Consider the following 57,671-nt stretch of genomic DNA (forward strand, 5'->3'; position numbering starts at 1 on the left):
GAACACTACACACCCCACCCACACACCACAAACCCCCAGCACACACCCACAAAACACACCCAACTACAACTTCAAACCTTTCCATAAATTTTCAACGGCATTTTCAGGTCCAACACCCGGAACTACAAATCATTGGGTTACTCGAACCTGGCTCCCGCGAACGACTTCTTTCCTCGTCGCAAAACAAGCCACTGCCCGTGAAGGAGATCATCTGCACGTGGAATCCAATCTGCGTCTGAAACGCGCTCATTATTCACATATGCGCCACCCTCTTTAACGGTGCGACGAGCAGCGCCCTTTGAAGGTGCAAGTCGCGACTCGACGAGCAGGTCAACAACCGTCGGTTCTGTCCCCTTGGGAAACTCCGCAATCTCCGTCTCCGACAGTGCCCCCTTCAACGTCAGGTTGTCCAAGTCACGGAGTTCTCCACGACCGAAAAGTGCCTGTGATGCAAGCTCCACAGACTTTGTCGCTTCCTCTCCGTGTACGAGTGTCGTCATTTCTTGAGCTAAGCGTTTCTGCGCTGCACGCTTGTGCGGACGCTCCCGCGTTTCGATTTCTAAGTCTTTGAGTTCTTCGCGGTCGAGGAAGGTAAACCACCGCAAGTAACGGATAACATCGGCGTCTGTCGAGTTAAGAAAGTATTGGTACCACGAATATGGGCTAGTCATTTCTGGATCGAGCCACAACTTCCCACCACCCGTAGACTTTCCGAATTTTTTACCTTCAGAATCGGTTACGAGTGGAACCGTTATTCCATGAACGACCTCATTATCGATACGCCGGTTGAGATCGACGCCTCCGACAATGTTTCCCCATTGATCTGATCCACCGATTTGAACCCGGCAATCGTAGCGTCGTCGTAGTTCAACGAAGTCATTTGCTTGTAAAAGCATGTAAGAGAACTCTGTGTAAGAGATGCCGTCGCCCTCTAGCCGACGTTTCACGGTATCTCTTGACAACATGGTGTTAAGCGAAAAGTTCTTACCTAAATCTCGCAGGTATTCGATGGCAGACATTTGTGATGTCCACGTGTAGTTATTTTCGAGGATCGCACCATTGTTCCCCGAGAAATCAGGGTCTCCTTCGAATGAGACGAAGCGCCGGAGCTGTGATGAAATATTTTTAGCCCACTCAGAGACCGTATCTGCGGCAAGCATGGCCCGTTCCCCTACTTCACGGGGATCACCAATCATCCCGGTCGCACCACCAGCTAAGACGATCGGGCGGTGCCCGGCCTGCTGGAACCGCTTGAGCATCAGCAACGGAACTAAATGACCGGCATGAAGCGACGGACCGGTGGGATCAAAGCCCGTATATAGCGTCAGCATCCCCTCACGAGCCGCTTGTTTAAGCAGATCAAGATCAGTCGATTGATTAATAAGACCTCGCCACTGTAGGTCGTCAATGACAGCTGCTCGAGCGTCAGATCCTTCTGACACGCCGCTATCCGCTCCGTTGTTCATTTAGTACATGCTCCTCTACTACACACTCGACTGAGAATCATTAATCAGTTTGGCGACGGATTTCCCGCTATAACGCTCAATTTTCTTTATTTGCCTTGGTAAGCGAGGGCCTCGTCCTCCAAAAGGACGGGAATCCCGTCGTCAATGGGATATGCAATATGCAAACGCGGATTAACCAAAAGCTGCTCGTCCTCGTGATACTCCAGTGGCCCCTTGTCTTGTGGGCACACCAGGAGTGACAGTAGCTCTTCATTTAGGCTCATAAACGCCTAGCCTACCTTGCTGCTCATACCCGACGCTCACAGCATCTTCTGTCATTGAGCGCTACCCCACGGCGCCACGATGTGCTGGGAATGATGCACCGGCAGTAAATAGCATCAGCATCCGGACGCCGGCGTAGCCACGTCGTTGTAAAGATGTCGATAAACCGCGTGGTCAACGCTGACGGGCCACCACGGAGATTAATCTCCACCGGGAATGGGCGAATGAGCCGCCCACTCGGAATCCTGAGACGCAACTTTCCTCAACCGCTCAAGTTGCTCCATCACGCGTGGTCTCGCGGTACCTCCCTTAGTGTCGCGGGATGCGACCGACCCTTCCACGGTGAGCACTTCCCTCACCTCTGGCGTTAACGACGGATGAGCCGAGCGCAATTCCTCGTCAGTCAAGTCTTTAAGGCTGATTTCGCGAGTCTCGGCCATACGGACACATGAGCCCGATGCTTCGTGAGCTTCCCTGAACGGAACACCACGACGCACAAGCCATTCCGCGAGATCTGTCGCCAGCGTAAATCCGCGAGGCGCCAATTCACGCATCCGATCGGTATGGAAGGTTAACGTCTTGACCAAACCGGTCATAGCGGGCAAGAGCAAAAGAAGTTGATTAACTGAGTCAACTATCGGCTCTTTATCTTCTTGTAAATCGCGGTCATATGCCAATGGGAGTGCCTTACACGTCGCCATAAGACCCGCAAGATTACCGATCAGGCGTCCTGTTTTACCGCGAGTCAATTCAGCGACATCAGGGTTTTTCTTTTGGGGCATGATCGACGATCCCGTCGACCACGCATCATCAAGGGTGACATAACCGTATTCCGGGGTGCACCAAGAAATAATCTCTTCAGCAAGACGCGACATATCGACACCAATTTGCGCCAGCACATAGGCAGTTTCTGTCGCAAAATCTCGGGAGCTCGTTCCATCAATCGAATTCTCCGAGGAGGAATCAAACCCTAGCTCTTCCGCAATAGCTTCTGGGTCCAAATGGAGAGTGGAACCAGCAAGTGCACCTGAACCATATGGGCTGACAGACAAACGCTTATCCAAATCCTTAAGCCGGTCGACATCTCTCACCAGCGGATGCGCATGAGCCAAAAGCTGATGAGCAACGAGGATGGGCTGAGCAGCCTGGGAGTGAGTTTTACCAGGCATAATGTCGTGGGAGTGCGCCTCGGCTTGGTCAGCGAGGGCAATAACTAATCCAATGACCTCGGCTGCGACATTTCGAACGGCGTCGCGCACCCACATACGGAAAAGTGCGGCGACTTGGTCATTGCGTGAGCGCCCTGCGCGGAGGCGCCCGCCGACCTCGGAACCCACGCGCTCGATAAGACCACGTTCCATGGCGCCATGGACATCTTCATCGGTGGGATCCGGCTTAAAGGCGCCCGACGCAACGTCTTCACCGAGTTGGGTCAAGCCGTTAATCATCGCTTCGAAGTCGTCGTCGCTAAGAAGGCCTCGACTGTGCAAAACCCTGGCGTGAGCTTTCGACGCTAAAACGTCGTACGGTGCCAGAACCCAATCGAAATGGGTGGATACAGACAGGGCAAACATTGCATCGCTCGGGCCGCCAGAGAACCGGCCTCCCCATAAAGAGCCCTGATTCGTTTTATGCGCCGAAATTCCCATTGTTTCTCCTTAGATGCCCACTACCTCAGACCCACTATCTCAGGCACAGTAAGCTTTGCTTCCCGAAAAGACACTATGCCAAATACGCGAAGAAAATATCGTGACTATTGTTCACGATCTCGTTTGCAAGCAATCTTCGAAGACAAACCATGCAGCTCCACGAAGCCACGCGACAGCGTCTGGTCAAAAGTATCCCCAGTGTCGTACGTCGCTAAATTGAAATCATATAGCGACTTAACCGACCGGCGGCCGTTCACCGTGATCCGGCCTTCGTGAAGAACAAGACGGATATCGCCCGTGACGTTTTCCTGTGTCGAGTCAATAAAGGCATCAAGCGAACGCTTTAACGGCGCGAACCACAGTCCGTCATAGACCTCTTCAGACCACCGGGCATCAATACCCCGCTTATACCGCGCGAGCTCCCTCTCAACCGTGATGTCTTCCAGCGCTTCATGAGCCCGAATGAGCACCATTGCACCCGGAGCCTCGTACACTTCACGGGACTTAATTCCGACGAGGCGGTCTTCGACCATGTCGAGCCGACCAACCCCCTGAGCGCCACCACGGCGATTCATCTCTTCGATCGCTTCAAGTACCGAAACAGGCCGACCGTCGATAGCGACGGGCTTACCGCCTTCGAAGGAAATAACGACCTCGTCGGGAGCATTTCCCAGTGACGGTTCTTCTGTGTATGCGTACAGATCCTTCGTCGGCGGGTTCCACAAATCCTCGAGGAATCCTGTTTCGACTGCCCGGCCCCACACGTTTTGGTCAATGGAGAAAGGCGAACTTGCCGATTGCTCGATGGGCAAATCAATCTCTTCAGCAAAGGCAATTGCCTTATCCCGGGTCCACGCATAATCACGTGCAGGCGCAATAATCTTCAGGTCAGGCGCGGTGTCGGCAAAACCTACTTCAAACCGGACCTGATCATTTCCTTTGCCCGTGCAACCGTGGGCAACGTGGGTGCCACCATGTTCCTTAGCGGCTTCCACCAAGTGCTTCACGATCAACGGCCGAGAAAGCGCAGATACCAGCGGGTATTGCTTCATATACAGACCGTTTGCCTTAATGGCCGGCAAACAATACTGCTCAGCAAATTCATCTTTTGCATCGACGACGATTGCCTCAACCGCACCGCAGGCGAGAGCACGCTGACGCACCGATTCCATGTCCTCGCCGCCTTGGCCCAGATCAATGGACACTGCGACAACCTCGCCATCCGTCATCTTCGACAAATACGGGATAGCTACCGATGTATCCAGGCCACCGGAATAGGCGAGAACAACACGATTAGTCACAAGATTCTCCTTGAAAATTGAGTAAACGAAAAGTAGATAACTCGAGGTCAGCGGCCGATAGCCACAAACATCTGTGAGTATTATTCAAATATGCGGATAAGTTTAGTCATCGAGACGAGTGTGACGAAACTCCGGCGAAATACCGAGCAAGTTGCTCACCGTTCATCGGTTCACGGGACAGCACGAAAATAGTGTCGTCACCAGCGACTGTGCCGACGACCTGCGTCAAAGGAGCGCGGTCAATAACGCTAGCGAGATATTGGGCGCCGCCCGGAGGAGTGCGAAGCACCGCGAAGTTTCCAGAGAAGTCCGTCGAGACCAAAAGCTCTGCCAAGGTTCGACGTAGCTTATCCATTCGTCCGTCCGAATCGGGCTCCGCGTCGGGGCCGTCGACGGTATAAAAACTTGCCCCGTCGGAGGAACGGACCTTCCGCGCCCCCATCTCATCGAGATCCCGTGACAACGTCGCCTGAGTGACTTCCACCCCGTCCCGTGCCAACAACTCGATGATCTGCGATTGATTCGAGACATGATGAGATTGCAGGATCTCCAAAACTCGAGCCTGGCGGGCAGTGCGCGTCGATGGCGCATGTTTCGACATTAATCAACCTCTCTCAAACCGACGAGAACCACGAAGTCTCCCACGACAATCACGAATAAGGATTATGCTCTACAACCCACGACAAGAGTGCTTTTTGCGCGTGAAGACGGTTTTCTGCTTCATCAAAAACGCGTGATTGAGGGCCATCGATGACTGACGACGTCACCTCGCTACCCCGGTAGGCCGGGAGGCAATGGAGGAAAATCGCCGTCTCTTTCGCCCGATCCATCACCTCGTCATTGACCTGGTAGGGCAAAAGCGGTGTTCGACGATCAAGGCCATCATTTTCAAAACCCATTGAAACCCACGTATCGGTAATGACAACATCTGCTCCGGCTACTGCGTCAACATCGTCAGTCACCACGACGGATGCCCCTGTGTCTGCGGCAAGACCTTGAGCTCGCTTCACGATAGCGGCGTGTGGTTGAAAACCATTAGGGGAACAAATCGTTATATTGATACCTGCCATGGCAAATCCAAGCAGATACGAATTTGCCATGTTGTTATTCCCATCCCCCAGATACACTGCCTTTAAACCACGTAATTCACTCACTTTCCTGTGAGGAGTGCAATGCTCAACAATGGTGAGAAGATCCGCTAAAATTTGGCACGGATGATAATCATCACAGAGCGCATTGACCACGGGGACAGTCGCTGTTGACGCTATGCGTTCGAGATTACTGTGTTCATATGTTCGCCATACGATCGCTGTAACGAAACGAGAGAACACTGCCCCCGTATCCTCAAACGTTTCCTTCTTACCGATTTGGGAACTACCAGAGTTAACCACAATGGCATTGCCACCCAACTGTGCGATTCCCGCATCAAAGGAAAACCTCGTGCGTGTCGAGGTCTTATCAAACAGGACTGCGACGGACTGTGGCCCTTCTAATGGACGAAATCCGAAGGGATCCTTTTTCATTTCAAGAGCGCGCGCTAAGACCTCAGCTTGCTCTGATGATGATAAATCATCATCTTTTAGAAAATGCCGAATCTTCTCCATTACTCACACCTCATAATTAAGTCTATATATAAATAACGAAACGTAACTATATATCAACCGATTTTGATGGGTCTACTATCACCTGAGCCTTTTATCCTCCCCCAGGGACACCGTTTTAAGTTGCAGTGACGCATCATTGACCTCGCTCTACACTCTCTAACGACTCTTTCAGTCTGCTCACGCCTTCGTCACATTCTTCATCAGTAAGCACCAGAGGTGGAGTAATACGCAATACCGACTCCGCGGGGGCGTTGAGGATTACTCCACGGTCACGCGCGTCTGACACGACTTCTTTAGCGACGGGCGAATCTAAAACAACCCCGAGCATGAGACCCCGCCCCCGCACCTGAACAACGTGAGGCAGCGATGACAATGCTGTACGTAAGCGGCTACCAATACTCTTGACGTGATCCACAAGGCCGTCGTCACAGTATTGTTGGACCACCAAACCAGCAGATGCCGCGACGGGGTTGCCAGCAAAGGTCGAACCATGAGCCCCTGGGGTAAAGAATGAAGACGCTTTCCCCGTCGCCACACACGCACCTATGGGAAGTCCGGCCGATAATCCTTTAGCCGTGGTCACCACGTCGGGAATAATTCCCGCATCCTGAAATGCAAAATAGTCTCCGGTACGGCCGTTACCCGTCTGCACTTCGTCACAAATCATGAGAGCGCCGACACGGTCCGCGATCCGACGGATATCTCTCAAAAAATCCCTCGACGCGGGAATCACGCCGGTCTCGCCCTGAATTGGTTCGACGATAATCGCGGCGACCTCATCCGGCTGGATCTCAACGAGTTTTTCTAGATAGGACGTGTCGTTGTAATGGAAAAACTCGACTCCCCCAGGGAGCGGGCCGAAAATATCGCGTTTGGCTGGCTGGCCCGTCATAGCCAACGACCCCATTGTCCGACCATGAAACCCATTCAGCGCAGCCAATATACGACGCTTACCCGTGAGCCTAGCTAGCTTAAAAGCCATCTCGTTAGCCTCTGTTCCCGAATTACAAAACGCTACCCGAGTGGTTGACATAGTGCGATCACCGTCTGCATCGTGATCCTTTTCATCACGACGGCCTTCCCACAGCCGTTCCTTCAACTTTTCGGCTAAAAGCAATGATGGCTTATTGGAAAAAAGGTTTGATGTGTGGGTAAGGCTACTCGTTTGAGTGGCGACGGCTTTCGCTACTTTTTCATTCCCATACCCCAGTGAATTAACCGCGATACCCGCAAGAAAATCGACATACTTTTTCCCCTGGTAATCCCTCACTCGTGCCCCACGACCGCTGATCAATTGCAATGGTGGTTCGCCATAATTGTTCATCATCGTCGACGACCAACGGTCTTTCCAGGACTTTTCTGGATTGGGACTATGGACTTCTACGGGATTATTCATGTCACAACTTTCGATACATCAGATTTGTGGAGCGCACCGGAGGCATTACGAAGTAGAGCTTTGGAACTGAATTGGGATCACCGAGCGGAATCGGGGTGGGTTGACTTCTGCGGGCCATCCCCTCTGTAGGGACGACGATCCGCGCCATAAACTATTCCTTCTTCATCCATCCCGTAAGAATGGCGAAAAATGAGGTGATCAGCACGGACGACAGGATCCTCACCATCGGGGATAATCATCGTGCCGATACCGCCCGAGGTCAATAACTCTAAAAGCACGCTATGAGCAATGCGGCCATCGATAATGCTTGCCGCTTTGACGCCGTGATCAACTGCCTCGACTGCAGACTCAATCTTCGGAATCATGCCGGATTCCAACCGGGGAAACACTGAACGAGCTCCAGAGATCGTGATCTTTGAAACGAGAGATTCCTTATCTGGCCACTCGGTATAGAGTCCTTCGACATTCGTTAAGACCAGTAGTCTCTCAGCTCCTAGGGCTTGCGCCAGTGCGGCAGCTGCAGAATCCGCATTGATGTTGTACACATGACCGTCGTTACCCGGCGCAATGGTCGACACGACTGGAATTCGTCCGGCCTGGATTAAATCCACAATCGTCGATGGCTCGACATCAACAATATCGCCGACTAATCCGATGTCTTCCTGAACTCCATCTACGACGGCATAGCGTTGCCGAGCAGTAAATAAGCTTGCATCCTCACCAGACGTACCTACCGCATAAGGGCCAAATTGGTTGATAAGGTTAACGAGTTCTCGGCCCACTTTCCCGAATAAAACCATGCGGGCAACTTCCATCACCTCAGGAGTAGTGACCCGATATCCACCTTTAAACTCACCTTCGAGCCCTAGGCGCGAAAGCATCTCGTTAATCTGCGGTCCCCCACCATGGACAACAACTGGTTTAACCCCGACAGTCCGAAGAAAAACCATGTCCTCCGCAAAAGCGCACTTTAAATCATCGTCAATCATGGCATTGCCGCCATATTTAATAACGACGACGGTGTCCCGATAGTGAGTGAGCCACGGAAGAGCCTCAGCTAAAGTATGCGCACGCATTTCTGGAGTTAACGCGGCCGTTAATGACCCCACCATAATAATTATTCCTCACTCGCATGCATTAATTTCATCACCACTAATTCCATAATTACGAGGCGCACCGTAAATAAATCAATATAAAGATTGGCCCTGAATTTTCGACGTCATGACGCGCCTACGTTGTGTACGCTGAATTGATTTCAACGTATGAGAAAGAAAGATCGGTGGTACGGACGGTGGCCTCTCCTTGGCTCCCTGTGCCTAAATCGACGACCACGGAGATATCCGGACCTGAGATATCGACGTCCCGACTTCCCTCGACAGCTGCAGAATTCCTACACACCACATGATCATTAAATGACACCGAGATACCATGCGGATCCATCTCCACGTCGGCTATTCCTACGGCAGCCAGCACACGGCCCCAGTTGGGATCAGAACCAAACATGGCGCACTTCGTTAAATTGTCGCGCCCGATGGTTCGGGCCGCGACCAGCGCCTCAGAGTCGTTAGCAGCACCGATGACCTTTATCGAGACTCGCTTAGTCACACCCTCAGCATCGCTTTGCATCTGTGAGGCAAGGTCATTGCAGACCTGACGAAGCGCGTGCGCAAACTCTTCCGGGCTAGGTGAAACACCACTGGCGCCCGACGATAAAAGTAAGGCCGTGTCATTCGTCGAGGTCGATCCATCGATATCTAAGCGATCAAACGTTGTTGAGGCGGCTCCACGCAATGTATCGCGGGCCGTGTCTGCGTCCACGACCGCGTCGGTAGTGATGCAGCAGAGCATCGTAGCCAAGGAAGGGGAAATCATTCCCACTCCTTTAACCATTGCTCCGATCCGCCAGCCGTCTCCCACATAGCCTGCCTGTTTGGGGACAGTATCGGTCGTCATGATCGCTTCTGCCGCAGCCGTACCAGCGGAGTCCGACGAAGCATTTGCCGAATCTATGCCACGGCTTAATGCGTCAATCCCCGCGTTGACACACTCCATGGGAAGATGATCACCGATGATCCCAGTCGAGCACACAGCCACATCGTGAGCATCACAGTGCAGAAGTGAGGACACAGCGGACGCCATATCACGCGCGTCCTGAACCCCCTGCTCACCTGTACACGCATTCGCGTTACCGGCATTAAAAACTACGGCGCGTAGATGGCCGTCGCTAATGTTGGCACTCGTCACCTCGACAGGTGCAGCCCGAATTTTATTTCGAGTGAATACCCCTGCTGCTACATCATGCGGCCCATCATTAACGACGAGACACATGTCGGGCTTGCCTGATGCCTTAATACCTGCCGTAGTCGATGCAGCCCGAAACCCCATCGGCGCGGTGATACCCAGTGGTGACACAACTATTCCTTAAAAATAAATAACCCGGTGCTGAACATGTACAAGCGCTAAATAAGTACTCGACAATGTGGAGTACGAAAACCTTACGAAACCTAGTGCCCTGGAATCATGGTGCAACCCCATTAATGCTCAGTCCGGAATCTTCCAGCCACCCTTGTGCAAGATTCATGCATTGAATAGCAGCTCCGGCAGTTCCCTTAACCAAATTGTCGATAGCTGAGGTCACGACTACCCGTCGGGCTGCCACATCGTATTCGGCCTGGATATGGACCGCGTTCGATCCCAACACGGATTGAGTTGCCGGTTGCTGATCGCCGTCTAAAACAATGACAAATTTTTCATCACTATAGAACGATCGATATGCCGCTTTGACTGCGTCCTGTGCTGCGCTGGGATCTTTTTCAGTCAGAGCTACCAATTCTTCCGATGCTGGAGCGGATGCAGTCGTCAATATTCCTCGCTGCATCGGCGCAAGAACAGGCGTGAAAGACACCTGAACAGGCTCGTCACACGCTTCTTGTAAGTTTTGAATAATTTCTGGGGTGTGGCGGTGTTTCCCACCCGTTTTATACGCCCGCGACGAACCCATCGTTTCTGACCCCAACATGCCCACTGAGGGTTTCTTACCAGCACCCGACACACCCGTGACAGAAACAATGGAAATTTCTGGGGTGATGAGCTTCGACGTCAACGCTGGAAATAGAGCCAGCGTCGCGCCGGTCGGAAAACATCCGGGGACGGCGATGCGCCGAGTACTGGCGATTCTCTTCCTATGCCCGGGCATCTCAGGAATTCCATACGGCCATGAGCCCGCGTAAGAAGAGTCATAAAACGCTTCCCATTGCTCTTTATCTGCGAGACGGTAATCAGCCCCACAGTCAATGATTAGCGTTTCATCCGGTAAAGATTGTGCGATCTTCGCTGAATGACCGTGTGGCAGCGCCAGGAACACGATATCGTGCTCAGCCAGGTGGGAAGGCTCGGTCTTTTCAATGGTGCGTCCGTGCAATTCCACCAAGTGGGGCATGAAGGCTTCAACACTTTGACCTGCGTGAGAAGCGCCTGTCAATGCCCCAATGGTCATGGCGCCGGCCCGATACTGAGGATGGGAGAGAAGGAGCCTGAGGATTTCGCTACCCGCGTATCCCGTCGCTCCGGCTACTGCCACTGAAACTGTCATATGACAGACAGTACTTATATATGCACTCGTGTGCAAATTATTCAGCCACGGAGGGTAGCCCCTAATTCCTCATTGGCATGAGCCACTGCCGCTTGCCGGGCCTCGTTACACTCCTCTTCGGTCAGAGTCCGATCCGACGCCCTAAACTTCAGCGCAAAGGTCATTGAAACCTTGTTCTCGCCCAATGCCTCGGAACGGTAAATGTCGAATAGTTCGATCGATTCCAGCAGTTCCCCTGCACCCGTCATCAAGGATCGACGCAGCTTCTCTGCAGGCACCGAGTTATCGACGACGACCGCGACATCCTGAAGCACTGCCGGGAATGGAGAGAGCTGAGGAGAGACTGCCTCACGGACGAACGGGATAGCATCCAGGTCAAGTTCCGAGGCAACAGTCCTCGGCGGAATCCCCAACCGTTCGCACACCTGAGGATGAAGCTCCCCTGCGAACCCAATTGCACTTTCGGGCTCGTAATTAGGAGATCCCTGCAAGAAAACTCCAGCACAACGGCCCGGATGCCAGGGTAGATGCTCCACATTCACAAACTCGAAGTTGATACCCACGGCACGCCCGACCACGCGTACGGACTCAATTGCATCCATCGTGTCCACCGGACGGCCTGCACCCCATGGGCCATTGCTCGTCCACAATCCTGACGAGACAGTGCCTACATGCAATGGCTGACTCGGTAACGAATGGATAAGTGCGTGAACCTCAGACTCGCTAGGTCGGGCCGACACATCCAACATGGGTGATGGACCATTGCCCTCATCAAAGGAAACCTGCTCGACACCATACAGAGAAACATCGGCTTGACCACGGTCGATATTGCGTTTCAATGACTCCAGCAACGACGGAAGCAGCGTTGTTCCCAGTGAACTGTGCCCCGATTCCAGCGGGTTAAGAACCTTAACGACATTCCGGCGTGGATCGTTCTTCTCCAGACCCCAGACATCAAAGGTGTCATCTGCGATAAAGGGGCTGGGCAGAGTCTCAGTGTATCCACTCCATGCCAAGGCATGTCCTACTGCACGGCGCCGCCGTTGCCGAAGGGTGAGCCCACGACCCGCCGGCGACTGAGGAACGACAGATGGAATGTCCTCAATGCCTTCCAGGCGCAAAACTTCTTCGACCAGGTCGGCCTTCATCGTGAGGTCAGGACGCCAGGTCGGCGGAGTAACGGAGAGCAGCGGAGCTTCGTCCTCGACTTCCTCGGATTGAATCACAGCACATCCGATTTCCTTCAGGCGCTTCTCCGCAGTCCCCCTCGGATAATCGACGCCCGCCATCTGTGACGGATAGTCGTCGTCCATCTGGATCGTCGGCATAGTGGGAACGTCGCCAATGAGGGTCCGTCCGGACGCGATTTCCCCACCGGCAATCCCAGCGATGAGCGCCGCCGCGGTATCAAGAGCAACTTCTACCAATGCGGGATCGACACCACGTTCGAAGCGTCGGGAAGCCTCAGACGAGAGTTTGTGACGCCGCGATGTCCGCGCAATCGTCATGGCATCAAAGCTCGCAGCTTCGAGGTAGACGGACGTCGTCGAATCACCGATTTCCGACGTAGAACCGCCCATCACACCAGCCATTGACTGAATTCCGGTCTCGTCCGCGATGACGAGGTCCTCAGGATCCAAATTCCTTTCGGCCCCGTCCAACGTGGTCAGCGTTTCGCCTTGCTGCGCATCCCGTACAGTCAAGCCACCTTTGATCTTGTCAGCGTCGAATGCGTGCATGGGCTGGCCATACAGAAACATGACGTAGTTGGTGACGTCGGTCGGCAAATTCACTGGCCTTTGGCCGCACAGCATCAGTTGGCGTTCCATCCAAAATGGAGTCGCCGCCGACGGGTCAATTCCACGAACCTCACGGATTCCAAAACGCTTGACGTCAGTTGTATTACGAACATCGACCGGAATAGCGTCCCCGGACACATCGGGCACCTGGACACGTAGTTCCGCGGCTGCAGGTTCGTCAGCGGGATCGACGTACGTGAGGTTAAAACTGGAGGCAATTTCTCGTGCTAGACCACGGGCCGACAGGGCATAGCCACGGTCCGGGGTGATGTTGACATCAAAAATAGTGTCGGAGAGCCTGAGGAAAGGACGGGGATCGTCGCCGGGCTGCCCTGCCTTTGCAGGCAGAGTAATAATGCCTTTGTTCTGAGTCCGGGAAAGCCCCAGCTCCATCGCAGAGCACAGCATTCCCTCAGACATTTTGCCGTACGTTTTGCGGGCACTAATCGAAAAATCGCCAGGAAGAACTGTGCCAGGCAAGGCCACTACAACGATGTCTCCCTCGGCGAAGTTTCGCGCCCCACAAATAATGTGTTGGAGCTCGCCCGAACCATTCGCTTTGCCAACGTTGACATCACAGTAGCGAATAGGTTTCTTAAAAACCTCAAGCTCCTCAATTTTTTCCACCCGGCCTAAGACAAGTGGACCCGTCGTCTCGGGGATCGTCTCGTATCCCTCAGTTTCAAACCCAACACGAACATAGGCAGAATCTAGCTCTTCTGGCGTGACTGACCAGCCGGGATTTGCATAGTCCAGGATTTCAGTAATCCAACGTTGGGGCATGAACATGGAAGACTCCTTAAAGAAGAAAGATGAATAGCAGACGAAATAGTGATGCGGAGGCTATGCCCGAATCCCGAATGGCCTAGTGAACCTGATATCTCCTTCAACCATGTCACGCATGTCCGGAAGATTATTTCTAAACTGCAATGTCCGCTCTAGCCCCATGCCGAATGCAAAACCTGAATATTCGTCCGAATCTATACCGGCAGCTCGCAGGACGTTGGGGTTCACCATTCCGCAACCGCCCCACTCAATCCAACCTGCCCCACCTTTTTTCTCAGGGAACCAGACGTCGACTTCCGCAGAAGGCTCAGTGAAAGGGAAATAATTGGTCCGGAAACGCGTCTTAGTGTTCTCCCCAAACAAGACCCTCGCTAAATGGTCCAACGTTCCGTGGAGATGCGCCATCGTGAGGCCCTTATCCACCGCTAGGCCTTCAACCTGGTGGAAGACCGGTGTGTGAGTCGCGTCCAATTCATCCGTGCGGAATGTCCGCCCAGGGCACGCGATATAAATGGGCAAATCACGGGACAACATGGTCCGCATCTGCACCGGGCTAGTGTGAGTACGAAGTACCTGGCCCGAGCCTTCCGGAGCAATGTGGAATGTATCCTGCAGCGTCCGCGCAGGATGATCAGGCACAAAATTCAATGCATCGAAATTGAAATACTCAGCCTCAACCTCGGGGCCGTCGGCAATTTCCCACCCCATGCCGACGAAAATATCCTGAATGTGCTCAGAAATTTGAGTGATCGGATGCATCGCTCCGACGGGCCGACGCGTTGACGGGATCGTGACATCCAGGCGCTCGGAACGAAGTACTGCCTGGTTACGTTCTTCCTCAAGCACAGCCTTGCGTTCTGCAAAACGCTTTTCGACGCGCCCACGAGCCTTGTTCACTGCCCGACCGGCGTCTTTTCGTTCTGATTTCGGCAGGGAACCTAGCGATCGTCGTGCTAGCGGGATGAGCGCGGAATCCCCGAGATGCTCCTTACGTGCTTGTGCTAGATCGTCCAGCGTCGTCGCTTGATCAAATGCACTAATCGCAGCATCAGCGGCGGCATTTAGTGATGCTTCGGAAACATCAATTTCTGACACGGAGGTGGAACCTTTCACGAGTAACTAGTGACGTACGTCGATAATCTGATTCAGAGTCTATCAATACCTTGGGACGAACTAAGAGCGCGTGAAGCCTCATAGAGGGTAATCGCGGCAGCACCAGCGACGTTAAACGACTCAGCGCTTCCTCTGATCGGAATGCGGACCCTGATGTCGGCAAAGTCGGCGACATCTGTTGACAGCCCGTGGGCTTCGTTGCCAAAAAGCCACGCGCTGGGCCGAACCATCATCGGAGGGTTAGACGATGCCCCCGTATCTTCTGTTCCCCCCACGCCTTCTGTTCTCTGCGCACGCCGAATGCGCCATTGAGCAGCGTCGTCGGCAGCGTCGTCCAGGGAGGTTTCACCGTCGATAGTCGTCCCTACTATCTGAAATCCAGCTGAGGATAAATCGGCGAGGGAGTTTGTTATGTCGCGCTCACGTCCGATCGGTATGCGAAATACCGACCCTGCCGCCGATCTCACCGTCTTGCCATTATGAATGTCAACCGAATTTCCCAGGAACACAACGCAGTCCGCACCAACGGCATCAGCCGTTCGGATAAACGTCCCAGCGTTACCCGGATCAGACATATCAATTCCGACGGCGACGAGGCCACGCCCAGATCGCGCGCGGTTGATACATGATTCCACTGATGTGGAGAGTAATTGGCACGTGGCGAATACTCCGCTATGGCTTACTGTCTCAGACAAGGCTGAGGCAGCTTTATCATCGATTACGCTCACCGGAATACGTTTTTCGCGCGCCAACTCTCGTAACGTGGAAAACTTGTCCCAGGCACTATCGGCCACAAACACTTCTTTGGCGACCCCCGCCGATAAAGCCCCCTCTACCCCATTGAGGCCCTCGACAAGAAACTCCTTTTCTTTACGTCGGCCAGCCGATTTAAGTAGCTTCCGGGCTGCGATAATCCTCGGAGTTCGTACCGTAAAAACCTGATCTGGTCGATCATCGGTTAGACAATGATGGGGATAATCGGTAGAGGTTTCGGAAATGTTATCCACGTGATCGCACATCACTCAGCAATTCTTTTCAGTACTTGTGAATACGGCGGCCCGCTATGGGCGGTGCATCGAGCCGAAAATTCTCTCAGGAAACCAAAAATCTTGTGGTTGACCCGACTTCACTCAATATAAAGAAAACGTCGCTCTCAATGGAGCGACGAAAAACATACCCCGCCCCACAATGTACTAGCAGTGACCATCACAGGAAGTGCGATGACACACGCCGATGGTGTGGAGCCGAGGGAAGTTAAAAACTACTTCGCCGGGGCGTTAACATCCTCGGGCAAAGCGTCTTTAGCAGCCGCACACAATGCGGAGAATGCCTGCTCATCCGAGACTGCGAGATCAGCGAGGTTCTTGCGATCAATGTCCACGCCAGCAAGGCGGAGACCCTGGATGAGGCGGTTGTAGGTCATGTCGTTCTGGCGGGCCGCTGCATTAATACGAGTGATCCACAGTTTGCGGAAATCGCTTTTCTTCGCACGACGATCCCGGAACTCGTAAGTCTTCGAGTGGAGCATCTGCTCCTTAGCCTTACGGTACAGGCGGGAACGCTGTCCGCGGTAGCCCTTGGCGGACTTCAGGACCTCGCGACGCTTCTTCTTAGCATTAACTGAACGCTTCACACGAGCCACAGTGTTACTTCCTTCTATCTAGTCGGGGGTGTTATCGAGCGGGTGATTTCTAGCCCTCGCCCAGGAGCCGCTTAACGCGCTTGGTGTCGTTACGGGAAACGGAAGTATCGCCCTTCAAACGACGGGTGCGGGTCGATGGCTTGCCCTCGAGAAGGTGACGGCGATTAGCCTGCTCGCGGCGGAGTTTGCCGGAGCCCGTCTTCTTGATGCGCTTCTTAATTCCGCTGTGGGTCTTCTGCTTCACTGCCGATTTTCCTTTGCACAAATTGAATGAGTTGGTCTTGCACGCTGCCGAGATCGTCGTGAATCGATCTACGACTTCTCGGCTCACGCCACACTGGGCAGAGCACCCGCCGAAAGAAACACAAGGGAATCTCTCAGCAGCTCATGCACTGCCCTGTCGTTGTGAGAAGGACTACTTCTTACCTTTGCGACGCACAGGACCGAGAACCATAGTCATGTTGCGACCATCTTGCTTAGGCCGAGATTCAACGACGCCGGCATCGGCGACGTCATCAGCCAAGCGCTCGAGCAACCGGAAGCCTAATTCCGGACGAGACTGCTCGCGACCACGGAACATGATTGTGACCTTCACCTTGGAGCCTTTCTCCAAGAACCGGACAACATTGCCCTTCTTAGTCTCATAATCATGATCGTCGATCTTGGGCCGGAACTTTTGTTCCTTGACGACGGTCTGCTGCTGGTTGCGGCGAGATTCGCGAGCCTTTTGTGCCTGCTCGTACTTGTACTTGCCGTAATCCATGATCTTGGCCACAGGTGGTTTTGCACGTGGCGCAACCTCGACAAGATCAAGATCGGCGTCATAGGCGAGCTTGCGAGCATCGTCGGTACGCACGATTCCAACCTGTTCGCCACTAGGACCAACGAGTCGAACTTCGGGGACACGAATTCGCTCATTAATGCGAGCTTCAGCGCTGATGTGAGACTCCTCAATAGGGATGAACATTGACTGGTCTGGCCGCACTGACGTGCTACAAGCGCTGGATAAACCTTTGAACCGGACTTACAGGCATTTTCACGAATGCGCATAATGCACGAGTGCCAACACCTGAGGAGTAGGTTCCTTTGCTGCGCCATAAAAGAATCCCCGCTTTACAGATTCACTCTGTAAGACGGGGATGCCACCAAGGCCCAACACATAAGTTCTGAGCGTAAGCCAGAACTTATCGGTAACCTTCTACCAGAGTCCAACCTTTTGGCGGTCACGTGGTGGGAGCATCCTCCGCTTGCAGCCCGCGTGGATTTCCACCACGTCGGACGGTCGTGTTGATCAGGATAGCAGGGTCGTGGACTACTACCAAATCTTTAGCTAATCGTTCCAGGGATGCGTCGATTGAAGGTGTGCTACCGGCCAGGTGTGGTAACTAGTCAAGTGCCTGCAATAGGTCGGCGATAAGGTCTTCGGCAGATTCTAGGCCAACCGAAAGTCGAACTAAATCATCAGGAACTTCCAGCACTGATCCCGCTGTCGACGCGTGAGTCATGGCTGCCGGATGCTCGATCAGTGATTCGACGCCGCCAAGCGATTCGGCGAGTGTAAAGACCGATGTGTTCTTGCATAGACGCTGTGCCGCATCGTGGTCAGCGAGTCGAAGAGAGACCATGCCGCCGAAGTGAGACATTTGAGCAGCGGCGACCGCGTGCCCGGGATGGCTCTCCAACCCTGGATAAATGACCTCTTTAACCGCTGGGTGATCAGCTAAATGATCAGCTATAGCCTGGGCATTCGCGCTGTGTCGCTCCATCCTGACCGGCAGGCTCCTCAACCCGCGCAGTGTAAGGAATGAATCGAAGGGCCCAGCAATCGCACCGGCTGAATTCTGCAGGAAAGCGACCTCATCATCGACGGCTTGATCAGATGTCAGTACTGCCCCGCCGACCACATCGGAGTGCCCACCAATGTATTTCGTGGTCGAATGGACGACGATATCTGCGCCGAGGGATAACGGTTGCTGCAAAGCCGGAGTAGCAAACGTATTGTCAACCACCAACCGAGCGTTCACGCTGTGCGCGACTTTAGCCAGAGCAGGGATATCCGCAATGGTCAGCAGTGGATTGGTTGGGGACTCAGCCCATACCAGCCGCGTCCGATCAGTAAGCGCGGATTGCACCTCATCGAGATCGTTAATTGCCACTGGTGTGTAATCGATCCCCCACTTCGCAAAAATCTTGTCAATGAGGCGGAATGTTCCGCCGTATGCGTCATTGGGGATGATGATGTGGTCGCCGGGTTTGAGCATAGCCCGCAAAACTGCATCACTAGCCGCCATTCCGGAGCCAAAGGCACGCCCATACTTGCCCCGCTCTAGCTCAGCGATTGCTTTTTCTAATACAGTGCGGGTTGGGTTTCCCGTCCTGGAGTACTCGTAACCGCCGCGCAGTCCACCGACTCCGTCTTGGGCATAGGTAGACGTTGCATAAATAGGTGGGTTAACTGCTCCAGTTGCGGCTTCCGGCGTCCACCCTGCGTGAACGGCAGATGTCTCCAATCCTCGGTCTCGAGTCTCTCCCTTATCTATGTCACTCATGTTTTCCTTTCTTCAGAACGTATTGGTTTTATTCCCACTTGGCTTCGCTCTTTGTATGCTTTACTTTTTGGCGAAACCAAGCAGATCTTGACGAGTTACCACTCCAACCGGAACACCATCAGCGAGAACCATCAGTGAATCCACACTTTCTAGTTGCTTGATAGCTTCAGATGCTCTCTCTTGATCGCCGACGAGGGGCATGGCGTCCTCCATCACGGACGACACCGAATCCGACAACGAATGACCATCCTCGTACACAGCTCGTAGCAGGCCTCTTTCAGTGACAGCGCCACGAATTTCCCCCACGACAATCGGAGGTTCGGCCCCTAGGACTGGCATCTGCGATACGTTGAATTCCCGGAAAATATTGATGGCATCACGGATGGTCTCATTCGGGTGAGTATGAACGAAAGCGGGAAGCAACGAGGCTGAATCATTCTTACGACGAAGGATGTCGGCTATCGTCGGCTCTTCTTGTTCACGGGGGCGTCCGGTATCAAAACCATACGAAAGCATCCACTCGTCATTGAAAATCTTGCCTAAGTATCCCCGGCCACCGTCAGGCAAAAGAACAACAATTTTGGCGTCCGGATCCCGTTGAGCAACCTTTATTGCGGCAACAACGGCCATTCCCGACGATCCACCGACTAATAGTCCTTCTTCCCTTGCTAGGCGACGCGTCATCGCAAAGGCTTCAGCATCGGTCACGGAAATGATCTCATCGGGGAGGTTGCGGTCGTAGGCGTCGGGCCACATATCCTCACCGACTCCTTCGATGAGATACGGGCGTCCGGAACCACCCGAATAAACCGAGCCCTCGGGATCAGCACCAATGACTTTGACTGCTCCGTCCGAAACCTCTTTGAGGAAACGACCCGTGCCCGTAATTGTTCCACCGGTGCCCACTCCCGCTACGAAGTGAGTAATTTTCCCGTCAGTGTCCCGCCAAATCTCTGGCCCGGTGGATTCATAATGGCTAGCCGGCCCATTGGAGTTGGAATACTGATCGGGTTTAAAGGCTCCAGGTGTTTCGGAAACGAGACGATCTGACACCGAATAATTACGAGTCAGGACTATCGGGCTCTACGGCCGTCGGGCAGACGACGACTTCAGCACCGTAGGCACGAAGGACATCAATTTTGTCTTTTCCCACTTTGTCGGGGCAAACAAAGATGCACTGATATCCGCGCTCTTGGGCAACCATGGCTAAACCGACTCCGGTATTTCCCGACGTCGGTTCAATAATGGTTCCGCCGGGCTTGAGTTTTCCCTCTTTCTCCGCAGCATCGATAATCTTTTTCGCTATGCGGTCCTTAGAACTTCCGCCCGGGTTAAGGTATTCAATTTTGGCAGCAACTAAGCCTGCTCCATCCGGAACAACAGACTGCAACTGCACTAGGGGCGTATCACCAACTGCCTCAGTGATGTGTGTCAACAATTTCATGGGATCGAGTATAGAAACCCCGATCCCAATCATTTAGACCGACCGGTCTGTAGCTCGGCCGTAGCTCTAATTAATTACTGTTTCCAGGGAGCATATCGGCCAAATACTTCGCGGTATAGGAACCGGTTTCTTCCCGACGCTCCACGAGATCTTCAGGCGTCCCCTGATCAACGACACGTCCACCGCCGGCACCGCCCTCTGGCCCCATATCGATGACCCAATCCGCCATCTTGATGACATCTAGGTTGTGTTCGATAACGATAACGGAGTTCCCTTTGTCGACGAGACCTTGAATCACGAGCATAAGCTTCCGAATATCTTCAAAATGCAACCCGGTCGTTGGCTCATCAAGGATATAAACCGTCCGCCCACGAGAGCGTTTTTGCAGTTCGGAAGCTAATTTAACGCGCTGAGCTTCACCACCGGACAACGTCGTTGCCGACTGTCCCAAACGGACATAGCCCAAACCGACGTCGACAAGAGTCGCGAGATACCGGTGGATAGAGGTGATCGGTTCAAAGAAGTCGGCAGCCTCAGAAATGGGCATGTCGAGGACTTCGGCAATGTTTTTGCCCTTATATTTGACCTCAAGAGTTTCCCGGTTATACCGCGCGCCATGACAGACTTCACACGGAACATACACGTCGGGGAGGAAATTCATTTCAATCTTGATTGTCCCGTCGCCTCGACATGCTTCGCACCGTCCGCCTTTAACATTGAATGAAAAGCGACCGGCTTTATAGCCGCGCACTTTTGCCTCTTGTGTTTCGGCGAAAAGATTACGAATCTTGTCAAAAACTCCTGTATATGTCGCAGGATTTGACCGCGGTGTCCGGCCAATCGGACTCTGATCAACCTGCACCAACTTGTCCAGCTGATCCAACCCCTCAATCCGACGGTGACGGCCTGGAACGACGCGGGCACCATTCAAATCTCTCTGCAGTGTCGATGCGAGAACACCATTCACCAAGGACGACTTACCTGACCCCGATACCCCAGTGACGACGGTTAAAACACCGAGTGGGAAAGACACATCGATGTTTTTTAGATTATTTTCCTTAGCCTCAATGACTGTGATGTGACGGTCTTTATCAAGTTCTCGGCGCTTGTCCGGGACGGCCAACACCCGCCGACGGGATAAATAGTCAGCGGTTAACGAGTTCTTACACTTCTCGATGCCATCCGGTCGGCCCTGATAGACCACTTCCCCACCATATTCACCAGCACGAGGACCAATATCGACCAGCCAATCCGCTGTTCGAATTGTTTCTTCATCGTGCTCGACAACGATGAGAGTATTTCCAAGATCGCGAAGCTGTTCCAGAGTGGCGATCAATCGTTGATTATCGCGCTGATGGAGGCCAATCGAAGGCTCGTCAAGAACGTAGAGGACGCCCGCCAGACCTGAGCCGATCTGTGTCGCTAAGCGAATACGTTGAGCTTCTCCGCCTGAAAGGGTTCCAGCCGAACGAGATAGTGAGAGATACTCAAGTCCGACGTCGAGAAGGAAAGTCAGTCGCGCCTGCACTTCCTTGAGTACTCGGCCGGAAATCATTTCCTCACGGGAGGAGAGCGTTAACGAATTTAAGAACACCGAAGCGTCAGAGATAGATAAATCACTAAGCTCCGCGATGGATAGCTCCTGATTGGTACCATCCGAAGAATCTCCGGCAATCTTGACCGAGAGGACCTCCGGCTTTAAACGAGCTCCATGGCACTTCGGACAAGGCACCTCACGCATATATGCCGTGAACCGCTGCTTTTGCGAATCAGACTCTGCCTGGTCTATCCGCCGATGAAGGAATGGCATGACCCCTTCAAACGGCGCGCTATATTTCCTTACCCTCCGATAAGCATTGCGATAACGAATGGAAATCTGATGATTCGATCCATGCATAATCGTCCGCTTCTGAGACGCAGTAAGGTCTTTCCACGGCGTGCTCGGAGAAACCCCCAACTGCTGGGCTATTGCCTCCACCATTTTTGAATAGAACGTTGAATGGTTACTCACCCACGGCGCGATCGCTTCCACCAGTGGCTTCGTATCGTCAGGAATCACTAACGATTCATCAACAGTCAGCTTGCTCCCCAACCCATCGCATTCGGGACAAGCTCCGTATGGCGAGTTGAACGAGAACGTTCTCGGTTCCAGTTCATCAATGGCTAGTGGATGGCCATTTGGACATGCCATTTTCTCACTAAAACGTCGGAAACGATACGGATGATCATCATCTAAGGAGACAAAATCAAAGATGACTACCCCATCAGCGAGATTCAATGCGGTTTCGACAGAATCAGTTAACCGCTGCTTCTGAGTCGGCTTCACTGACAGACGGTCAATAACAACTTCGATATTATGTTTGACCTGTTTTTCCAATTTAGGGACATCGGAAATGTGATAAGTCGTTCCATCTACACGGACACGAACATATCCCTGTGCTGAAAGGTTCTCGAATAAGTCAACAAACTCCCCTTTTCGTGTCCGCACAACCGGAGCCAAGATTTGGAATCGGAGTCCTTGCTCCATATCCATAATCTGGTCAACAATTTGTTGCGGCGTCTGGCGCTCAATAACCGCACCACAGGTCGGGCAGTGCGGGATGCCGATGCGCGCATAGAGAAGCCGGAGGTAATCATAAACTTCGGTGATCGTCCCCACCGTTGAACGCGGATTATGGTTCGTTGACTTCTGGTCAATGGAAACAGCCGGTGAGAGTCCCTCAATAAAATCGACCGCCGGTTTCCCCATCTGGCCAAGGAACTGACGGGCATAAGAGCTCAATGACTCGACATAACGACGCTGCCCCTCAGCAAAAATCGTATCGAAGGCAAGGGATGATTTACCGGATCCGGATAAACCCGTGAAAACGATGAGTTCGTCTCGAGGTAAATCGATATCAACACCTTTTAAGTTATGTTCACTGGCTCCCCGGACGATCAGTCGATCTGCCACAGATTTCCCTTCTTATACCGCTCATTAATGGTTTGTGAAACGAATACCGCGCTATTCTACGACCTGTGCAGGCCACCCCGCACACAACGTCACGAAAAAGACCTAGGGTGGACGCATGAGCACTTCCAACAACACTCCGGAAAACTCGGAAACGCCACACGCAGACACGAATAACACGGCAGCTCGTACCAACGAACATATAGTTTTTGGCTCGTACACAGGGCATATTGACGGCCCTCGGCAAGCTCAACGATTGGTCTATGAGGCCCCACCTCAAACCCGCGATGGACAGCCCACCTCATCCGAGGCAAGCGTCGTATCCGTTATCAAAACCTCCGTCGGATCCATGGACAATTCCTGCTATCTTCTGGCACTGAATAAGGATGCGGTCCTCATTGATGCGCCAACTGACGCGCCTTTTCTCCTTGATCTCGCCGATGCCGCGGGTGTGAAGATAACGGACGTTATCACTACACATTCACACTATGATCACGTCGGAGCCCTCCAAGAGGTTCTCCAGCAGACTGGGGCACGACATCATGCGTCCGCCGGGGATGCATCTGATTTACCTTCCGATGCTGACCGCGTCGTCAAGGATGGAGAAAGGTTCGACCTTGCCAGTGAGAAGCTAGCTGGTCTTCACTTGTCCGGCATTACTCTCCATGGCCACACGCGTGAGGGCCTGGCCATAGCCTTTGACCCGCAATCCTCACTCGGCATTGAAGCGCCCGTTCACGTTTTCACTGGCGATTCCCTTTTCCCCGGCGGGGTCGGAAAAACGTCATCACCGGAAGCCTTTAACCGTTTATTAGACGACGTCACCCACAAGCTCTTCGATGTGTATGATGGGTCAACCTGTATCCACCCGGGTCATGGGGACGATACGACACTGGGTGCCGAATATCCTCATCTCGCCGAATGGCGTGAGCGTGGGTGGTGATCAACGCAACCCACCCCGTGGGCGAACAGTTCTCACGCCCATGGGGTAAATCCGTCACGAATGATTACTTCGAAAGACCCCTACGTTTATTGGAGAGAATGTGGGAACCCCCACGACCGACTCTGAACAATCCGCCATCGCCTATGAGCAGCGTGTTCTCGACTCACTCTTCACCTATGTCGATCGTGAACGTCGACTCTCTGAGGAGAAACTGAGTTCAGTCCTACGCCGGCGTACTCATGATCCTCGTGGCCTCGTCGAGCGAGAAACGGCATATAGCACGTTGCATGATCGGCTTACCATGCTGTCCTCAGCCGAAATTGGCCTGTGTTTCGGCCGTATCGATGTTATCGAAACCGATGGCGAGGAACCGGAAAACCCATCTCCTGACAACCCTGAGCTGGATCGACGCTATATCGGGCGGATCGGGTTGTCCGATAAGGATGACGATTATCGGACTCTCCTCATGGATTGGCGCGCCCCGGGGGCACGACCTTATTACTTGGCGACGACTGCACACCCGGAAGGTGTGGCCCTACGACGCCACTTGCGGACGAACGGGCGCACGGTAACGGGAGTCACCGACGAGTATCTCGACGCTGAAGCACTCGACACAGGTGGCGTTAACACGGATTCATCCCCACGCGGTGCTGGCGATGAATCCCCGCTGCTTTCAGCGCTCAACGCCGCCCGCACCGGGCATATGACCGACATCGTCGCAACAATTCAGCGTGAGCAAGATACCATCATCCGTGATCCTTACCGTGGAGTCACGGTTGTGGAAGGTGGCCCCGGAACTGGGAAAACGGCGGTAGCCCTTCACCGTGTCGCATATCTGCTGTACACATGGCGAGACGTCCTCTCTCCCACCGGCGTGTTAGTCATCGGGCCCAATAGGACATTTATCGACTATATTTCCCGCGTTCTTCCGACGCTGGGTGAAGGTGGCGTTGTCCTGTCGACTATCGGGGATCTCTACCCCGGAGTAACGTCGTCGCGAATTGACTCTGAGCTCAGTAGAGAAGTCAAAGGATCCATTGAAATGGTGGAGATCTTGACTAATGCCGTGAAGAACTATCAGCTCGTTCCAGACCTAACAACGTCGTTAAGTGTGGATGGGCATCACTTGGACGTCACGCCCGCAATGGTTCGAGCTGCGCGAACACGGGCTCGTCGTTCGCGAAGAGCGCACAACCAGGCTCGCGGTATTTTTCAAGACAAATTCCTAGACCTTCTTGCCGACGCCTTCGCCGATCAAATTGGCGAAGACCCGTTAGGCGGGAACAATCTCCTCGATGCCGGCGACCGGGTTGCGCTGCGGGAAGACTTGGAAGAGGAGACTGCAGTCATAGAATTGATGGATAGTCTGTGGCCCGAGCTGGATCCGATCGACGTGCTTGCAACCCTCTTCAGTGACGAGAGCGCGCTGCAACAAGCGACCAATGATTATGACGATCTCACGCGTGAGGCTCTCCGCAGAGCGGACGGGCGGAGCTTTTCCACCTCAGATGCTGCTCTTTTGGATGAGCTCGCAACGATTATTGGCCTTGCTGATATCGACGAGCAGAGAGCGAAGGAAGAGCGCGAGCGATCCAAACGTATAGCTGAGGCGCAGGACGCCCTCGATATTTTGGCTGGGTCGGCGTCCCAAGACGTTGATGATCAATTCGATCCCGAAATACTCATGGCCTACGACATCCTCGATGCTGCTGCGCTGGCGGAACGCCAACGTGTCCGGGATGATCGGACGACGGCCGAGCGTGCTCAGGAAGACCGACTGTGGTCCTATGGGCACGTCGTCGTTGATGAAGCGCAAGAGCTCTCCGCGATGGAGTGGCGGATGGTGATGCGTCGATGCCCTAACCACTGGATGACCTTGGTAGGCGACACCGCGCAAACAGGAAGCCCAGCTGGGGTGGAATCATGGTCGGACACGCTGGAGCCGTTCGTCCAGTCGCGGTGGCATCATCATCGACTGACGATTAACTACCGGACTCCCAAAGAGATCACCGACGTCGTTGACCACATACGCCATCATGTGGCGCCTGGTATGTCCTCCGATACTGCTATTCGTTCGAATGGCCGACGGCCCACGATGGTGTATGTACCCGAACTCGAATCGTGCCGTGCCACTAATGCTGAAAGCGCGCACCATGAGTTGACTGATTCGGATCACGGTCGCGTTCGAACCCCTGTTGTCGACAAACTGCAACATGTCATTTCTGATGTTGCAGGAGCCATATCATCAGATCGTACGATTGCGATTGTCACTGCGGCAAACAACCCTGATCTTCAATCCTGCATTGACCAGGCTGTACACCAATCAGACCTGGATCAATCAGTGAGTATCTTGGATCCGTCGGAAACGAAAGGGTTGGAATTTGACGAAGTAATCATCATCGAACCTGAAGATATTGCATATACAGCGGTCCAGGGATTTCAGGATCTCTATGTTGCTGCCACACGGGCGACCCAGGGGCTCACCGTTGTGTACTCGGGTCAGCCGATGTTCGAAAGCGCTTGATTCATCGCACCTTGATCCCAGGTCATCCGTGACCAGGTGTCCCAACCGTGAACGCCTATAGGATTCAGACGGTAGTCAATATTGACCCCTGCTGCGCGGGCTTGGGCGACGAATTCCGCGGTTTGGACGGTCGCCCCGGCTTCCATGGGGATACCTTCAGTGACGGCGCCGACCAGGTTATCGCCGTAATCGGCAAGAGGATTGATCACACCTGAAGCCGACGTGACGATGATAGGCATCGTCAAATTCTGTAGATTCTCCGATGGATTAGCCGCCCGTCGATTAGCCAGATTGAACCAGGGCACCGTGTTGACGCCCTCCGTCAGGAGAGGTTGGAGATCTGTGGTTAACCACTGGTCGGGCATCCTGGAATCGTAGAAACCGGACATGGCGAGAACGCTCCGGTAAAAATCGGGGCGTTGAGCTGCCAAGCTCAACGCACCCCAGGCTCCCGCCGAGATGCCGGTGACTAGAGTATGCCCGGCTCCCCCACCTGGAACCCCGAAATTGGTGGCAAGATATGCGGGTAATTCTTCAGAAAGAAAAGTCTTATATTTGAATACCCTGCCATCAGCAGTGGGATGATCCCAGTCGGTATAGAGGCTTGCCGAGTCCCCCGCCGGGAATACCAAGGTGGCATCCGCCGAGTCCATGTGCTCTAAAGCGTGCCCTTCGGTCAGCCACTCGTTCGTGTCATTTTTAATGCCCATTCCACCCAGGAACTGGACCACACGTGGGTTATTGGCAGTATGCGAGGGCCGGATGACTACGGAAATGTCTCGGTTCATCGCGGCGGAATGAACAGAACACTTCACAGCCGCATTCGCAAAAGGGGCACACGCTTGCCCCGCTGGAGCAGCTGACGCATGGGGCGACGATTGTGGCGCTTGCAAAGCCGGCACACACACCATCGATGCTGCTAAAACAGCACCATACAAACGTCGGCGGGTACTACGAAACAATCCAGTGGGGAGCATGCGTCGATCTTATAACGAAGAAACCCCACGGCAAGGAGACGCTTTATTTTGGCACCCAATCAGGTGTAGTGGACTAGATGCCAATCCCGGCCAGTCACGACGTACCGGCTTCGTCTACATCATGTTTTAGCTAAGTCTTAGTCAACCGTGTGGACGATCATGACATCGCAATTTGATTGACGAGCCACGTCGGCTGGAACCGATCCCAACAATCGTCCGGTCAGAGAGTTAATTCCTCGGTTTCCCACCACCAGGAGATCGGCGTCGACCTCTTTCACGATGGCCATGAGCGCTTCGACCGGTGTTCCCTTCCGAACTGCCGTTTCAATGTTGGTTGCACCGACCCGGCGCGCCGCTTCTACCGCACTTTCCAGGTTTTTACGTGCGGGGTCGTCGCCAAGGACGGTAACGGAATCTTGGCGGAGGGTCTTCGAGGCTTCTTCTTGGTTTTCGTAGTAGGCGCAACCGATGGTTACTGTGGCGTCCAAGGCCGCTGCGATTTCGGCTGCTCGCTCGACTGCGAGAAGCGACGACTGAGACCCGTCTGTACCAACAACGATTGTCGAGTATTTGCTCATTTCTACCTTCCCAACCTCATTTGTCGACGATGTCGACAGTACCCTTAGCTTTTATGTTACGTCACTTCGTTGTACTTCACTCAGTGACATTGTGCAGGCTGAAGCCAATGGGCTGTTGACACTATTCAACTCCGGCTTCGGTGATTTCCTTGAGTTCTTTCTTGACACCAACGAGTTCGTCGCGGAGACGCGCCGCTAGTTCGAATTTCAGGTCTCTCGCGGCGTCGCTCATTTGTCGGGTTAAATCGTCGCGGAGACGAACAAGGTCGTCACGGGTCATTTCCGTGTAATCCGGTTCTTGGTCCCCGGCCAGTGCAGCGTCGGACGTTAATGAAGAGGCTGACTGAGCCTTCTGACCATTCGCGTTAGCAGACGTTTGTGCTCCGCCTCCGGCAGTCGTTGTACCAGCGGACTCGTGTTCGTCAGCTTCGCTCTCGTTGTCATAGACCTGATCGAGAATGTCGGCAATTTTCTTCCGCAACGGCTGAGGATCAATGTTGTGCTCTTTGTTAAAAGCGATCTGCTTTTCCCGACGTCGCTCAGTTTCATCAATTGCCTGAGCCATGGAATCGGTGACAGTATCCGCGTACATGTGGACTTCGCCGCTGACATTTCGGGCGGCACGGCCGATGGTCTGAATCAAGGACCGCGTGGAACGTAGGAATCCTTCTTTATCGGCATCGAGAATGGAAACGAGGCTCACTTCGGGAAGATCGAGCCCCTCTCGCAAGAGGTTGATTCCGACGAGAACGTCGTATTTTCCAAGCCTTAAGTCACGGAGAAGCTCGACGCGCTGCAGCGTATCGATGTCCGAATGGAGATAACGAACGCGAATTCCGGCGTCCGCCAGGTAATCCGTGAGATCTTCAGCCATTTTCTTGGTCAAGGTCGTGACGAGAACTCGTTCATTCTTATCTGTTCGTTGACGGATTTCTTCCATGAGGTCATCGATTTGGCCCTTCGTGGGTTTAACCACGATCTTGGGATCGACGAGACCTGTGGGGCGGATGACCTGTTCAACATATTCACCACCAGCGGCTTCCAACTCATAATCGCCGGGGGTAGCGGACATGTATACGCATTGACCTTTCCGCGCATCGAACTCATCCCATGTCAAAGGCCGGTTATCGATGGCACTAGGTAGGCGGAAGCCGAAATCAATGAGGTTTCTCTTGCGCGACGCATCTCCCTCAAACATTCCACCGATTTGAGGAACCGTGACGTGGGACTCATCGATAATCGTCAAGAAGTCCTCTGGGAAGTAGTCGATCAGCGTTGCCGGAGCACTACCTGCCTCACGTCCATCGATATGGCGTGAGTAGTTCTCGATTCCTGAGCAGAACCCAACTTGTTCAATCATTTCCAGATCGAACTCTGTTCGCATTCGCAACCGTTGAGCTTCGACAAGCTTCCCTCGATTTTCAAGATCTGCTAATCGATCTTTCAATTCCGCTTTAATAGCTTCCTCAGCCTTCGCCATACGCTCGGGTCCAGCCACATAGTGTGTTGCCGGGAAGATTCTTAATTGATCGTGAGTGTCGATCACTTCCCCAGTCAAAGGATGGATCGTATGGAGGCTATCGATCTCGTCTCCGAAGAATTCGACACGAACGCCCACTTCTTCATAGGCGGGAATAATATCGACGACATCTCCTTTGACCCTGAATGTGCCACGTGTAAATGCAACATCATTACGCGTGTATTGGACATCAACCAACAATCGGAGGAATTGATCTCGATCGACTTCCTCTCCGACGCGAAGAGGGATAGACCGGTCTAAGTACGACTGCGGAGTCCCTAACCCGTAGATACACGACACCGAACTCACAACAACGACATCGCGCCGGGATAGAAGATTAGACGTGGCTGAGTGTCGTAAGCGCTCAACGTCTTCGTTAATCGAGGAATCTTTTTCGATATACGTGTCAGTTTGCGCGATATAGGCTTCTGGTTGGTAATAGTCGTAGTAGCTGACGAAGTATTCGACCGCGTTATTGGGCAGCAGTTGCCGTAGCTCATTGGCTAGCTGAGCTGCCAAAGTTTTATTCGGGGCCATAACTAATGTTGGTCGCTGTTGCTTCTCAATGAGCCATGCGGCCGTCGCAGACTTTCCTGTACCCGTCGCCCCCATCAAAACAACGTCGCGCTCACCGCGACGAAGCCTTTCATCAATTTCCTTAATGGCCTGGGGTTGGTCTCCCGCCGGCTCGTAATCGCTAACAACCTCAAAAGGTTTGCTCGTCCGCTCGATGTCACCGACTGGACGAAACTCTGATTGCGAAAGGATGGGATGTTCTGCAGCGAATGCCATAACCGCGAGTGTAACCCTCATTCCCCGATGACGCGGTTTCGCACTAGACCATGGAAATGATCACGAACGATCCCAGCTAAGCAGCAGAACCATTCCCGAAACTAACCCATCCGTCGCGGTTACAAGCGGATAATTGCCGGGTCGATGGGGTCCCCGCTCTTCCACACGTCGAGGGGATACTCGGTGTCATCGGTCTCACGGCGGTCGTCGCCCCCCGGCTGGCGGCTAAAGCCCAGCCATGAAAGCTTTTCACGAGTACTCTCATCCACTCCAGCGGAGCCCCCTTCGCCGGGAGCGTGCCGGGATACTGATGCAAACAGTGGCTTATCAGGATCCCCACCAAACTCAGCGTCTGTTTCAGGCCCGAAGACCCATTCAACCCGGCGTCGGAAGCGTTGCTGACGACCTTGAAGGTGGAACAGCACGAGACCGTCCGTCTCACGGCTGGCACTCTCATCCTGTTCAGTCACACGCCCCCATTGAGCCAAACGGGAATCCCATAATCTATCCACCGGTTCCAGAAGCTGATCGGGCGTGCCTGAGTTATCCACAATGACGTCGGCGGATGGAGTTCGGTCTGCATCCGACAACTGCGCGCTGATCCGGTGCCGTGCATCATCTTCGTCGAAACCCCGGTGCGCCACCAGGCGTTCAACTCGCGTGCCTTCGTCGGCTGTCACGACCACAACCAAACCACACATCCGGTCCAGGTTGTTCTCGATCAACAAGGGCATATCAAACACGACGATTGACGCGTCGGCAGAAGCACGAAAGAGTTCATATGCCCGCTCATGAATCCGTGGGTGCATGATAGCGTTCAACGCTTTCGTGCGGTCCTCGGACACAAACGCGCGCCGGGCCAGCTCTTTACGGTCCAGAGACCCATCGCTCATGAGAATGTCGGAACCGAATTCTTCAGAGAGCTCCGATAAAGCGGGTTCTCCAGGTTGCACAATCTCACGGGCTATTTTGTCGCCATCGACGACAATCGCTCCGTGATCTGACAATCTCTTTGCGACAGTGGATTTACCTGAGCCAATACCGCCCGTGAGTCCAACCACAACCACTTTTGCTCACTCTTTCATGCGTTTCTTAACCGTGACCGCCAAGGCTGGGGTCGTCACGTCCTTGACCAACCCTCGACTGTCAAGGCCAACACCTTGTCTACCGAGACCGCACACAGCCTCAGAGGCCGACAACGGATTCCCTGCTTGGTGGAATAAACACCTAGCAAGAACAAGGATTACCGTTCGAGAATCGCGGTCACACCTTGACCGCCCGCAGCACAAATGGATACCAATGCGCGGCCTGATCCCTTCTGCTCCAACAGCTTGGCCGCCGTCGCTAAGAGACGACCGCCAGTTGCCGCAAACGGATGGCCAGCTGCCAAAGACGAACCCTTCACATTCAGCTTGGACCGATCGATGGCACCCAGCGGCTCGTCCAAGCCCAAACGCTGCGAACAGTATTCCGGAGACTCCCACGCCGCGAGCGTCGCCAACACCTGAGAGGCAAAGGCTTCGTGGATCTCGTAGAAATCGAAGTCCTGGAGCGTCAGCCCATTACGACGCAGTAACCGCGGAACCGCGTAGGTCGGGGCCATCAACAGCCCGTCGGGCGTTAACCGCCCGCGTCCATGAACAAAGTCGACGGCGGCTGTTTCGGAGTCAACAAGGTGCGCCCTAACAGGGAGATTGTGCTGCTCCGCCCAGTCCTCGGACGCTAACAAGACCGCAGAGGCGCCATCGGTGAGCGGTGTGGAGTTTCCGGCAGTCATCGTTGCCCGCACGCCGTGACGTTCGGCATCCTTCTTACCGAACACAGGCTTGAGCTTTGACAGTTTTTCCACCGTGGAATCCGGCCTCAAGTTGTTATCTCGGCTCAGCCCCAGGTACGGCGTAATGAGATCATCAAAGAAGCCTTCGTCATAAGCAGCAGCAAGTTTCTGATGACTTGAAGCAGCAAACTCATCCTGCTGCTGGCGAGAAATTCCCATCTCACGCGCAGTAATGGCCGCATGATCCCCCATCGACAGACCTGTTCTGGGCTCCCCATTGCGTGGCTGCTCAGGAACAAGGAGTTGTGGCCGAATCTTCCCCAAAAGCTGGAGCCGCTGCCCCGTCGTTTTGGCTGTCGAGGCCTTAATCAACAGCTTCCGGAGGTCATCGTTCAGCGCGATTGGCGCGTCGGAAGTTGTATCAACACCACCAGCGATGCCGGAATCAATGCGCCCCAGCGATATTGCATCTGCCACTTGAATCGCTGCGGCTAGCCCCGTGCCACATGCCTGCTGGATATCAAAAGCTGGCGTATCCGATGCCAAGTGGGAACCAAGGACACATTCTCTGGTCAAATTGAAGTCGCGCGAGTGCTTAAGTACTGCTCCCGCGGCAACCATCCCTAAACGCTCATCCTGCAGATGGAACCTGCTCACCAATCCATCGATGGTGGACGTCAGCATATCCTGGTTGGACGCATTTGCGTACCGCCCATTCGAGCGCGCGAACGGAATACGGTTTCCGCCGATAATTGCTACCTTACGAGTCATAGGTTGCCCCTCTCTGAGATTCATATCACTAAAACTCTCTCATATTGTGTATGTTCACCGTAGGCTAATTGAACAGAAACTCGTAAAACGTATCCACGAAGGGATCTTTACATGGCTGACAGTTACGCGAAGTTCGTCAATTCAGGGGCAGGATCGCTGCTCGCGTCGAAACTTGGATTACCTAAACCGGAAAAACTCCGCCGGTTTGAGCCTGGCCAACCCCCTGTAAACGGGCCCATCATCGTCACGGGATCCGGGTCACTGGCATCCTCCATCCGGGAGCTTCTCGAGCCGGCGTACACCATCATCGACACTCGAGACGACGGCTCCCCCGCGACTGATGGGAAAATCGCTGGCCTCGTTATCGACGCCACGGGCTTCACCACCCCTGCCGATTCGCTCGAGTTGTATGAAACGGTGAATCCGGTCATTCGAAAGTTAGCTCCGTGTGCACGCATCGTCGTCATTGGGCATAACCCCGAGAGCACGACGACTGCGGCGGCGCACGTCGCCCAGCGAGGACTCGAAGGTTTTACTCGCTCGCTGGCTAAAGAAATGCGGAGGGGCGCAACTGTCCAACTGGTCTACACCGACCTGAACACCCCACTGAGCAGTCTCGAATCCACATTGCGCTTCCTGCTATCCGGGAAATCTGCCTACGTCGACGCTCAGGTGATCCGGCTGAACGAAGCCTCATCTCCCTCGGTTGACTGGGACCAGCCCCTTAAAGGAAAGATTTCTGTCGTCACGGGTGCGGCCCGCGGAATTGGAAAGACGATCGCGCAAACTCTCGCGCGCGATGGTGCCCACGTGATTTGCGTCGATATTCCCGCTGCAGGGGAAGCGCTGGCTGAAACCGCAAATGAGGTCAACGGAACGTCCCTCGGCCTCGACGTGACTGCGCCCGACGCGGCCGACACCCTTGCGCGCCATGTCAAAGAACGGCATAAGACCGGTATTGACATCATCGTCCACAATGCCGGAATTACTCGCGACAAGACGATGGCTGGTATGGACGACGCTCGTTGGAAATCTGTGATGGCCGTCAATATCACTGCCCCGCTGACAATCACGGAACGTCTTCTCGAGCTCGGGGCTATTAACGACAACGGCCGAGTTATTGGGGTCTCTTCCATGGCAGGTATTGCCGGCAACAGAGGGCAAACCAACTATGCCTACAGCAAGGCCGGAGTCATCGGTTTCGTCGACTCGTTTTCCGAGTCCGCCGGCCACGGAATCACCGTTAACGCAGTCGCGCCCGGTTTCATCGAAACGCAGATGACCGCGGCGATTCCGGTCGTTACCCGCGAGGTCGGGCGTCGGCTGAATTCTCTGCAACAAGGTGGGCTGACCATTGACGTTGCAGAAACGATTGCATACTTCGCGTCGCCCGCGTCGGAAGCGATTAACGGCAACGTTATCCGCGTGTGCGGACAGTCAGTCTTGGGGGCATAACGTGAACGCATCATCTAGTAACGGAACCTTCCCCGGAACGACACACACCACCGCTTCCCAGTCGGCTGCGACCACTGACGGCGTCGACAATGATTCTCTGAGAGAGAAAACCATTGTTGAGCTCGACAGAATCCCATCACTTGGGGATGAGTACCGACGAGCATTGCGCGGACTTCTTCCCGGCGTCCCGTTCCTTTCGAACCGTTCGTCTAATGACAAAGGTTCGGCGGCTACCGCCCCTTCTCACGAGTATCGCGTCAATGGGGTCACGATCGATGCCACGAATCTTGCTGAATACTGCGCTGCATGTGGCCTTCGTATCAGCAACGACATGCCGCTGACGTATCCGTATGCGGTGACTTTTCCCCTCGTGATGAATGCGATGAACTCGCCGGATTTTCCGTTCCCGGCAGTCGGGACTATTCACATTCGCAACGTCATCGAGCAGTATTCCCCCATTGCAGTGACAGACAGCATCGATGTGGCGGTGTACACGGAATCGTTGCGACGTCACCGTCAAGGTTTACTGATAGACATCATCACCGAAGTGCGTCGCTCGTCGGCACCCGACGACGTGGCCTGGCGGCAACGATCAACCATGCTGTCGAAGGGCAATGCTCCCGACGTTCAACTCCCTGACGATAACTATTCACGAATGAGCGTTGATCTTCCGGAGGACCCGACGACGATCATTCGAGTGTCGACCTCGGACATTAAGAACTACGCCAGTGTTTCGGGCGATAAAAACCCGATTCACGTCTCCAGGTTGGGGGCTAAGGCGTTCGGTTTCCCTGCGACCATTGCTCATGGGATGTGGAGTGCCGCTTCATTATTGAGCGTCGTCGAGGGCGAAATTCCTACTCGGGCGCGCTACACCGTGGAGTTCGGTAAGCCGATTATCCTTCCTGCCGTCCTGGCGGCATATTCCTCCCGCCACCCGCAGAATGACTCAAACGGGCTTTCATGGGATTTGCGCTATTGCAGTGCGAAGGATTCGTCGAAGATCAATGTGACTGCTCAATTGTCAGAAATCTAAGCGGCCCGTCGTGTAATGGCGGGACACACAAAGAACCCCCGGCAGGGTTCCACAATCGACGAGATCGTGGACATCCTATGCCGGAGGTTATCTGTCTCAATACGCGAAACGTGGTGGTCCGCTAGGATGGCTTACGCTTTCACGTCTTGGTTCTTACCTTCCTGAGATTGCTTGTCTTGTGTGCTTTCTTTTGGAACCAGGTTCAAGAGGTCTTCCCCATGGAAAACTTCGCCAGTCGCAATCGTGTCGACTCCGCCGATCCTCTTCCAGTTCGTGATGAGAACCGGGGTGACATCTGGGTGACCGGCCTTCGCAATCTTTTCTTTGTCAAAGGTCATGAGTTTTTGCCCGGCCGATACGCGGTCTCCGCGCTTAACGAATGACTCGAAGCCTTCGCCTTTCATCTCGACCGTATCGACACCGACGTGAACGAGGAGATCCACACCGAAGTCGAGTTTGACGCCAATCGCGTGTCCTTGAACAGCGAGGATCTTTCCGTCGCCGGGGCTATAAATGGTGTCGCCTGATGGCTCAATAGCGACCCCGTGGCCTACTGCTCCAGCTGCGAAAGCGGGATCGGGTACATCTTTCAAGGGCACAATGGTTCCGTCAAGAGGAGCAACCAGTACTGAGGTTTCCGTGAGAACTGGGCGCTTCTTCTTCGTCGTAGTCGACGTCGCTTGGGCCTGCGATGACTCAGTCTGAGTTTCGGATCCTGCCGCGGCCCCGGCTGGAACAGAAGATGCTGCAGACGAAGCCGAAGCTCCCTCGGTCTGGTTAGCAGCTGCCGCATTGTCTGCTTCTTCATCAGCGGTAATCTTTGCCCGAACTTCTTCCTTCTCTTCCTTTGAGCGGTAGTCGAAGAAGACAACCAGGAAGAATGAGGTAAAGAATGCTACTGCGATACCAATGGTGTATCCGAGCCAGGGTTGGAATGCCGGAATCGTCAAGATCGAGGTAAAGACGAAGGCATTAGCTTTGATGTTGAAGATGCCCATGACCACGCCACCTGTAAAACAGCCAGCAAGTAACCGCGGATACGTCTTCTTGAATCGAAGAACAATACCGTACAACGACGGTTCGGAAATTCCACCAAGAAGACCTGCCATCAATGCACCGAGGGAGACCTGTTTCATGGCCTTATTGCGTTCACGGAATGAACGGTAGAGAACACCCGCAACCAATCCGAAGCACGCGAAGTTCCAGGCACCCATGGGGCCTTGGATGAAGTCGTAGCCGAGGGAGTTGATGTTCTGGATCATGACGGCGTTCAACGGCCAGTGCAATCCGAGGGGCACAATGAACGGGTACAACAGCGGAACAACGACGGACAGAATAAACGGCGAGAAGTCATTGATGGCTTTAAGGGCGTTTGAAATACCGTTACCCAAGCCAATACCGAAGGGGCCAAGCAAGAATGCTGTGGCTGGGATCATGATGATCAGCGAGAAGAATGGCACGAATACCATTTGGACCGCTTCAGGGATGATCTTCTTCAGGCCTTTTTCAACCCAGTACAATGCGATGGCCGCGATCAACGGCGGGAAAACCTGACCGCTGTATTCGTTCAACACCATCGGAAAACCGAAGACGTGAACGACGTCTTCGCGGTTACCTAAGCTCATGAACTCCGGGCTCATGAGGGCAGCAGGAATAGCTGCGCCAACCCATTCGTTAGCGCCTAGTTTCCGAGCAGCTGTCGCGCCCACCATGATCGGCAGGAAGTAGAACACCGACTGGTACATGGCGTGCATGAACTGGTATGTCGGCGGTTGATTCTCTGCACGGAAATCCTGAATCCCCATCGTGTCGAGGAGGACGAGGATCGTGATGATCAGCGAAGCTCCGAGAAGAGCCCACAGGATTGGCCGGAACGTGTCAGAGAGGAACTCGAATGCGTAGTCGACCCAGCCGAACTTTCCGCGAACTCCTCCGTATTCCTTCTTGGAGGACTTTTGCCGATTGCCGCCGCCTTCAGCACTTTCCGCAACACCCGGGAGCTTGATCAACTCCTGGTAATAATTGGCGACTGTTCCCCCCATGACGACCTGCAGCCCGTTGTACCCCTGAGGAACAACACCGAGTACTGATCCATTCTCGTCGAGGGCTTCTGTATTCGCTTGTGACCGATCATTCAACTGGAACCGCAAGCGAGTCGCACAATGCGTCACTGACGCTATGTTATCCGCCCCACCGATATTATCCAGGATGAACCGTGAGGTGGTTTCGGTTTGCGAAGCCATCACAATCCTTTCGCATTTATGTCCGATTATGTCTGTTCGGACTGTGTCCGAGATAATCGGACCCCCTATATGCTTGGTTTAATAGTGATTCTTTGTGAGGCTCGCCACAACTTGTGGTTATTAGTTACAAACCACACTATCGGGATTGATGATGACCACCGATCGCAAAAATCCCCCTATCCGCACTGGGATAGGGGGATGAACCATAGTAAGGACTCTGTGGTCGTGAGGCTGGGTTTAAGAGCCTGTTTTTAGCCCGAACGTGTTATCAATTCAGGACTAGTTTTCTCCACCGGCGAGCTTCTCACGCAACTTCGCAAGCTGCTCATCAGAAGCCAAGGAACCGGAGTCATCTGCAGCGCTCTGCTCAGCTGGCGCGGAGTCACCCTCAGACTCGGACGAGTAACCCGAGGCTGCGGCTTCCTTCGCCTCTGCGGCACCGGCACGGTGACGCTCGATCTGGGCGGTGTGCATCTCGTGACGGCGCTCCGACTCCGCGTACCGAGCTTCCCACTCGGCCCGCTGCTCTTCGAATCCTTCGAGCCATTCGTTGGTCTCGGGATCGAAGCCTTCGGGGAAGATGTAGTTCCCCTGCTCGTCGTAAGAGTCGGCCATTCCGTACTTCGACGGATCGAACTCTTCGGTGTAGTCTTCGTCGGCCTGCTTGAGGGAGAGGGAAATACGGCGACGCTCGAGGTCGATGTCGATGACCTTGACCATGACTTCTTCGCCGACGTTGACGACCTGATCCGGAACTTCCACGTGGCGTTCTGCCAGCTCGGAGATGTGGACCAGACCCTCGATACCCTCTTCGACGCGGACGAACGCACCGAACGGAACCAGCTTGGTGACCTTACCGGGAACAATCTGGCCGATAGCGTGGGTCCGGGCGAAGACTCGCCACGGATCTTCCTGGGTGGCCTTGAGCGACAGGGAGACGCGTTCGCGATCCATGTCGACATCGAGGACCTCGACGGTGACCTCATCGCCAACAGCGACAACCTCGGACGGGTGGTCGATGTGCTTCCAGGACAGCTCGGAGACGTGAACCAGACCGTCGACGCCACCAAGATCGACGAATGCGCCGAAGTTGACGATAGAGGAAACGACGCCCTTGCGTACCTGGCCCTTCTGGAGCTGGTGCAGGAACTCGGAGCGAACCTCGGACTGGGTCTGCTCAAGCCATGCACGACGAGAGAGCACAACGTTGTTGCGGTGCTTGTCGAGCTCGATGATCTTCGCTTCCAGCTCTTGGCCGATGTACGGCTGAAGATCACGCACGCGACGCATTTCAACCAAGGATGCGGGGAGGAACCCACGAAGACCGATATCGAGAATCAAGCCGCCCTTAACGACCTCAATAACGGTGCCGGTGACGGGCTCATCCTTCTCTTTAAGTTCTTCGATAGTGCCCCAAGCGCGCTCATATTGTGCACGCTTCTTCGACAGGATCAAACGACCTTCTTTGTCCTCTTTGGTGAGAACAAGAGCGTCGATCTCATCGCCGACCTCAACAACTTCGTTGGGGTCGATTTCGTGCTTGATGGACAGCTCACGTGAAGGGATGACACCTTCCGTCTTGTATCCAATATCAAGAAGAACCTCATCGTGATCAATTTTGACCACAGTACCCTCGACGATGTCACCATCGTTGAAGTACTTGATGGTGGAGTCGATGGCAGCGAGGAAGTCCTCAGTGGAGCCAATGTCATTGACGGCTACCTGAGGGGTTGTAGAAGTGGGCATATGTTAAGTGCTCCGAAACGGATTGTAATCGAAAAACGGACAGGAACGAGCGAGTCACGCATGTAAAGAGCCATTCCGTTTCGCGAAGGCTCTTTACATGTTTAACCCCTTGTATTCTCCTACCAACAGTGTGTTCCCGGGGCTATACCTGGGTCGTCAGTTGGACTATCGCGACCATATACAACCGAATCAACGTCGATAAGAAAAGGGAAACAAGAGGCGGACACACGCGCGTACTAGAATTTATCTCATTTTCCCTGCACTGGCAAACTTTCCGCTGGTGGAATACTACTAATGACCCGCTTCATTCCAATCAGAGCCAACTGCCATTCCAACCTCGAGCGGGACGGCAAGTTCAATAGCCTCATCCATTTCTCTCTGGATAATGCCTCTCACCTGCTCAAGCTCCCCTTTTGCGACCTCGACGTCAAGCTCATCATGAACCTGAAGTAGTACTCGCGATGCCAATTCCTCCTGCTTCAACGCAGCATCAACGCGAATCATCGCGACCTTGATGATGTCTGCTGCTGTGCCCTGAATCGGAGCATTCAGGGCTGCACGTTCGGCATTCTCTCTAGCCTGCCGATTCATGCTGGTGAGGTCTGGGAGATAGCGCCTTCTCCCCAACATTGTAGAGGTATAGCCATCCTTCCGCGCACGATCAACAACGTCATTTAGATATCGCCTCACGCCCCCAAACCGTTCAAAATACTTAACCATAATTTTCTTAGCCTCTCTCACAGAAATATCCAGTTGTTGAGAGAGGCCATATTCCGACAGTCCATATACAAGGCCGTAGCTCAACGCTTTTACTCGACGTCGTAGCTCAGGGGTTACCTCGTTGACCGGCACGTCAAAAACCTGCGAACCGACGAAATTGTGCAGGTCTTCACCACCGCGGTAAGCCTCAATAAGGCCTGAATCCTGCGAGAGATGTGCCATAACACGCATTTCGATTTGCGAATAGTCTGCGGTTAATAAAGCTTCATATCCCTCACCTGGAACAAATGCCGCACGTATTTGACGCCCTTCCTCCGTACGGACCGGAATATTCTGAAGATTAGGATCAGTTGAAGACAAGCGCCCCGTTGCAGTCGCAGTTTGGTTGAACGTCGTGTGAACACGCTCATCCGACGCGATCGCTTTAATTAGCCCATCAAGAGTGCTGACCCTTTTTTGATATTCCCGATGTGCCAGAAGATGGTCGAGGAACGGGTGCGGGTGCTTCTCAGCTAGTTGCTCGATGGCTTTAGCTGCAGTCGAATAACCCGTCTTTGTCTTCTTCGTCTTAGGCAGTTCCAACTTATCGAAGAGGACCTCTTGTAATTGTTTCGGACTTCCTAGATTTAATGTAGGCATATCGACAAGAGCACGGGCTTCCTCAACCTCTTTGGCCAATTTTTCGGCTGTTGAATCCCTCAACGCTGTCATGCGTTCTCTGTTAACCTTAATTCCGGCGTGCTCCATGCCAAACAAAATGGGGACGAGTGGGATCTCAAGGTTTTCGTAAATTGAGTACAAGCCCGCATCATCGAGCTTCCTTGCCAGTTCTGCGGCAAGCTCTAGAGGGGCTTCCGCATTATCAGCCAACTTCGCCCACTCAGGCCACGGAATCCCGGTAACTGATCGGTCGTCCTCACCGTCCGATGACAGATCTCCTACTGCTAACGACATTTGCCGCCGAGAATGGTGTTCTTCCTCCCATGACATGACGTCGCTGTCATAGAGGTCTCGTCCAAGATGGCGTCGCACAGCACTCTGCAGGTCGAAGCCCGCGAGGTCAGGACGGATTAAGTACGAGGCGAGCCTCGTGTCATGTTCAATGTTTGTAGCGGTAAATCCTTCGCTACTTAACATGTGAAGAAAACCCTTGCCATCGTGTATCACGATCGGGCGGCCGGGATCCTGAAGCCATTCCTTCAACGCCTTCCGGTCATCATCCGTCGTCCGACTCATGTTGATGATCGCCGTTTGTTTACCCTGCGTGATAGCCAGGGCCTTCATACTTGGCGAAGATGGGAGCTTGCTTCCCAACGCTGCGACCCCGGCGGGTTTGTGATCAGCGGCTTCCTCTAACCAATGGCGGATCGCCCCTTTCTGCAGGCCTACACGTTCATACGACACGCGCTCATGACGGTTGTCATTCTCCACTGAGCCACCTTGTGTGGGAATGACCGAAAATACTCTCTCTCGGAGGTTGGTTCCGAACTGAATATCGTCGAAGAAGTCGTTCACGTCATTTCTCGCCAGCGGGCGAATTTCGCAGTCCTCAGGGCTGCAATTGATGGGGAGATCACGGACCATTTCGGTAAGCTCGCGGGCTTGGATCACCGTGTCAATATCCCGCCGAAGTGCATCTCCGACTTTTCCGCCAATGTCGTCGATATTGTCAATTAAGTTATTAAGGGAACCGTATTTATTTATCCATTTTTGAGCTGTCTTAGGCCCGACCCCTGGTACTCCTGGCATATTGTCAGAGGTGTCGCCCCGTAAAGCTGCGAGGTCCGGATACTGTGTCGGCGTAACCCCATATTTTTCTTCAACAGCCTCGGGAGTAAACCGAGCGAGATTACTAACACCACGGAGCGTGTACAGCACGGTGACATCATCGGTAACGAGTTGCAGTGAATCCCGGTCGCCGGTGCAGATATAGGTGTCAAATCCCTGCTTGTGCCCCTGTGTAGCGAGGGTCGCAATGACGTCATCCGCTTCGTATCGTTTGTAATCGACGGTAGTGATACCAAACATTTTTAAAGCCTGACGAATGAGCTCAATTTGTCCTTTAAATTCTGGAGGCGTTTCCGGACGTTGGGCTTTATAGTCAGCAAATTTTTCAGATCGAAAAGTGGGACCAGCCAGGTCAAAAGCTGCAGCAACATGGCTAGGCTTTTCTTGTTCGAGAAGGGTCGTCAGCATGGATATGAAACCATATACAGCATTAGTGTGCCGGCCTGACGAATCAGTAAACTTGTCAGCCGGTAACGCATAAAAAGCGCGGAAAGCCAGAGAGTGGCCGTCGAGAAGAAGCAACTTCTTCTTATCCTCAACCTCGTTGGCAGACACCATGGACTAGGACTCCTTTACTCTTACTTTTCTCTGACTGGTCGATGGTTATTCTTCTTAAAATACGACGTAAAACAAGACGGGCTTTCATGCGACGACGTACGGGTAAATCTTTATCGCTCAGTCCCCTGGGTGATAGGCCGATCTGTTGCCGAGTACTGCGACCACGATCCGGGGTATAAGCGAGTCTGAATCCCCGCATGGGCCAACGCTACAATCTCATGAGTGGCGGTAACCCCGGAGCCGCAGTACACAACGGGCGATTCCGCTAACGATTGCCCCTCTCGCGTCTCAACACCAGCATCATTAAGACGTGACACTACCTGGTCCGGGTCAAGGAAATATCCTTTATCATCAATAAGATCACCATGGAAAAGGTTAAGAGCGCCTGGAATATGTCCTGCGCGACTATCCATCGGTTCATTATCCCCTCGGTAACGTTCTGGCGCGCGAGCATCAATAACGACCCCCTCGCCCGCGGACGTCGCCGCCTCGTCGATAGAGACAATCCATTCGGTATTGAAAGGCTCTGCGGTAAAGGCTCCTGCTTCCTCAGCCTCAGTCACATCATCACCGTAATCAAGGAAGTGGTCATGTAATTGTCCAATCCTTTGCTCGGCCTCGTCGGACTTATGGGTCTGTTCACAATACTCGATCCACGCGTTGAGGCCTCCATCCAAGACAGCGGCTCGATGTCCGCTGGCCCGCAAAAGCCAGACTAATCTCGACGCGGATGCCCCGCCTGCGTCGTCGTAGGCAACCACGGTGGTGTCGTCGGCAATTCCACTGACTTCCATAGCTGCAGCAAAACTCTCCTCCAAAGGCAGCGGATGCCTTCCTTCTTCTTTCGAAGCCGGTCCGGCGAGCATGCTATCTAAATCGATGAAAACCGAGTGCGGAATATGCCCCTCTTTGTACGCGTCATATCCTGAACGTCCATCGAGATACCACCTCACATCAGCAACAACCACGGGGCATAAAGCCAAGGGTTGTGATCGATATAGATCCTTATTTTCCTCCTCTTCGCGAAGGTACTGCTCGAGAAGGCGGCGCTCTGATACGGAGAGGTCATCTGGATGAGCCAAAGCACGCTCGATCCACTCTGATTTCTGTCGGAAGGCCTCTCGTCGAGCATTCCGCTGGTTCTTATGAGCCGCGGAGTCGTGCAGAAGCTTGTGCAATTCCTGAATAGAAATAACCCAGGGCAACTCGTTGTTCATAATCCCATCGTATGAAATGGAACCAAACCGTGCTCCACCGATCTATGACAACGCTTACGATGAGGCAGTTACTATGTGAAAGTTGTTCAGCGGCAACTCGGCCATGCTTCGGCAGCTATGACGTTGGATACCTACAGCGCTCTGTTTGATAGTGATCTCAATGAAGTCTCTGCTGCGATGGATTCACTTGCTAATGACGTGGGTAGGCTTCGCGCTGTGTAGTCTGTGGCTCTATTTTGGCTCTAAACGGTTATGAACGATTATAAAAGCCCAGGTCAGAACTGTGTAGCCTATATCACATTGATTGAGCTATTTTGTACAAAACCGCTGGCCAAACGGCTAAAAACTAGTGCCCCGGGTGAGACTCGAACTCACACTGGACGGGTTTTGAATCCGTTGCCTCTGCCAATTGGGCTACCGGGGCGGAGTCCGGCGGATGCGATTACTATCATCTCCGACGAACACGAGGAACGATTATACGGGCCCCTACTTCAACACAGAAATCGGCAGGTCAGAGTGGAAATTTTAATCAACTCTATTCCGCTAATACCCTGCCATCATTTCAGCGTCTCAGAGCCTAAGGGATCGTATCTGCTCCTGTTTTAGATCTGAGCAGAAATGGCATCGGCCATACGTTGCTGGCCGGCAGCAGTAGGATGAATCGGTATGGTGTTGTCTGGAAAACCTAAAAGCGAGTTACTCGGTTGATTGCCGACACCGCCGTCACACCAGCCTTTTTCTTCATTTGGTGGCGCAACATACTTGACACCAGTTTGGTTAGCGGCATCTTTCATGAGGTTATTAACTTCATCAACGGTCTCAGCAAAGTAGGTCCGCTCGTCGGAGCTAAGGAAGCCATCATTAAGACACCATGTATCAGGTTTAAAGGCATTCATATACCCGGTCACAACGATCTCTGCATTGGGAGCACGATGCTTAATGTCATTAATAATGTCTATTTCGCGTTGAAGTAGCGTGCGCCCATCGATACCCGGCGCATAAATAGACTTCTCGACGGCGTCGCGAGAGGTAACACGACAACTCTCACCAACCCCCGAGACCGCCCTTATGAAGCATGGTGGAAAAGCGAAGGCGGTGCCGGCATCATTCCCTCCCAATGTCAACGTAACCAACTTGGTGTCTTCTGTGACTCGCTCACGCTGCCCGGTCAAAGCCGTGAATGGAAGTGCATGGTTTTACGGAAAGTCGTAGTTATACGTGAAAGCCCAGGCACATGTAGCGTCGTCTAATTGAAGTCCACGTTGTTGGGCCAATTTGTGAGCATAATTATCAGTAGACGCGACACATGCCGGATTTTTAAATTGGGGGGGAAGTCAGTGAGCCCACGGAAGCGTATGAGTCTCCCAATGCCACATACTTATCCCCTTGTTCAAGAGCACTCGCAGATGGCGTCGACCCTACGACCGCCATCACCGCTGTACATGCGGCTATAGCAAGCGAGCCAACGACTTTTTTCGGAGACTTCATTTTTCCTTCTTTCGAGAGCACCAAGGGATAATTACTTCTACAACCATAACATAACCAAAGCGCAGCTACAGCAGAACTGCAGTCACCTCCTGTAGATGACATGCGGACGTCAACGACTCTAAAACCTATATTGCTAGCGTATTTGCAATTGGAGCTCCCCTATTCGATCATGACAATCGATCTCTCGACCAGCTTTCCCACCGAGGGGAGAGACTCCATAGTTTTTAACCAATCGAATGGTCCGGCCGACGCGCGAAATCAATGTACTTATGTCGAGCCCACGAGTCATCGGCGGCTAACCGCGCAATAACCAAACCCGCCGCAATAGCAAAAACTTGTAAGGATGCAGTCACTGTGTGAGTGAGGGCCTCGTTAATATTTCCGTCATTAAGATAATAAATTCCCCGGAACATTTCTGTTCCAGGAATCATAATGATGACTGCAGGTATCGTCACTGTGATACGCGGAATATATGAACGATCACGGATTAGATTAGCTATTAATCCAACACACAGTCCCCCGATTAATCCCGCAACCTGGGTTGGAACCCCAATAAATAAACAGACGAATTTAACGACGTTCGCAATCGCCCCCACCACTGCCGCAATGGCGATCATTCTTCGTGATGAGTTGAAGAGCATAGCGAACCCTGCGACACCACAAATGCTCGCTATACCAGCAACAATGAGCCATGACCACTCGACCGTCCCACTTTGAGCTGGCACTGATGGCTCGAGCCCTGTACACGCAGAGACAATCCACGCTGCCATTGTTGCTGAAACGATGATCTCGAAAGCATAAACAAAACGTTCCAATCCCGCGGCGATATCCAACCTAGCCAGGTCAACCAAAGAGGTAAATAAAGGAAAGCCGGGAATCAAGAACAACATAGCAGCTACATAGCCCCGACCTAGTGTCTGCTCTGAACGGCCCCAGGGAGTCACAAAAAAGAGCTGACTTAAACCGAAATACACTAGACAGGCAACTATTCCAGAAACCGCCGTCCTCCCTAATTGGTTGAAATGTTTACGTGCGAAATACATCCTTACGGATTGGCCACACAAGGCGCTAAGAGCAACTGCTACAGCTGAATCAAAACTGAATCGATTTAAAATCGCGAACGCCGAACACGCGACCGCCGCGGCACATGCAAGTGCAACTCGACTCCACCTGGTTCGTCGATTGTTCTCAATTCTATCGAGCTTTTCATGAACCCACTCTGCCGTAATTTCGGAAGGGAGGTGATGAGTCAGGTCTTCCACGGCTTCAATCAGAGAAGAATCGACGCCATACCTCTCTAAAGTACTGATCTCGGTTCGGAAGTTATTCCCTCTACGCCCGGTAAAACGGATACTCGACATCGTGATCGACGCATCGAACCGATCGAAGCCTAAAGAACGGGCCGTGCGTTTCATCGCCCGAATAACTCGATATACGTCGGTTCCAGCAGAGAGCAAGACCTCACCCACCCGTAACACAGCATCCGCATCGATCCCCATGCGGGGGTCGCGCTCGTGGGGCATAAGCTGCTGACCATCAGTATCCACTATCCATCGCCCTTTGTGTCTTATGCGGTTTTCTTATCTTCTTCTTATTTCCGACGAAACAAGAAATGACCAACACTGACCAACAATGTTTTAGCAACCGTGCTCATTAAACACCGACGCACGACTGAATGCAGAAACGGCTCCACCATTTCGTCAAGAATCGGGGTCGGTCGTCGGGAATCAAGGTCGCGATCATGCCATCCACCCGCTAAAGTTTTCGCTCGTGAGTACTCCTGTCGCCCTGCCTCTCGCACCTCTAACAACTCTTGCCGATGGAACCATCAAGCAGGTCAACCCTTTTACAGGAACCGAAGTGTGGACTGTACCCGGGCGCGGGAACCGACCAATCTCGCACCCCACCCCAGAAGAGCACCCGGTCACTGCGCACGATCGCGACTATGAGTGCGCATTTTGTTCCGCGCGATACAGAGAGACTCCTCCGGAGAAAGCGCGAGTTGTCGTCGACAATAACAAGTGGACAACCCTCTACCGGTTAAAAGAGAGTCAACTGGATGACTCAGTCGCCGAGTTCCGGCGCGTTCCTAACCTCTTCGAGATTCTCGGGTATGAATATTGGCGGGCGAACCACGGATTCGCGATGGATCCGGAGACTTCAACGCACATGAACGATTACCTCAGCGAACCTGCCGGAAGGCAGCACGTGCTGAACATTATCGCGACACGTCTGCGCTCTGCGGGAACACCGGAATCGGAAATCAAGGACACGCCAGAGACCGAGCTTCTCAAGCGTGCCCCCGCCTATTTTGCTGGTGGACACGACGTCATCGTGGCCCGTCGACACTTCACTGACGACGCCACCTCGAGCCGCCAATTCGCCTCCAGCGGAACGCTAACGCCGGAAGAGCACTACCAATTCATCAACTTCACCGCCGATGCAATGCGTGACCTCTATTCACGCAACCGCTACGCACGATACGTGGCCGTGTTCCAAAACTGGCTGAAGCCTGCGGGGGCAAGTTTCGACCACTTGCACAAGCAACTCGTCGCTATCGACGAGCGAGGGGCGCAAGCCGAACTCGAGATCGCGCGACTACGGTCCAACCCCAATATGTACAACGAATGGGCCGTTGATTATGCCGGCTATCACAATCTAGTCATTGCCGAAAACACTCATGCCATCGCTTTCGCTGGGTTTGGGCACCGCTACCCAACTATCGAGATTTACTCTCGATCAGCAACGTGTGAACCGTGGAAGCTCAGCGAAGAAGAAATGCGGGACATGAGCGACCTCATTCACGCGTGCCACGCAGCAACCGGCTCGGACGTTCCATGTAATGAGGAATGGCACCACAAACCAATTGACCTCGATATCCCTATGCCATGGCGAGTAATGATCAAATGGCGAGCATCAAACCTCGCCGGTTTCGAGGGTTCGACCAAGGTATATCTGAATACCATTTCGCCGGAAAATATCCGGCAGCGCATGTCAAAAAGGCTCAGTCAATTGCGCGAGGAAGGTCGACTGGCTGAGTCAGTTCGTATCGCTGGAGAATTGACGTACCGCCGTAATTCACTGAAATACAATCCTGCTCTTCGATAAAGATTTACATACTCGCAACATAAAACCAACGATTCATTCGTCACATGATGACAGAGTGAGGGGCGACCATCATGCCGAGCCAGGGTTGTGCACACCACCCCCGAAGCTTTGTTGCGCGCGTAAGGAGCCATACCAATGAATCTCTCTCCTCGTGAGACAGATAAATTATTAGTATTTCTTGCAGCTCAAGTGGCTCAACGTCGACGGGAACGGGGTGTCAAACTCAACCACCCCGAAGCGATTGCTTTAATTTCCGACGCCGTCATAGAAGCAGCACGCGATGGCAAGAGCGTGGCTGAAGCAATGCACATCGGGACGACGGTCCTCACTGCCGACGAGGTACTCGACGACGTCCCAGACATGGTCTCGCTAGTCCAGGTAGAAGCGACTTTTCCTGACGGAACGAAACTCGTCTCCGTCCACGATCCCATCCGACACTAGACGCGCCGGGAAGTATCGATGATCATTCTTTTTTGTGGCGCCGAAGCCCATAATGACGAGCTCATTCGCGAAGCAATCGGCCGTCTCCGTCGGTTCCGTCTGGTCGATGTCGCTGACCAGCACGCAGCTGCAACGGGGGCAGCGGCGCATGGTTCTTCAGCCGCCCATCGTTCTATGCCACGCGACGGCAATCTCGAGCCGATCGTTCTCGCTCATTCAACAAGTGAATTAACGCAAGCCCTCACAGTCGCGCATCACGAGGATCCTTCAGAGGACGACGCCCGTCATTCGGCAACCTCAACCGCCAATCAGCCTCCCACTGTCATCATTCCCATGACCGCGGGACGAGACCTCCACAGCATCACAGCACTAGCGCAAGCGACCCAATGGTGGAAACACAGCCGGCCTTCAGCGCGGGTGATTATTTCCGATCCAATCGGGAATTCAACCACACGCGTATCGGCTTTACGTGCAAACATGCGCTCCCATCCAGCACATTCGTACGTCGTCGTATCAGTGGCTTTAGATCCCTTTTTCGACGCTGATTTGTTCCGTGATACCCGGTTGGCATGGCAGTACAGCAATTCTGAGACCTCTGTGGCATTTGACGGAGCAGCCCCGAGCCTTCCTGAGGCTATTCACCGTGCTGAGATTCTTCTCGATGACCAGGCGGCCGACCAGGCGACCGAGCCCGACGGGGAGCAAATCGTCGTTCTTAGAGCGGACCTTCTGCCGCCGAATAAGGACGGTAATTGCGCCGATGGAGGAAGCTATCACGAGGTCCCATTATGGTCGCCGTCAGCACTCGCAGTGCTGATTGAGACAAATGTTGTTCGTGCTCGCGATGCTGCTGCCGACGTATTCAAATCCTCGGCGGGAAACGATGCAGCTCATAGCACTGGCGGCAATCAATCCTCTGACGATCCATCATCAGCCCTGAGTGGCCAATCCTTCCCTGTCGTGGGTTTGGAAGAGGCACTGTGGGCTGATCATGGTTCGGGCTTCGCGCATAGTCATGCCCATGAGGAGGATGACGCCGAGGGTGGGCATAGCCATTCACATAGTCATCCGCACAGTCACACTCATTCACACCACCACCCTCACCCCCACACGCACTCGCATACACACTCGCATACGCATTCTCATGAGCATGCCCACCACCATCATATCGAGCATTCCCATTCCCGCGGCCACTCACACGACTACTCCGTCGAACACGAAGAGGGCTCGTCTCATAGCCGTTAGACCAAATAAATCGCCACGCAATCACGAGGACTTCATGAGCACTGCAAACAGATATATCTACGACGACGGAACCATCACGATTAACCCGGGTAAAAGGACACTTACACTACGCGTCACCAATACCGGTGACCGGGCCGTCCAAGTGGGAAGCCATTTCCATTTCTTCGAGGCGAATCGCGAATTACTCTTCGATCGTCATCGGGCATGGGGTATGCGCCTCAATATCCCAGCGGGATTAGCTGTCCGATTCGAGCCCGGCGATTCGAAAGAAGTTCAATTAGTTGATTTTGGTGGGCGCAGAATCCTGCATGGCTTTAGTGCTTTGGCGGAAGGTGCCCTCGACGATCCTGCCATTCGTGAGCGGGGTCTCCAACGAGCACAGGAGCGCGGTTTTAAAACAGAATCTGTACCTGACGACGAGTTGCCCGCCGACCAAGGCCCGTACTCTATTTCCAAAGCGGAATATGGTTCCATTTATGGCCCGACGACGGGCGACCGCATTCAGCTTGCCGACACCAACCTCGTTATCGAATTAACTGATGATGCTAATTCGCGAGCGTATGGGGACGAATCGGTGTATGGCGGTGGCAAAACTATTCGTGATGGGATGGCACAGGACCCTCAAGCTTCTGATGCAGAATCCGTCGACACTGTTATTACGAGCGCGCTCATCGTTGATGCGATGACGGGGATTATTAAGGCCGATATCGGGATTAAAGATGGGCGAATTGTCGGAATTGGCAAGGCGGGTAACCCGCATACCCAGGATGGTGTTGATCCGCAGCTGATCATTGGGCCCAATACTGAAGTTATCGCAGGCGAACATCGAATTGTGACTGCCGGCGGGATTGATTCGCATATCCATTTTATTTCTCCTCAGCAAGCCGAAGAGGGATTATCAAATGGAATTACGACGTTTTTCGGCGGTGGAACGGGTCCTGCCGAAGGAACAAAAGGGACGACCTGCACACCGGGGGAAAGTTCCATTGGCATGATGCTGCGAGCCGCCGACGATATGCCGGTCAATATCGGAATTCTGGGCAAAGGATCAGGATCACTTCCCGAGGCTTTAGAGTCGCAAATTGCAGCTGGGGCCGCAGGATTAAAAATTCATGAAGACTGGGGAGCAACACCAGCCGTGATTGACAATGCCCTCAAGGTCTGTGACGACCATGACGTTCAGCTCGCCATCCATACTGACACGCTGAACGAAAGCGGTTTCTTCGAGGACACGCGCAATGCCATCGGAAACCGAACTATTCACACCTTCCACTCCGAAGGTGCTGGTGGGGGCCACGCACCCGATATCCTCCGCGTGACAGGAATGCCCTCGGTGCTCCCCGCCTCAACGAACCCCACTCTCCCCTACACCGTCAATAGCGCTGAAGAACTCCTCGACATGGTGATGGTTTGTCACCATCTGTCTCATGACATTCCGGACGATGTATCTTTCGCGGAATCTCGCGTCAGACCCGAAACTATCGCTGCTGAAACGGTTCTCCACGATAGAGGCGTCATCTCTATTTTCAGTTCGGATTCGCAGGCAATGGGTCGTGTTGGGGAAACCTGGGCCCGTGCTTTTCAAACTGCACACCATTGCAAAGCTGAGCTCGGTCCCCTCCCCGAGGATCGTCAAGCAGCCCCTGAGAACTCAGCGTCCGTTGAGTCAACAGACTCCGAGACCGACACAAAGTCTACGTCACGCAATGACAACCATCGCGTCCTTCGCTACGTCGCTAAGGTGACATGCAACCCCGCGATCGCCGCCGGAGGCAATGACTACATCGGGTCGTTGGAAGTCGGAAAAGTCGCCGATATTGTCCTGTGGCCGGTGTCGTCGGTTGCTGCAAAGCCCCAGCTCGTGATTCGCAGTGGTCATATTTGCTGGTCCTTAATGGGCGATCCCAATGCTTCTCTTCCCACCCCAGAGCCGGTGGTATATCGACCCATGTTCGGCAATCGAGGTCACGCACTGCCCCACAGCCGGATCACGTTCATGTCTTCCGAGGCTATTAACGACGGCGTGCCCGCCAATCTGGGTCTCACCAGCACCGTTTTGCCCGTTCACGGTTGTCGACACATCGGAAAGAAAGACATGGTGAGAAACTGTGAGCTACCGAAGATAACCGTGGACCCCGATACTTACGAGGTTCGGGCCGACGGTGAACCACTCACCATCGCGCCCGCTGACAAACTTCCCTTAGCTCAACTGCACTACTTGTTCTAACGAGACACATCGATGACGGCTTTGAATCATGTCTTCTTCCAATAATCTCGGCGCGACCGTGAACAGCACTGGTAGTTCTGGACGGCGATCGGTGTTTCCAGCCTTCCTATCAGCCCTCCAATGGACGGACACGGCGTTCCCTTCGGGAATGTACACACTCTCGCACGGCCTAGAAGGGCTATCTCAGTGCGGCTGGTTAGACAGCGCTTCTCTCACAGAAACTGTTCGCGAGCTTATTACCGACGTCGTCGCCCCTACCGACGGAATTGCGACGGCATTGGCATGGACCTGGGCTCAGGAATGGCGACAGTCTGCGTCAGCCACGATGCCCCCGAGTGTCTCTGCACACTCCGTAACGGAGACACTCCGAATAGTCGACGAGGTCCTACTAGCCACGCAACCAAGCGATAATGCACGACGCGGGAGTATGCGCGTCGGCAAGCAACTATTGTCGATGGCCGACGATGTACTGCACCCCGATGGAGACACACCGCTAGGAACACTGATCAGCGACGTTCGCAAAGGAAATGTAATAGGTAACCAGGCAATAGTCGCTGGAGTCATTCATCATCACAATGGATTGTCTCAGGACATGGCGGTGTCCTGTGAACTGTTTTCTTTCGCAGCTGGAGCCTGTTCCGCGGCGGTTCGTTTAAGCGTGGCTGACCATATCAGTGCCCAACAAATTGTGAGAGAGGTGGGATCAGACATCGCCGAATGTGTACAGATGTGTTGCGACTCATCTATTGACGATATAGGAACATTAAGCCCTGCTATGGATGTTGCGTCTGCGGCACATGAATCCGCTCCCGCACGACTATTCATTAATTAATCACTACTAGTACGAATTGTGAGGACTTCGCTATGTCACCTAATGAACAAGGACACGAACAGCACTCGATTTACCGCATCGGATTTGGCGGTCCAGTCGGGTCAGGGAAGACGGCAATTATCGAGGCACTGGTGCCCACTTTGATCGAGCATGGTCATAGCGTGGGAATCATCACAAACGACATCTACACCCAAGAAGATGCAAACCACATCCGTCGAGAATTAGATGGAATTCTCGACCCGGCGCGAATCGTCGGGGTAGAAACAGGATCCTGCCCTCACACGGCTGTCCGGGACGATCCGACGATGAATTTGATGGCGGCGGCGGAGGTGGTGGAGCGCTTCCCCGATATCGACACTTTGTTGTTCGAATCGGGTGGCGATAATTTAACGCTGACTTTTTCACCGGCGCTTGCGGAAACATACGTGTTTATTCTTGACACGGCGGAAGGTGACAAAATGCCTCGGAAACGGGGACCGGGTGTCACGGAATCGGATCTTCTCATTATCAATAAGACGGATATTGCGCCCTATGTCCGTTGTGATCTGGACAAGATGGTCGCTGATGCGAAAGAGGTGCGCGGTGGTCTCCCTGTGTTACCGACGAACGCGTTAACGGGTGACGGGCTCTCCGAGCTTGCTGAGTTTGTGGAGACGCAGCGAAAAGCTCACCAGGGGTAGGGCGTGACACGGCAGACCCTAGTGGAGAGCAATACTTCCTCCCCTACTTTTGCCTCCCTCTACGACACCGCGGCTACGCTTCCTATTCCACCGAGGATCGCCAAGGAACTTCGCGGTCAGTCACAGTCCGGTGATCACAGGGCACTCCCGGTCGGTTCACCTGGCAAGGTCGGTTTTCTGTATGCCAGAGTGGACTCACCTGGGGATAAGCCTGTGGCGGATAGATCGGTCGTCGCGGAGAAAATCGCGAAAGCTCCGCTTGCTCTTATGCGACCGCTGTACACGGACCCGCTCCAACCTGGTACGCCAATGCTCTACATCATGACGACGGGTGCTGGGCTTGCTCACAATGATCGGCACCTTGTCGATATTCGCGTCGGCGAAACACGACCGGCATCGGCTCTTATCACCACTCAAGCGGCGACGCCTATACATCGAATGGATGTGGGGCTAGCGATACAACACGTCAACTTGACTGTTGGCCCGGGAAGCACTGTCGAATACATGCCTGACCATGTGATCCCCTATGGGGGTTCCCGGGCTCATCTGTCTATGAGAGTAACCGCTGCTCACGGGAGTTGCGTGATAGTCAGCGATTGTACTGCGGCGGGACGACTGGGACGCGGTGAGTGGCACCGCTACGACGCGTTGTCTATGGAAACACGAATCGACCAGCCACGAGCTGACCATCCACATGACTGCGGGCGACTTGGAGAATCTGGCTACAGACCTCTCGTTATTGATCGCGGACTCTTGCGCCCGCATACGAGCAGTCGGCTGCTCGCCATGCGTAACTATGGCGCATGGTCCAATGTCTGGATAGCTGTGCCTTCACCGCAAGCTACTCAGGCACTTCTCGACGTGCTCCGACGCTTGCCGAACTCCGATTTCCCGGCATCAGTTCGGTGGGCGACATCAACTCTTCCCTACGAATCCGGGGTCTGGGTGCGTATCCTTGCTGCCACTGCTGATGAGGCACGAATCGCTCGTGACCGCTTGTGGACCGCGGCGCGAGAAACGCTTCTTTCAGCACCAGCGCCACGGTTGCGGAAGTACTAATTCTTTACACGTCTTCTTTACACGTCTTCTTTACACGTCGTTGCCCCACGGGTCGCTAGTGATCATTTTCGCGTAGTAACGCGTTGTTTACCTAGGTCACCTGATATTCATACAGTGGGAGCGCGTTCGTGACATCAGCACCATAATTTACGTGTACATGACGATGACAGACACTACCCCGGTACGTCCTGCGACGACGCCGGTCACTCCCCAGAACGCTCCCGTGCCTCACCAGTCCCAATCCAATTTCGGTGACGACTACCCCCTCCGGTTCGCACCGCGGCACTACCGGACTTGGGCAACATCAGCGGTCGCAGCGTCGGCACTCGGCGGCATCGCTTATCTCGCTGATTTCTCTATCGGAGCTGGGATCGGAATTGCGCACGGAACAGTGAACGCAGTCGGCGGAATTCTTATCGCAGCGGTATTAATCTTTCTGTCGAGTTTTCCCCTCGCCGTCTATGCTGCTAAATACAATCTAGACCTCGACCTTATTACACGTGGAAGCGGATTCGGCTATTACGGATCGGTCGTAACAAATATCATCTTCGCTTCGTTCACCTTTATTTTCTTTGCCACTGAAGGCTCAATTATGGGACAAGGGCTCAAAATGGGTCTCGGAATCCCACTATGGGCCGGGTACTTGGTCTCTTCGCTGATCGTTATCCCACTGGTCATGTACGGGATGAAGTCCTTATCAAGGATTCAGAAAGCAACGAATCCGCTGTGGATCGTGATGATGGTTCTTCCCCTCATCGTTCTGATGATTCAGCATCCATCGAGCGTGCATACGTTTGCTAACTACGCGGGAAATGGGCCCGGCCATGCGGATTTCGCATCCATGATGTTAGCTGCCGGTGTCTGCCTCTCACTGACAGCACAAATTGCTGAAAACATCGATTACATCCGTTTTATGCCGCCCAAAACCCCGGACAACAAACGCAAATGGTGGACCGCCGTCATCCTGTCGGGCCCCGGCTGGGTCATCTTCGGCGCCACCAAACAAATCATTGGCGTTTTCCTCGCAGTGTATGTCATGGCTGTTCTCAATGATTCTCCTGGAACGGCCAGCGAGCCGGTCCACCAGTTCTTCGCCATGTACACAAATATGATGCCCACCTGGCTTGCTATCACCCTCGCCGTGATCCTCGTCGTCATGAGCCAAATCAAAATTAACGTCACAAATGCATATAGCGGTTCACTAGCGTGGACCAATGCATATACGCGCTTAACACGTCGCTACCCCGGCAGGATCTTCTTCGTCTTTGTCAATGTCGGTATCGCGCTGTCTCTCATGGAATTCAATATGTTCTCCATGTTGAACTCCATTCTTGGCTTCTATTCCAACGTTGCTATCGCATGGATTTTCACGGTGGCGTCTGACATTGCAATAAACAAATATGTACTCGGCATTTCTCCCCGCTATCCAGAATATCGGCGCGGAATGATTTTCCCGATCAACCCTGTGGGAATCGGGGCGCTCTTACTTTCTGCCACCACCTCAATCGCTGCGTATTTCGGCGTCCTCGGCGCGACCATTCAGCCCTACTCGGCACTTCTCGCAGCCGCCATCGCGGTAGTCGCAACACCATTGATTGCCATCATCAACCGTGGGCAGTTTTATCTTCGTCGAACCGACGACGGCGTAGACTCCCCTTTTTTCGATGATCACGGAAATCCGTCAGATGAGCTCTTCCGATGCTGTGTCACCGGAGAAATGGTTGAACGTCCCGATGTTCTCGCGTCCGCTGTTCCTTCCCTTACAGGTGAGAAGCAGTACATTTCCTCGCTGGCTCTTACCACCGATCGGCAAGGCCGTCACGTTCTTCCGGTTGAGTAACTAACTACAACGGGGGTATCTCGGTGATCGACTACCCCTGTTTTCTGCTTTCTCGATACAGCTCAGTGCACCACAACATTTCGCATTGTTACAGTAAATACGGTAAAGCCGTTAAAAGGTTCCATTGCATACAGTTTTTGCCTACAGTTTCCTCGTTCACGCACTGTTCTGTCGTCGCACGATGGGGACACCACCGGTGTTTCAACCCGCAGGAGAAAATACATGTCATCCTCACGTCCTTTTGCCCGACCAGTCACCCGCCGGACATTCTTAACGACAGTGGGCGCGGCCGTCACAGCACTCGGAGCTGCCGGAGTAGCCGGAAGCCTCAGCGGCTGTTCAAGCAGCTCAGGCGGTGGAGGCAATGACACCGTCTCAACGAAAAAGGTCTCGGACAAAACGGACGTCATCGGTGATGATCCCACGGGCACCAAGACGAGTTCCACATTCCTGGACTCAGCAAAAGCCGCTGTGGTCACTGGACCTAGCGCCGACTCCGCCACACGCGCACGGGCCTGCAACCTAGCCGCCAGTGCTGGAGTTCCCGTATTCCTC

42 protein-coding genes, 1 tRNA gene and 2 pseudogenes (1 of these 45 running past the window's edge) are annotated in these 57,671 nt (G+C 53.6%); 14 read left to right on the forward strand and 31 right to left on the reverse strand.

The genetic code is table 11. From position 1 onward, the window contains the following. Positions 1 to 137: 137 nt before the first annotated feature. From tyrS to uvrA, 19 genes and pseudogenes are all read right to left on the reverse strand, one after another. A complete protein-coding gene (tyrS, locus tag ACWORE_RS03410; RefSeq protein WP_455302631.1) occupies positions 138 to 1,466 on the reverse strand; it encodes a tyrosine--tRNA ligase in 1,329 nt (442 codons plus the stop codon). A gap of 86 nt (positions 1,467 to 1,552) precedes the next feature. Beyond that, complete coding sequence (locus tag ACWORE_RS03415; RefSeq protein ID WP_012731485.1) at positions 1,553 to 1,729, reverse strand: Trm112 family protein; 177 nt, start codon at positions 1,727 to 1,729, stop codon at positions 1,553 to 1,555. Positions 1,730 to 1,927: 198 nt separating this feature from the next. Then, positions 1,928 to 3,376, reverse strand: a complete 1,449-nt coding sequence (argH, locus tag ACWORE_RS03420; RefSeq protein ID WP_455302635.1) for an argininosuccinate lyase — start codon at positions 3,374 to 3,376, stop codon at positions 1,928 to 1,930. A 104-nt stretch (positions 3,377 to 3,480) separates the two neighbouring features. Further along, a complete protein-coding gene (locus ACWORE_RS03425) occupies positions 3,481 to 4,677 on the reverse strand; it encodes an argininosuccinate synthase (protein WP_406605945.1) in 1,197 nt (398 codons plus the stop codon). A gap of 106 nt (positions 4,678 to 4,783) precedes the next feature. Continuing rightward, positions 4,784 to 5,278 (reverse strand): arginine repressor, encoded by a 495-nt coding sequence (locus ACWORE_RS03430; protein ID WP_296138031.1) that lies wholly within the window; start codon positions 5,276 to 5,278, stop codon positions 4,784 to 4,786. Between the two features lie 49 nt (positions 5,279 to 5,327). Beyond that, on the reverse strand, positions 5,328 to 6,281 hold the full coding sequence (argF, locus tag ACWORE_RS03435) for an ornithine carbamoyltransferase (RefSeq protein ID WP_455302636.1): 954 nt from the start codon (positions 6,279 to 6,281) through the stop codon (positions 5,328 to 5,330). 133 nt (positions 6,282 to 6,414) lie between these two features. Next, positions 6,415 to 7,677: an acetylornithine transaminase gene (locus ACWORE_RS03440; protein WP_455302637.1), complete on the reverse strand. Its 1,263-nt coding sequence runs from the start codon at positions 7,675 to 7,677 to the stop codon at positions 6,415 to 6,417. Positions 7,678 to 7,754: 77 nt separating this feature from the next. Continuing rightward, entirely contained in the window at positions 7,755 to 8,786 is a 1,032-nt protein-coding gene (gene argB, locus ACWORE_RS03445) for an acetylglutamate kinase (RefSeq protein WP_455303106.1), read from the reverse strand. 121 nt (positions 8,787 to 8,907) lie between these two features. Beyond that, the gene (argJ, locus tag ACWORE_RS03450) at positions 8,908 to 10,089 is read right to left on the reverse strand and encodes a bifunctional glutamate N-acetyltransferase/amino-acid acetyltransferase ArgJ (RefSeq protein ID WP_455302639.1); all 1,182 of its coding nucleotides are present in this window, start codon (positions 10,087 to 10,089) and stop codon (positions 8,908 to 8,910) included. Between the two features lie 106 nt (positions 10,090 to 10,195). Further along, on the reverse strand, positions 10,196 to 11,269 hold the full coding sequence (gene argC / locus ACWORE_RS03455; RefSeq protein ID WP_455302641.1) for an N-acetyl-gamma-glutamyl-phosphate reductase: 1,074 nt from the start codon (positions 11,267 to 11,269) through the stop codon (positions 10,196 to 10,198). A 41-nt stretch (positions 11,270 to 11,310) separates the two neighbouring features. Further along, complete coding sequence (gene pheT / locus ACWORE_RS03460) at positions 11,311 to 13,857, reverse strand: phenylalanine--tRNA ligase subunit beta (protein WP_455302643.1); 2,547 nt, start codon at positions 13,855 to 13,857, stop codon at positions 11,311 to 11,313. A 54-nt stretch (positions 13,858 to 13,911) separates the two neighbouring features. Continuing rightward, on the reverse strand, positions 13,912 to 14,949 hold the full coding sequence (gene pheS, locus ACWORE_RS03465) for a phenylalanine--tRNA ligase subunit alpha (RefSeq protein WP_296138045.1): 1,038 nt from the start codon (positions 14,947 to 14,949) through the stop codon (positions 13,912 to 13,914). A 50-nt stretch (positions 14,950 to 14,999) separates the two neighbouring features. Continuing rightward, a complete protein-coding gene (locus tag ACWORE_RS03470; protein ID WP_406605936.1) occupies positions 15,000 to 15,974 on the reverse strand; it encodes a TrmH family RNA methyltransferase in 975 nt (324 codons plus the stop codon). A gap of 254 nt (positions 15,975 to 16,228) precedes the next feature. Further along, a complete protein-coding gene (gene rplT / locus ACWORE_RS03475) occupies positions 16,229 to 16,609 on the reverse strand; it encodes a 50S ribosomal protein L20 (protein WP_406605935.1) in 381 nt (126 codons plus the stop codon). 49 nt (positions 16,610 to 16,658) lie between these two features. After that, on the reverse strand, positions 16,659 to 16,853 hold the full coding sequence (gene rpmI / locus ACWORE_RS03480) for a 50S ribosomal protein L35 (RefSeq protein ID WP_046202952.1): 195 nt from the start codon (positions 16,851 to 16,853) through the stop codon (positions 16,659 to 16,661). Positions 16,854 to 17,024: 171 nt separating this feature from the next. Continuing rightward, positions 17,025 to 17,576, reverse strand: coding sequence for a translation initiation factor IF-3 (infC, locus tag ACWORE_RS03485; protein ID WP_012731471.1), 552 nt, complete (start codon positions 17,574 to 17,576; stop codon positions 17,025 to 17,027). A 418-nt stretch (positions 17,577 to 17,994) separates the two neighbouring features. Further along, positions 17,995 to 19,158, reverse strand: a complete 1,164-nt coding sequence (locus ACWORE_RS03490; RefSeq protein WP_455302645.1) for a cystathionine gamma-synthase — start codon at positions 19,156 to 19,158, stop codon at positions 17,995 to 17,997. 60 nt (positions 19,159 to 19,218) lie between these two features. Beyond that, a pseudogene (locus ACWORE_RS03495) lies at positions 19,219 to 20,602 on the reverse strand (cystathionine beta-synthase). Between the two features lie 70 nt (positions 20,603 to 20,672). Then, positions 20,673 to 23,555: an excinuclease ABC subunit UvrA gene (gene uvrA, locus ACWORE_RS03500; protein WP_455302647.1), complete on the reverse strand. Its 2,883-nt coding sequence runs from the start codon at positions 23,553 to 23,555 to the stop codon at positions 20,673 to 20,675. 346 nt (positions 23,556 to 23,901) lie between these two features. On the opposite strand from uvrA, the gene ACWORE_RS03505 reads away from it, so the two are divergent. Next, a complete protein-coding gene (locus ACWORE_RS03505; RefSeq protein ID WP_406606055.1) occupies positions 23,902 to 24,495 on the forward strand; it encodes an MBL fold metallo-hydrolase in 594 nt (197 codons plus the stop codon). A 100-nt stretch (positions 24,496 to 24,595) separates the two neighbouring features. Next, a complete protein-coding gene (locus ACWORE_RS03510; protein ID WP_455302648.1) occupies positions 24,596 to 27,019 on the forward strand; it encodes a HelD family protein in 2,424 nt (807 codons plus the stop codon). On the opposite strand, the gene ACWORE_RS03515 is transcribed toward ACWORE_RS03510, so the two are convergent. From ACWORE_RS03515 to ACWORE_RS03535, 5 genes are all read right to left on the reverse strand, one after another. Beyond that, the gene (locus tag ACWORE_RS03515) at positions 26,995 to 27,996 is read right to left on the reverse strand and encodes an alpha/beta hydrolase (RefSeq protein ID WP_455302649.1); all 1,002 of its coding nucleotides are present in this window, start codon (positions 27,994 to 27,996) and stop codon (positions 26,995 to 26,997) included. The genes ACWORE_RS03510 and ACWORE_RS03515 overlap by 25 nt on opposite strands. Positions 27,997 to 28,133: 137 nt before the next feature. Continuing rightward, entirely contained in the window at positions 28,134 to 28,574 is a 441-nt protein-coding gene (locus ACWORE_RS03520; RefSeq protein ID WP_012731464.1) for a universal stress protein, read from the reverse strand. Between the two features lie 121 nt (positions 28,575 to 28,695). Beyond that, positions 28,696 to 30,885, reverse strand: a complete 2,190-nt coding sequence (gene uvrB / locus ACWORE_RS03525; RefSeq protein ID WP_455302651.1) for an excinuclease ABC subunit UvrB — start codon at positions 30,883 to 30,885, stop codon at positions 28,696 to 28,698. Positions 30,886 to 31,004: 119 nt separating this feature from the next. Further along, complete coding sequence (coaE, locus tag ACWORE_RS03530; protein WP_455302653.1) at positions 31,005 to 31,952, reverse strand: dephospho-CoA kinase; 948 nt, start codon at positions 31,950 to 31,952, stop codon at positions 31,005 to 31,007. 176 nt (positions 31,953 to 32,128) lie between these two features. Next, positions 32,129 to 33,433 (reverse strand): acetyl-CoA C-acetyltransferase, encoded by a 1,305-nt coding sequence (locus tag ACWORE_RS03535; RefSeq protein WP_455302655.1) that lies wholly within the window; start codon positions 33,431 to 33,433, stop codon positions 32,129 to 32,131. Between the two features lie 111 nt (positions 33,434 to 33,544). On the opposite strand from ACWORE_RS03535, the gene ACWORE_RS03540 reads away from it, so the two are divergent. Both ACWORE_RS03540 and ACWORE_RS03545 read left to right on the forward strand, forming a co-directional pair. Beyond that, a complete protein-coding gene (locus ACWORE_RS03540) occupies positions 33,545 to 34,888 on the forward strand; it encodes a 3-oxoacyl-ACP reductase (RefSeq protein WP_455302657.1) in 1,344 nt (447 codons plus the stop codon). 1 nt (position 34,889) lies between these two features. After that, the gene (locus ACWORE_RS03545; RefSeq protein WP_455302658.1) at positions 34,890 to 35,924 is read left to right on the forward strand and encodes a MaoC/PaaZ C-terminal domain-containing protein; all 1,035 of its coding nucleotides are present in this window, start codon (positions 34,890 to 34,892) and stop codon (positions 35,922 to 35,924) included. A 131-nt stretch (positions 35,925 to 36,055) separates the two neighbouring features. Here the strand turns inward: ACWORE_RS03545 and ACWORE_RS03550 are convergent, their stop codons facing one another. From ACWORE_RS03550 to ACWORE_RS03565, 4 genes are all read right to left on the reverse strand, one after another. After that, the gene (locus ACWORE_RS03550) at positions 36,056 to 38,167 is read right to left on the reverse strand and encodes a glucose PTS transporter subunit IIA (protein WP_455302660.1); all 2,112 of its coding nucleotides are present in this window, start codon (positions 38,165 to 38,167) and stop codon (positions 36,056 to 36,058) included. A 279-nt stretch (positions 38,168 to 38,446) separates the two neighbouring features. Next, positions 38,447 to 39,913, reverse strand: a complete 1,467-nt coding sequence (gene rpsA / locus ACWORE_RS03555; RefSeq protein ID WP_046202961.1) for a 30S ribosomal protein S1 — start codon at positions 39,911 to 39,913, stop codon at positions 38,447 to 38,449. A 291-nt stretch (positions 39,914 to 40,204) separates the two neighbouring features. After that, complete coding sequence (polA, locus tag ACWORE_RS03560; protein ID WP_455302662.1) at positions 40,205 to 42,979, reverse strand: DNA polymerase I; 2,775 nt, start codon at positions 42,977 to 42,979, stop codon at positions 40,205 to 40,207. Positions 42,980 to 43,089: 110 nt separating this feature from the next. Continuing rightward, positions 43,090 to 44,196: a sulfurtransferase gene (locus tag ACWORE_RS03565; RefSeq protein ID WP_455302664.1), complete on the reverse strand. Its 1,107-nt coding sequence runs from the start codon at positions 44,194 to 44,196 to the stop codon at positions 43,090 to 43,092. Positions 44,197 to 44,271: 75 nt separating this feature from the next. On the opposite strand from ACWORE_RS03565, the pseudogene ACWORE_RS03570 reads away from it, so the two are divergent. Beyond that, positions 44,272 to 44,418, forward strand: a pseudogene (locus ACWORE_RS03570) (site-specific integrase); the annotation flags it as partial. 128 nt (positions 44,419 to 44,546) lie between these two features. On the opposite strand, the gene ACWORE_RS03575 reads toward ACWORE_RS03570, so the two are convergent. From ACWORE_RS03575 to ACWORE_RS03585, 3 genes are all read right to left on the reverse strand, one after another. After that, positions 44,547 to 44,620: transfer RNA gene (locus ACWORE_RS03575), tRNA-Leu, on the reverse strand. Positions 44,621 to 44,798: 178 nt separating this feature from the next. Beyond that, positions 44,799 to 45,368 (reverse strand): GDSL-type esterase/lipase family protein, encoded by a 570-nt coding sequence (locus ACWORE_RS03580; RefSeq protein ID WP_455302666.1) that lies wholly within the window; start codon positions 45,366 to 45,368, stop codon positions 44,799 to 44,801. 540 nt (positions 45,369 to 45,908) lie between these two features. Beyond that, positions 45,909 to 47,231: a threonine/serine ThrE exporter family protein gene (locus ACWORE_RS03585; protein WP_455302667.1), complete on the reverse strand. Its 1,323-nt coding sequence runs from the start codon at positions 47,229 to 47,231 to the stop codon at positions 45,909 to 45,911. 223 nt (positions 47,232 to 47,454) lie between these two features. Here ACWORE_RS03585 and ACWORE_RS03590 point away from each other — a divergent pair, with 223 nt between their 5' ends. The 9 genes from ACWORE_RS03590 to ACWORE_RS03630 all read left to right on the forward strand — a co-directional run. Next, on the forward strand, positions 47,455 to 48,792 hold the full coding sequence (locus tag ACWORE_RS03590) for a DUF4921 family protein (RefSeq protein WP_455302668.1): 1,338 nt from the start codon (positions 47,455 to 47,457) through the stop codon (positions 48,790 to 48,792). 135 nt (positions 48,793 to 48,927) lie between these two features. Further along, positions 48,928 to 49,233: an urease subunit gamma gene (locus tag ACWORE_RS03595; protein WP_204088372.1), complete on the forward strand. Its 306-nt coding sequence runs from the start codon at positions 48,928 to 48,930 to the stop codon at positions 49,231 to 49,233. 18 nt (positions 49,234 to 49,251) lie between these two features. Next, a complete protein-coding gene (locus tag ACWORE_RS03600; RefSeq protein ID WP_455302669.1) occupies positions 49,252 to 50,478 on the forward strand; it encodes a hypothetical protein in 1,227 nt (408 codons plus the stop codon). Positions 50,479 to 50,512: 34 nt separating this feature from the next. Further along, positions 50,513 to 52,705, forward strand: a complete 2,193-nt coding sequence (gene ureC, locus ACWORE_RS03605; protein ID WP_455302670.1) for an urease subunit alpha — start codon at positions 50,513 to 50,515, stop codon at positions 52,703 to 52,705. 148 nt (positions 52,706 to 52,853) lie between these two features. Then, positions 52,854 to 53,537 (forward strand): urease accessory protein UreF, encoded by a 684-nt coding sequence (locus tag ACWORE_RS03610; protein WP_455302671.1) that lies wholly within the window; start codon positions 52,854 to 52,856, stop codon positions 53,535 to 53,537. Positions 53,538 to 53,569: 32 nt separating this feature from the next. Further along, positions 53,570 to 54,217, forward strand: a complete 648-nt coding sequence (gene ureG / locus ACWORE_RS03615) for an urease accessory protein UreG (RefSeq protein ID WP_406605913.1) — start codon at positions 53,570 to 53,572, stop codon at positions 54,215 to 54,217. A 3-nt stretch (positions 54,218 to 54,220) separates the two neighbouring features. Further along, positions 54,221 to 55,276: an urease accessory protein UreD gene (locus ACWORE_RS03620; protein ID WP_406605912.1), complete on the forward strand. Its 1,056-nt coding sequence runs from the start codon at positions 54,221 to 54,223 to the stop codon at positions 55,274 to 55,276. A gap of 163 nt (positions 55,277 to 55,439) precedes the next feature. Next, a complete protein-coding gene (locus tag ACWORE_RS03625) occupies positions 55,440 to 57,116 on the forward strand; it encodes a purine-cytosine permease family protein (RefSeq protein ID WP_455303107.1) in 1,677 nt (558 codons plus the stop codon). 222 nt (positions 57,117 to 57,338) lie between these two features. Further along, on the forward strand, positions 57,339 to 57,671 hold the 5' portion of the coding sequence (locus ACWORE_RS03630; protein WP_455302672.1) for a hypothetical protein. It continues 1,461 nt past the right edge of the window; only the first 333 of its 1,794 coding nucleotides appear in the window; the start codon lies at positions 57,339 to 57,341; its stop codon lies off the right edge, out of view.

This window comes from Corynebacterium sp. c7Ub_26, assembly GCF_053760365.1.

Coding starts and splice junctions, on each gene's coding strand:
- tyrS (WP_455302631.1), bottom strand. CDS start 1,466: ATGAACAACGGAGCGGATAGCGGCGTGTCAGAAGGATCTGACGCTCGA.
- ACWORE_RS03415 (WP_012731485.1), bottom strand. CDS start 1,729: ATGAGCCTAAATGAAGAGCTACTGTCACTCCTGGTGTGCCCACAAGAC.
- argH (WP_455302635.1), bottom strand. CDS start 3,376: ATGGGAATTTCGGCGCATAAAACGAATCAGGGCTCTTTATGGGGAGGC.
- ACWORE_RS03430 (WP_296138031.1), bottom strand. CDS start 5,278: ATGTCGAAACATGCGCCATCGACGCGCACTGCCCGCCAGGCTCGAGTT.
- argF (WP_455302636.1), bottom strand. CDS start 6,281: ATGGAGAAGATTCGGCATTTTCTAAAAGATGATGATTTATCATCATCA.
- ACWORE_RS03440 (WP_455302637.1), bottom strand. CDS start 7,677: ATGAATAATCCCGTAGAAGTCCATAGTCCCAATCCAGAAAAGTCCTGG.
- argC (WP_455302641.1), bottom strand. CDS start 11,269: ATGACAGTTTCAGTGGCAGTAGCCGGAGCGACGGGATACGCGGGTAGC.
- pheT (WP_455302643.1), bottom strand. CDS start 13,857: ATGTTCATGCCCCAACGTTGGATTACTGAAATCCTGGACTATGCAAAT.
- infC (WP_012731471.1), bottom strand. CDS start 17,576: ATGTTCATCCCTATTGAGGAGTCTCACATCAGCGCTGAAGCTCGCATT.
- ACWORE_RS03490 (WP_455302645.1), bottom strand. CDS start 19,158: ATGAGTGACATAGATAAGGGAGAGACTCGAGACCGAGGATTGGAGACA.
- ACWORE_RS03505 (WP_406606055.1), top strand. CDS start 23,902: ATGGACAATTCCTGCTATCTTCTGGCACTGAATAAGGATGCGGTCCTC.
- ACWORE_RS03515 (WP_455302649.1), bottom strand. CDS start 27,996: ATGCTCCCCACTGGATTGTTTCGTAGTACCCGCCGACGTTTGTATGGT.
- ACWORE_RS03520 (WP_012731464.1), bottom strand. CDS start 28,574: ATGAGCAAATACTCGACAATCGTTGTTGGTACAGACGGGTCTCAGTCG.
- uvrB (WP_455302651.1), bottom strand. CDS start 30,885: ATGGCATTCGCTGCAGAACATCCCATCCTTTCGCAATCAGAGTTTCGT.
- ACWORE_RS03535 (WP_455302655.1), bottom strand. CDS start 33,433: ATGACTCGTAAGGTAGCAATTATCGGCGGAAACCGTATTCCGTTCGCG.
- ACWORE_RS03540 (WP_455302657.1), top strand. CDS start 33,545: ATGGCTGACAGTTACGCGAAGTTCGTCAATTCAGGGGCAGGATCGCTG.
- ACWORE_RS03550 (WP_455302660.1), bottom strand. CDS start 38,167: ATGGCTTCGCAAACCGAAACCACCTCACGGTTCATCCTGGATAATATC.
- rpsA (WP_046202961.1), bottom strand. CDS start 39,913: ATGCCCACTTCTACAACCCCTCAGGTAGCCGTCAATGACATTGGCTCC.
- polA (WP_455302662.1), bottom strand. CDS start 42,979: ATGGTGTCTGCCAACGAGGTTGAGGATAAGAAGAAGTTGCTTCTTCTC.
- ACWORE_RS03565 (WP_455302664.1), bottom strand. CDS start 44,196: ATGAACAACGAGTTGCCCTGGGTTATTTCTATTCAGGAATTGCACAAG.
- ACWORE_RS03595 (WP_204088372.1), top strand. CDS start 48,928: ATGAATCTCTCTCCTCGTGAGACAGATAAATTATTAGTATTTCTTGCA.
- ACWORE_RS03600 (WP_455302669.1), top strand. CDS start 49,252: ATGATCATTCTTTTTTGTGGCGCCGAAGCCCATAATGACGAGCTCATT.
- ureC (WP_455302670.1), top strand. CDS start 50,513: ATGAGCACTGCAAACAGATATATCTACGACGACGGAACCATCACGATT.
- ACWORE_RS03610 (WP_455302671.1), top strand. CDS start 52,854: ATGTACACACTCTCGCACGGCCTAGAAGGGCTATCTCAGTGCGGCTGG.
- ureG (WP_406605913.1), top strand. CDS start 53,570: ATGTCACCTAATGAACAAGGACACGAACAGCACTCGATTTACCGCATC.
- ACWORE_RS03625 (WP_455303107.1), top strand. CDS start 55,440: ATGACAGACACTACCCCGGTACGTCCTGCGACGACGCCGGTCACTCCC.